The following is a 57,671-nucleotide window of genomic DNA, read 5'->3' as shown; positions in this document are numbered from 1 at the left end:
AACAACATCAAGCAAGGGGTATAGGCTTTAGCCTTCAGTAATGAGTTTTTAATGTGATCTCATTACAAAGCATCTATGACTTTGGCTACAATATTTTCAGCAGTTAAACCGTTACTTTCCAGCAATTCTGCCCTATCATAGCGGTCATGAAAAGCTTTATCAATACCGTAATTTTGTACTTGCACAGCTGCTTTACCTAGGTAACTAGCCACTGTTTGACCGTAGCCACCTTCAAGAATACCATCTTCCAGCGTCACAAATACTTGGTGGTCGTTGACAAGATTATCAAGTAGTTCTGTATCTAAGCCTGTGATATAGCGAGGGTTTACCACTATAGCGGTAATGCCGTGATCTTTTTTCAAGATTTTCGCTGCCTCTTCTGCTAGATGGTAGAAATTGCCCAATCCAAACAAAGCAACTTGGGAGCCTTTTTGAGTGACTTTATTCTTGTTTAATTGACTGTAATCAGTGGTGTCTTTACCGCCTGTCTCAACCAGTGGACCGACAGGTACACGAATGGCTACGGGATGCTGGTTCTGATCAATGGCCCAATCTAACATGGCCTGATGTTCTTCCTTATTGGTTGGAGCAAGGTAGACCATATTGGGGATATGGGAAAGAAACGGAATATCAAAGAAACCAAGGTGACTTTCATCATTCATGGCATCAGCTGATGCCATATAGACCAAAATAGTTGTAGCTTGATTATTCAGCGCGATATCATGGGACAATTGGTCATAAGCCCGTTGCATAAAGGTAGAGGCTACAGCCCAGATCGGTTTAGCACCGTTCTTTGCAAGACCTGCTGTCATTGTCGCTGCTTCTTCTTCAGCGATCCCAACATCTACAAATTGTTTACCAGCCTGCTTGCGCTGTTCCTGATCGAAAATAAACATCGGTGTACCAGCATTAACAACGACAACCCGTGTATCTTTAGCAATCTTATCCAAGACTAAGTCAGTCGTCACACTGCTGTAGGTTTCACCCGATTGGCTACCGCCAAGATAGGCCCCCGTTTCAGGATCGTACGGTCCCCCAGCGTGATAGGCCTCGCGATTTTCTTCCATAAATGAGACACCATGCCCTTTTTGAGTATGGATATGGAGAAGAACAGGGTGATCACTATCTTTGACTTCCTTAAAAAGAGCAATCAGATCCTCTAAGTTGTTCCCATCATCCAAGTAACAATAATCAAATCCAAGCGCCTTAAACAAGTTATCACTTGCAGCGCCTTTACTTTCACGAAGATTTCTCAAAGCAGTATAGAGTCCGCCAGTTGGATTGACTGCTATAGACTGGTCATTATCGTTAAGGATTACAATAGTGTTTGTACCTTCCGTTGCAATTTGATTAAGCCCTTCATAAGCTAGGCCACCTGACATGGAACCATCACCAATCACGGCGATAACATTACTGTCTTCACCTTTTAAATCACGCGCTTTGGCAACTCCGGATGCTAGGGCCAGAGATGTTGACGTATGGCCTACAGTAAAAAGATCGTGCTCACTTTCCTTAGGATTGGTGTAACCAGAGACATCATCGTAGTGCTCAGGATCTAAAAATGCCTGAGCTCGTCCAGTGAGCATCTTGTGAACGTAGGACTGATGAGAGACATCAAAGATTATCTTGTCTTTTGGTGAGTCAAAGACATAGTGGAGGGCCACTGTCATTTCAACAACGCCAAAATTAGGACCGTTATGCCCACCGTGCTGGCTCGTTTTTTCTAACAAAGCCTGGCGTGCTTCGTCAACAAGGGTCTGTAAATCTTCGTGTGATAATTTTTTAATATCTTTGGGCGAGTTGATCTGTTCTAAAATCATATTGTTTCCTTTCTGCTTACTTCAGTCATTGTAAATGGATTACTTTCGCGATTACGATTTAGCCATTCCAGCCAAATAATCCTTGTCCAGTATCCATCTGACGAATGGTTGCCATATCATCGTGAGACAATTCAAAATCAAAAATAGCAAAGTTTTCAACCATGCGATCTGCATTGGCTGATTTGGGAATAGCCACGATACCCTCTTGCATCAAGAAGCGCAAAATGACCTGAGCTGCGGTTTTTCCATAGGCTTGCCCGATCCTTGTTAGCGTAGGATCTGTAAAAATGCCCTGTTTTCCCTCGCCAAATGGTGCCCAAGATTCAAATTGAATCCCTACTTCCTGACAATAGTGACGTGTATCAACTTGCTGCTGGAGGACATGCATTTCATTTTGCAAAACTGCTGGGGTCACGTCAGAATGCTGGCGGATTTCTTCGATCAGGTCCGGCTGGAAATTTGACAAACCAATAGAGCGAATTTTACCAGTATGATAGGCTTCGGTTAAGGCGTCCCAAGTGCCTAGATAGTCAGAAACCACCCAGTGAATCAGCATCAGATCAATATAATCCGTTTGCAAATTTTTTAAGGCTTTTTCAATCTGTTTTTTGGTTGCTCTATATCCCGACGTTCCTAATTTTGTCGTGATGAAAAACTCTTCTCTAGGAAGACCGGAAGCCTTGATGGCCTTACCCACCCCAGCTTCATTGCGGTAATACTGGGCCGTATCAATATGGCGGTAACCTGTTTTGATAGCCTGAGAGACTACTCTTTCAGTATCAGCCGCCGGCACTTGGTAGACCCCAAAACCGAGCTGAGGCATCCTCTCCCCTGTGTTTAGTGTGACATATTGCATATTATCCTACCACTCCTTTAGTTTAATCGCTTTAGCCAACCTTTCATGGCCGCTGTGCTATTCAAGACATCACCTGCAATATGATGTTTGGCGGCGTATTGGTTAAAAATCGGCTGAGCCTTTGCATAGCTTGAACCGCCTGATGTCGAAAAACTGCCTAGGATCTTGTCGGAAAAGTCCATTTGATCCATAACCGTTTGGACAATCCTCGGAGGAATTCCCCACCAGGTCGGATGGCCGATTAAAATACGCTCATAGTGTGAGATATCTGGCAGATTTCCTGCAAAGTCGGGACGGCTGCGCTCATCGTACTGCTCAAGATTGCAGCGGCTGGAATCATCATACCAATTCCTATCTTGGCTGGTGTAAGGGATTTTCGCCTTGATCTCATACAAATCTGCCCCTAGTTCACGTGCAATCGCTTGCGCACGCTCTTTGGTTGTTCCTGTTTCAGAAAAATAAATAATAAGTGTTTTCATAATAGAACCTCCTGTTAGAAACACACCGTCATACAAGGCGGTATCAGCATAAAATCAACAATAGACTTGTTCGATAATCAAAATTGGCACAGCTCAACACATGAAAACCACATACGAAAATCCCTAAAACCTTACTCAGAACATTTAAAATGGTTAAGTTGAATTGATTTGTGGCATTATCCACTATGAAATGCCTTAGTTTTCGAACAAGTTTTAATGGATTTCAAACCTTTTTACCTTTATCAACTGTAGTGTATCACTTATAGTCAACTATAAGTCAAGACTTTTCTTCACCTTTTCTAAATTTTTTTCGATAACTAGCAAAAAATCTGAGACAGCGAGCTCAGATTTTTAAATACTATACTATAGTTTTGGCATCTCTTACGAATTGCCACTGATAAAGCCCACAGCTGGCAAGGAGCTCCCTTCAATGCTCTACCGCATTCTCTTACCAGCGACATTATTTTAGGCATAGACCAAGCATATTGCTGATCTTCCTTGGGGAATTTCTAAAAATATAGTCTTGGATGACTTTTCGACTTCAATCGTGCATAGGGTGCTTAGCTTTTTGCCATACACTATTTGCCATCTGAATCCATCAAATACTCCCAGATGCCACGGCCAACGCCATCTTCATCATTGGACTTGGTGATGTAGGTTGCTTTTGCTTTGATGTCATCGGTTGCATTAGCCATAGCAATCGACGTACCCACCCGGCTAAACATAGGGAGATCGTTGTGGCCATCGCCAAAGCAGGCTAGGTCTTTCTTGGTCAGTCCTTCTGCTGCCATCACATAATCCAGACCGCTTGATTTTTTGGCCAATTCATGCGTGATTTCCAGATGTAAGGGACCGGACTGCTGGATAGAGGCAGCCTTGAGGGGAAGTTCAGCTAACTTCTCTTTTAGCACTAGCATTTCACTAGGATCAAAGGTCAAAAGCATAATTTTAAAGACAGGGTGAACCGGATTTAGATAGGCTTGCCTATCTAGCAGCGTTACATCTTGGTGGGTAATGCTGGTCTCATAGCGGGTTCCTTTATCTTCCTTGAAACTATACCAGCTATCTTTGTCATAGTAAGACTGACAAAGATTTGGGAAATGCTCATAGAGATAAGCCAGAATTGTCCTGACATCCTTGGTTTCCATGGCTTGCTCTCTGATAACTTGCACCTGATTATCCTTATAACGGTAGATGAGCCCCCCATTAAATCCAATCTGAGTACCTGTCAGTCCTAAGCTATCAATCGCTGTCTTCATCTCGATAGGGGCACGCGCTGAAACCAAGGTTACAGGAATACCAGCCTGTCTCATCAGTTCAGCATTGCCAGATGAGACATCGCCCTTAGTATTCAACAGCGTCCCATCCATATCTGAAAATATACGACGCACCCTCATGATAAACCTCCAATCAAGAAATAACGAAACAGCTACTAAACGATTTATTAGCACTATAGCCTATTTATACTATCTTAAAAATATTTTATAAGTAAACGCTCCAGTTATCTGATAATCAGTCCCCCATCTGGATAGCATGTACTGTTTTTAAAGAAATAAACCACTGTAAATCATCAAAACTAAGCAGGGTTAAGACAAGAAGGCCGTGGCTAATGCCATAAATTTGTATCTTTAAGGCAGGCGATACCAAGCCACTGTAAACTGTCCCAAACCAGCTAGCAAGCCAAAGCTCAGCATTAAAATGGGACTATCAGCATAAAAAGTCAGAAGCCCCAAAGCCAGAACCAGACTAACTAAGTGGGCAGTCAGCCATTTCGGTGTCAAAGCTAAGTCCTTACGATTATAAGGAGCCAGCAATTGCAAGCTGCCATAGAATAGGCTCAGACCTAAGATAAGCAGGGTTTTCATATCATGGAAATGGTGTGAATCCCCAGCCATCTCAATCATCAAGGTTGTAAAAAGAATACCGATCAAGAGAGCGATGTGGACATAAATCATCTGAAGCCCCGTACGCTCTTGATGATGCTTCATAATGACAGCGGTTTGTGTGATGTAGCCAATAAACATAAGGCCAATCATGGCAAAGCTGATGACTGCTTCTGGAAAATGTGTCGCTAAATCAAATGTTTTGATACTAGCAATGAGCGTTTCTCCAAAATAAATGATAGTAATTAGCTGAACACGCTCCACCAGATGAGGAAAATTGGCTTTATCATCTTCCTTCTTAGCGCGTGTCAGATAAACAAATAGGAAACTCATCCCGTAGAGGAGGTAGGCCCAGAAGATATTCATGTGCGGATTTACTGTCAACCAGATAAACCAGATGATCTGGACTACCATGTCTACCCCGATATCCTTCATGTGATAAATCATCGTTTGGCTGAAAGCGCCCAACCTTCGAGCACGCAAGACATACTGGAGCAAGACCGAAACATTGCTCAATAAAAAGAGCACATTAAAGGAAACGTAAGTCTTTTGCCAATCCAGCGTCAACTCTCTAGCCATGTAACCAATCACAAACATATTGAGGATAATGGTCACAATATCCATGAGATCACGCTCTCCATACTTATTGAGATACATAGTCTCATGGTACCAAAGTTTAATCAGCATGATAAAGGAGATAATGAATTGCAAGTAACTAAAAAAGGTGAGGTGGACACCTTTTCCGTGCATCATCCCCGTCAATACTGAAACAGCAAAAACAAATACTAAGTCGTAAAAGAGTTCATAGTTAGATACTTTTTTAGGAATAATATTTTTCATAGATTTATCTTACCATTTTCCATTGGTTAGGAAAAGTCAGAGATACTAGCCATAAAACTTGGCTGAATTAATTGAGTATAAGGTTTACTAAACATCATCAGACACTAGCTCAAAAGAAAAATTTCAAAGCACCAGCATTGGCTTATAAGAAAAGCCCGAAAAACTAGTGCTTCCAGACTTTCAAGGTTATAGAGGCAGCTTAATGCCGATACATCTTAAATTGCAGATAGAGATCATTGTAGGTGCCTAACCACTTAGGCCCAAGATTATCATAGACTTCCAGATGGCTGATAACCTGATCAGACGGATAAAAAGCCGGATCAGAAGTCACTTCCTTTGGCAGAAGAGCCTGAGCTGCCTTATTTGGTGTGGCATAGCCGATATACTCAGCATTCTGGGCCGCATTTTTAGGCTCCAGCATAAAGTTGATAAAGGCGTAGGCGGCCTTTTTATTTTTGACGGTCTTAGGAATGACGATATTATCAAACCAGAGGTTTGACCCTTCGCTAGGCAAAACATAGTGTAGATGAGAATTGGCGTCCAGCATATCTCTAGCTTCGCCCGAGAAGGTCACCCCTAGGGCGGCATCGCCATTTTTTAAATACCCTTTCATCTCATCGCCAACGATGGCCTTGATGTTAGGCGTTAACTGGTTTAACTTATCAGAAGCCTGATTTAACTGCTCCATATTCTTGGTATTGAGGCTGTAGCCTAGAGCGTTAAGCCCCAGTCCCATAACCTCTCTGGCTCCATCAATCAGCATGATGGCATTCTTATACCGAGGATTCCAGAGATCTGTCCAATGCTGGGGAGGGTTTTTGACCTGCTGGTCATTGTAGACAATCCCAACTGTCCCCCAGAAATAAGGGATGGAATAATCATTTTTCGGATCAAAAGACTTGCCCATAAACTGCAGTCCAAGATTGTTCAGTCCCTTAATCTGCGATTTATCAAGCTTAACTAAGAGGTCCTCGCGACGCATCTTATCAATCATATAGTCGCTAGGGATAGCAATATCATAGCGAGTCCCGCCCTGCTCAATCTTAGTATACATGGCTTCATTAGAATCAAAGGTTTCATACTGGACATCAATACCTGTTTCCTTCTGAAACCTTGTAACGAGGTCAGGGTCAATATAGTCCCCCCAGTTATAAACCACCAGACTATTGGACTTTGAGCTGCTGCTATTCTTTTTCTCCATAGTCACCATAAGCACGGCTAAACTAGCGATCATCAGGATGATACCGAGAAGTAAGGCATTTAATCTACGCATCCTGATCACCTTCTTCCTTGCTGATGAAATAATAGCCAATCACTAAGAGAATGGAAAAGATAAAGATGATGGTGGACAGAGCGTTAATTTCTAAGGAAATCCCCCGCCTAGCGCGTGAATAAATTTCAACTGAGAGAGTTGAGAAACCATTTCCCGTCACAAAAAAGTTCACTGCAAAATCATCTAGGGAATAGGTGAAGGCCATAAAATAGCCAGCGATAATACTGGGCGTTAGATAGGGCAGCATAACCTCCTTGAGCATTTGCCAATGACTAGCGCCTAAATCGTAGGCAGCATGAATCATATCCTGATTCATCTCCTTGAGCCTTGGCAAAACCATAAGAACAACAATAGGAACAGAAAAGGCAATATGGCTAAGCAATACCGAACTAAAGCCAAGTCGGAAGCCGAGGACTGTAAAAAGGATCAAAAAACTGGCTCCCATCATGACATCAGGCGAAACCATGAGGATATTGTTGAGAGAGAGCAAGGCATTCTGCTTCTTGCTTTTGGTTTGATCGATAAAAATGGCGCCAAAAGTACCGATAGCTGTCGCCAGCAAGGCACTCAGAAAGGCCAAAAAGAAGGTCTGAACCAGAATTAAAATGAGATGGCTGTCAGAGAAAACCTGCTGGTAATGCTCCCAAGTGAAGCCAGAAAAGCCAGCCATATCACCACCACTATTGAAAGAATAAAAGATCAAATAGAAAATCGGCAGATAGAGAAGTGCAAAGACCAGTCCCAAGTAAAAATGACTCAACTTTTTCATAGGCCTTTTCTCCTTTCCTTAGTGATAGCCATAATGGCCAGCATAGCTAAGATGAGGACCACACCGATGGTAGAGCCCATCCCCCAATTCTGAGTTGTCAAAAAGTGCTGTTCAATAGCTGTCCCCAGTGTGATGACACGATTACCGCTAATCAGACGGGTCAGCATAAAGAGACTGAGACTGGGAATAAAGACTGACTGAACACCCGAGCGCACGCCAGACAAAGAAAGCGGGAAAACAACCCGACTAAAGGTCTGCCAGCCACTGGCTCCCAAGTCACGACTGGCATTGATTAAGTTGACATCCAAGTCATCCAGAGCATTAAAAATGGGGAGAATCATAAAGGGCAGCTCGATGTAGGCAGCGACAAAGATAAAAGAAAAATCCGTAAAGAGCAGTTGCTTAGGGCCAATTCCCACAAAGGCCAAGAAATGATTAACCCCGCCATCTTGGCCAAAAATCCCCATAAAGGCATAGGCCTTGAGCAGAAGATTTATCCAAGTCGGCAGCACAATCAGCATGAGCCAAAGCTGCTTGTGTTTGAGCTTCGTTAAGGCCAGAGCTGTCGGATAACTAAGCAGAAAGGTCACTAGCGTAATAATCCCTGCATAGAGAACGGAATTAAAGCTCATCCGGAGATACGTCCAAGAGCTAAAAAAGGTTTCATAATTAGTTATACCAGCCTGTCCCTGCAGGTTGAAAAAAGATTGATAGACAATCAAAGCCAGAGGAGCTAAGATGAAAAGTAAGAGCCAGAGGAAGTAAGGAACCGCAAAGAATTTAGTCGTCTGCTTCATAGCGCTCCTCCTCAATGGCATTAATTAAGCCATCCTCATGCTCATCCATTTCCACGTATTCTTCAATTCGGGCATCAAACTCTTCTTCGGTTTCATTGAGGCGCATGATATGAATGTCTTCGGGTGTAAAGTTTAACCCAATCACTTCACCTTCAATGGCCTTGCGCGTCGAATGAATTAACCACTCATGATCCCGCTCATCATGAGCGATAATTTCATAGTGGACACCGCGAAAAAGCTGGGTATCGACAGTAACTCTTAATTTGCCTTCTTCGGGCAGAGTAATCTGCAGGTCCTCTGGCCGAATGACCACTTCTACTGCCTCATTGGGCCTCATTCCACCATCGACAGCTTCAAAACGCTTGCCATTAAATTCAACCAGATAGTCCTCAATCATGGTCCCGTTGATGATATTGGACTCACCAATAAAGGTAGCCACAAAATGGTTGATGGGTTCGTCATAGATATCTACAGGCGTTCCCGATTGAACAATCTGACCCTCATTCATCACAAAAATCCAGTCTGACATGGCCAGAGCCTCCTCTTGGTCATGGGTGACAAAAACAAAGGTGATCCCCAGTCGCTGCTGCAGATCTCTCAATTCATACTGCATCTCTGTCCGTAATTTCAAATCCAAGGCAGATAAAGGCTCGTCTAGGAGGACAACCTTGGGCTGATTGATAATGGCTCTAGCAATGGCCACCCGCTGGCGCTGGCCGCCTGAGAGCTTTTTAATGGAACGATTGCCATAGCCCTCCAGTCGCACCATCTTGAGAGCTTCCTGAACCCGCTCCGCAATTTCTTCTTTTGCAATCTTTTTTAATTTTAAAGGAAAGGCTACATTATCAAAAACGGACATATGCGGAAAAAGCGCATAATTCTGAAAAACCGTATGGACATCCCGCTTGTTGATGGGAACATCATTAATCCGCTTGCCATCCAGATAAACATCACCCGAACTCACATTTAAGAGCCCCGCAATGATATTTAGAATGGTCGATTTTCCAGAACCAGAGGCTCCCAGAAGCGTATAAAATTTTCCTTCTTCCAGCTCGAAATTAATATCTTTAAGAACATGAGTTCCGTTGTCTTCGAAGGTTTTCGTCACATGGCGAAAGGCAATAATTGGTTTAGTCACGCTCGTTTTCCTCCACACAGGCGATAAGAAATAAAAAGAACCGGCTAAATTCCCTCTAGCCAGCTCTACTTGATGGTTTTAAGATAAGCTATGCTCGTTTTATTAAGACTTATAATCTCCAATAATCCGAACTTCTGGCTCCAGACGAACACCTGAATGGGCTTGGACCTTCTCAATAACATCAGCAATTAGGTTTTCATAGTCATCAGCCGTTCCATTGGCCACATTAACCATAAAGCCAGCATGCTTCTTACTGACTTCAACACCGCCGATGCGATGGCCCATTAAACCGGCTTCCATAATGAGCTGACCGGCAAAATGGTCAACAGGCCGCTTAAAGACGGAACCGCAAGATGGGTACTCCAAAGGTTGCTTGAGCTGCCGCAGATGATTGAGGCGAGTCATTTCATTCTTGATCTGCGAATGCACGCCTGGCTTGAGGGCGAATTTAGCAGAAATCACCACTTCACCTGTACTTTGAATAGCTGACCGGCGATAGCCAAAGGCCATATCGCGGGCCTCAATTGTTCGGATTTCTCCTTCTTTGGACAAAACTGTGGCCGAAACCAGAATATGGGATATTTCACCACCATAAGCACCAGCATTCATAAAGACGGCCCCACCAATAGAACCGGGAATCCCTGCTGCAAATTCAAAACCAGTCAGGCTATGAAACTCAGCGACCTTGGTCGTTTCAATGAGGTTGGCCCCGGCTTCTGCTTCGATAGTGTAACCATCAACTGTAACGGTACTTAGCTTGTCAAACATAATGACAAAGCCGCGAATCCCTCCTTCACGGACAATCAGGTTGCTGGCATTACCCAAGACCATCCATGGGATGGCATTTTCATTGGCAAACTTGACAATGTGGGCCAACTCGTAACGATTGCGGGGAAAAGCTAAATAATCGGCTGGTCCTCCAACCTTGGTATAAGTATAGTGACGCAAGGGTTCATCAATGCGAATATCAATTCCCTTAAGAGCATTTTTCATTTTTTCTAACATTATTTTTTAATTCCATTCTTGTCTAACCAGAAAAGACGCCTCAAAAGCAATAAGGGACAGTCATCTGGCTGGCCTACCGATCTCATAAAGGTCACAAGACCTTAAAAAATCGGCACAAGGCCGATAATCATTATATCAAAAACTAGGGATTTTGGCGATAGCATCAGCCAGGGAATTTAGCAAATTTAGTAATTTAGCAGAAATTTCCCAGAACGTTCCTGCCCCAAAGTTTCCAAGTAAATGGTACTGGGAAGTGAGGTAAAGAAGTTTAACCCAAAAATTTTTCGATAGCCTCGGTTGACAGTTTGGCTAAATCGCTTTGATAAGCGTGACCAGTTGCTGGATCAAATGCCTTTTCATCTAACTCCAACAGAGGCACCAAGACAAAGGCCCGCTCTTTCATATAGGGATGGGGCAGGATTAAGTTTGGCCCAGCTATTACTTCTTGCCCATAGAGCAAGATATCAATATCTAAAGTCCGAGGACCCCAATGCTGCTGCCGAACCCGTCCTAAATCATTTTCTATCTTCTGGCAGGCTTGCAGTAAATCCAAAGGGGTCAAGTCTGTCTCCAAACGGCAGGCGAGATTGAGAAAGTCAGGCTGGTCTGTCAGGCCCCAAGCCGGTGTTTGATAGATAGAGGAAACAGCTGCTAAGCTCGTTTGAGGCAGTTGGTCTAATCGTTCCAAAGCTTCGTTCAGATAAGTCCTCCGGTCTCCCATATTGGAACCAAGGCTGAGAAAAACAGAGTTCATCGGGTGCGCTCCAATTCTACACCAACACTCTCATAATGACCGGCAATGGGGGGATTCTCCTTGAAAATTCGCAACTGGATAGCCTGAACAGGAGGAAACTGTTCAAAAATAGCCTGACAAATTGCTCCTCCCAGCTTTTCCAGCAGTTGATAGGTCTGATTTTCAACCTGATGCTTAATCACGTCAAAGATCAGACCGTAATGAACCGTATCGGCCAAATCATCGCTGACAGAAGCTTGGGTCAGCTCAAGAGAAAGTTCCGCATCCACTACAAAAATCTGGCCCAGCCGGTTTTCTTCTGGCAGAGCGCCATGGTAACCGTAAAAACGGCAGCCCCTCAAAAGTATTTTATCCATCTTCCTCACCTTAATTGACTGATAACCTTGACAATATCACGATTAGCAGCAACATTATGCACCCGAACAATCTGGCAGCCCTTCTCAATAGCATAACCGGATAAGGCAGCCGTCCCCATATCCCGCTCCAGCGGTCTAGTATGACCACCTAGCAGATAATCAACTACTCGTTTGCGGGAAATACCGAAAAGAACAGGGTAACCTAGGCTAGTTACTTGATCCAAGCCCTTTAAGAGTGCTAGATTTTGCTGCTCATTTTTAGCAAAGCCAAAGCCCGGATCCAGCCAGATATAGTCCTTGCTAACGCCAGCAGCCAAGGCTGCATTCGCTCGTTCTTTGAGAAAATAACAAACATCCTGAGTGATATCCCCATAAACCTCATCTTCCTGATTGTGCATGAGGATGATGGGAACTCCCTTTTCAGCTGCTAGAGCCAACATCTGACCGTCGTAAAGTCCGGCCCAGACATCATTGAGGATATCTGCCCCTGCCTCTAGAGCTGCCCGAGCTGTCCCTGTCTTATAGGTATCAATACTGACTAAAATATCGTATTTTTCTTTGATAGCCTTGATAACCGGCACAACTCTAGCGATCTCCTCTTTCTGAGAAACAAAATCAGCACCTGGACGCGTCGATTCTCCGCCGACATCAATAATAGCAGCTCCTTCTTCAACCATAGTCCCAACCTGAGCCAGGGCTTTTTCAAGTTGGATATAGGAACCGCCGTCTGAAAAAGAATCTGGTGTTACATTAAGCACCCCCATAATACAGGCTTTTCCCGCAACCTCAAATGATCCCATTTTCATCCTAAAACTCCTTGATCAAGTGCAATAATTCTTGACGTTGGCCCTTATCTTCTTGGAAGATACCGCGCGCAACTGTGGTCACCGTTTTACTGCCGGGCTTTTTAATCCCTCGCATCGTCATGCACATGTGCTCAGCTTCGACCATAACAAAGACTCCTTTAGGAGCTAAAGCCTCTTCGAGCGCTGTCGCTACCTGTTCTGTCAGGCGTTCTTGCAGCTGGGGCCGCTTGCTGGCTACTTCAACAGCTCGAGCCAATTTAGACAGACCTGTTACCTTGCCCTGATCGGGAAGATAAGCCACATGAGCTACTCCATAAAAAGGCACCAAGTGGTGCTCGCACATGGAGTAAAAAGGAATATCCTTAACCAAGACGACTTCCTCATGGTTTTCACTAAAGACAGCGGTAAACTGATCCTTGGGATTTTCATCTAAACCAGCAAACATCTCAGCGTACATCCTGGCCACGCGCTGAGGAGTATCTAAAAGCCCTTCGCGGTGGGGATCTTCGCCAACGGCCTCTAGTAACTGGTAGATGGCTGCTTCTGCTTTTTCTTGATTGATCATAATGTCCTCTTAAACTTGATACTTTCTAAAGATACTAGGATAGGGTTCGCTTTAGCGAGAATTCCCGACAGAGAAATAGAAACTTGCTGCTGAGTGCTACCACACAAGAACAGTCATCTCCGAAGGAATTAGTCTCGTGTTTAATTCCCTTCATTATACCCTATTGGTGGGAATTCTTCAAAAGCTCCTTACGAACTTGGGAGATAAAATAGAGGGAACCTGTTATCAGATAGAAATCTGCTGAATCTTCTTGGTAAACCTGATTCAGCCAAGTCCTAAAATCAGCCACCCGCTCATGACCCTGAGGGTAATCAGCCAAGGCTAAACTATTGTAGTAAGGAAAGGTTGTTACAGTGACCTGACCTATTTTGTCCAATTTTTTCAGCATGGCAGCAATTGGCTTGGTATCAATGGCAGCAAAGAGAATCTGAATCTTGCGATTGCCATAATCTTTCTGCAGTAGATCCACCAGTGCTTGAATGCTTTCGTTATTGTGGGCTCCATCAATCATCAGATTAGGTCTTAGGAGCTCTGTTCGCCCCAGCCACTTAGCTCTTGCCAGCCCCTCTCGAATCGCTTCATCATCCAACGTTGGATAGCGGTCCTGAAGGAGCAAGGCGGTTTCAATAGCTAGAGCTGCGTTAGCCACCTGATGCTGACCCGGCATGGCTAAAACTAAATCACCTATAGTTGTCGAGCTATTACGAAAGGCCATGGCCTTATTATCAGACGTCGTCAACGTAAACTCTTGCTTCCACTCATAAACGGGCGAACCAACTGTTTGAGCTCGCTCCAGAAAGACCTGTCTAGCTTCTTCCTGAGCTACGGCCATGACCAAGGGCTCACCAAGCTTAAGCACGCCCGCCTTATTCTGGGCAATTTGACCATAAGTCTCCCCCAGCACAGCTTGATGATCCAACCCGATAGAGGGACAGACGACAGCAAGGGCTTGGAAAAGATTGGTCGAATCATCGCGTCCGCCCATGCCAGCTTCAATGACAGCCAAATCAACAGGACGCAGGCGGCCAAAATAGAGAAACATCATGAGGCTGATAACCTCAAACTCAGTCGCAGTTTCTAGAGATTCTGGCAAGGCCTCAACAACTGGCTTGACCAAGTCCACACAGGTGACCAAGTCTTCTTTTGGCATCAGCTGACCGTCCACAGAAATCCGCTCCCTAAAGTCAACGATATAGGGGGAGGTAAAGGTACCGACCTGATAACCCGCTGCTGTAAAAATATGCTGGAGATTATTGACCACCGAGCCCTTACCGTTAGTCCCGACCACATGAACAGCCTGCAAATTTTCTTGAGGATTTCCCAATTGCTCCAGCATCCAAGCCATCCGCTCAATACCTGGTTTAATCCCAAACTTCAACCGACTGTGAATCCAAGCCAATGCTTCTTGATAATTCATCTCTTTCCTTCCTTAAAAGCTTTAAAAATACGAGTCACAAGTACCCTCGTCGCTTATCAGTATAGCACAGAGCAATAAAAATCCCGACTTGATCAAGTTTTCTGCCTTTTTAGTAAAAGAATCTGACCGATAACAAAGAGACCAATCGCCAGCCAGATGAACATCAAACCATAGAACTGACCCTGACTGAGACTTTCCTTGAAAATGGTCAGGGCAATCAGGAGCTGAATGGTCGGATTGAGATACTGGATAAAACCAATCACATTCAAAGGCGCTCGCTTGAGACTCTCCGCGTAGAGCAAGAGAGGAATGGCTGTGACTATTCCCGATAGGGCTAAGAGGATATTCTCCAGCAGACTGTAATCTACCAGCCTTTCATGACTGAAAAAAATCAAGTAGACCAGCACAAAAGGCAGAATAATGCCGGCTTCAAAAAACATGGCGACATCGCTGGACAGCCTTGTGCCCTTTTTTAGCAGGCCGTAAAAACCAAAAGTAAAAGCCAGTAGCAAAGCAATCCAAGGCAGGTGACCGGTCTGCCAGACCAAGACTCCCACCCCCGCTACCGCAATAAGAACAGCCAAGCTAGTAGCTGGTGTCAGACTTTCCTTAAGAATAACGAGAGCCAGAAGCACCGAAACCAGTGGCATCATATAATATCCCAGACTGGATTCAGTCGCATGACCATTGGCTATCGCATAGATATAGGTCAGCCAGTTGATGGCAATCAAAAAGGCGGCTGCCACAGCCCGATAGAACTGTTGTTTATCCAGCCAAAGCTCCCTAAACTCATGCCTATAGCGCTGATGGTTCTTACTAATTACCATATAGGCTGCCATGGTCAAAAGGGTCCAAATAATCCGATAAGAAAAAGTACTGTAAGCATTAACCCCAGCCAAGAGTTTCCAGTAGAGAGATAAAAAAGCCCAGAGCAGATAAGCTGATACTCCGAGCAAAAGTCCCTTATGCGTTTTAGTCAAGACGAACACCTTCCTCATCAACTGTCAGGACAAAGGTTTGACCGTCCAGTCCCAAGTCATCTAGAGCAGTTTTTAAGGCCGCTCCTTCTCCTTTCGGGACCAAACTCATGACTGTCGGGCCAGCCCCTGATAAGTAGGTTGCATAAGCTCCGAACCCTTGAGCGAGATCCTTAATCGGAGCGAATTCCTTGACTAATTTTTGCCGATAAGCTTCATGGAAACGGTCGCCTTGGATCGCTTGACCAGCCGTCAGTAAGTCTCCTGTTAAAAGACCGGCAATCGCCACATTGGCGATTGAGGAGGCCGCTACAGCTTCCTTATAAGCCATAGAAGTCGGCAGAACCCCCCGACTGTCACTGGTTTTTAACTCATAGTTGGGAATGAAAGCGACAAAATCGCAGGCAGGAAAATCAGCTCGGACACCAGAAACTTGTCCGTTAACATAGGAAGCCACTACCAGATTACCCAATATAGCTGGTGCAACATTGTCAGGATGGCCTTCAATCTCCGTGGCTAAACGGAGCTTTTCCTGCTTGGAGAGCTCTAAATGCGCTAATTGATTGGCTAGCTCAATTCCTGCTACAATAACTGAACTAGAGGAGCCAAGTCCCCGAGCCAGCGGAATATCAGAGGTCATCTTAATACGATGGGGGGCTAAATTAGGGGCAACCTGCAGAGCAGTTTTAACCAAAAGATTATTGGCATCAGCCGGAATATCCCCCAAATCATGAAGAACTTCCCAGTCAGAACTGGCCTCAAGCACCTCAATCGTTAAATATTTAGAGAGAGCCACACCCACCGAATCAAAACCCGGCCCAAGATTGGCCGATGTTGCCGGAACTGTAATTTTCATCTTAGTCCCCCAATACCTTAAAGCTATTCAGGAGGGTAAAGTCGCTTTGAGCTTTTAATTTAGCCTTGACATTTTCTAATTGAGTCAAACTGAGGGCGTGGGTCACGATAACAATCCGTGCCTTTTGACCATCTCCTCTTTGCTGCAGAACTTGGGAGAAGGAAACATCTTCGCCATTGAAGATTTCAGCCAAACGCAAGATTTGCCCCTTCTTGTCTGGAACAGTTAGAGAGAAATAATAGCCACTCTTGACATCAGCAGGATTAGCCAACTGAGCTGGACGGCTGAATTCATTGAAGGATTTACCAACATTACCGTCCACAATACGGCGGCCAATGCGGATAATGTCCGCTACAACCGAAGTCGCTGTTGGTTTTTGCCCTGCACCGGGACCGTAATACATAGACTCCCCGATACCGATGGACTCAACAAAAACAGCATTCATAACACCCTTGACACTAGCCAGAGGATGTTCCTTAGGCAAGAAAGTTGGAGACACTTGGGCAGAAATGCCAGAATCTGTCTCACGAACATCACCAACCAGCTTGATGACATAACCCAATTCTTGAGCGACTGCAACATCATCAGGTGTGATGGTGGAAATACCTTGGTGGCTGACATCTTCAAAATCAATGGTCATGCCAAAGCCAAACTGGCTGAGGATTACCGCCTTATACGCTGCGTCGATCCCTTCCACATCATTGGTCGGATCGCTTTCTGCGTAACCCAGCTCTTGAGCAGTTTTCAAAGCGTCTTCGTAGGTCCAGCCTTCATCAACCATCTTGGTCATCATAAAGTTAGACGTCCCATTGAGCACGCCCAAAATTCGCGTCACCTTGTCTGACGTTAAGGAATTAGCCAGTGTCCGTAAAATCGGAATACCACCCGCTACGGCTGCTTCATAGTAGAAGGCCAAGCCTCTGTCTTTAGCTAGACCGATAATTTCCTTACCATGGGTAGCAATCAGGTCCTTATTGGCAGAAACCACATGTTTGCCAGCCTCTAAAGCCTTAGTGATAAAGGTCTTGGCTGGTTCAATCCGCCCCATCAATTCAACAACAATGTCAATCTCTGGATCTTTTACAATGTCATCAACGTTGGTGACAAAATGATAATCATGACCAGCAGCTAAGAGACGGTTCTTTTCATCATCGTCTTTGACCAAGACCTTAGCAATAACGAACTCATCCCTAGCTGCTGCTGTAATTTTATCTTCATTTTCCTTGAGCAAAAATGGGATCCCGCTGGCAACTGTCCCAAAACCTAACAATCCAATTTTTATAGCCATAGTATTTACCTCATTAACGAATATTGATACCCTCCCATTATAACAAAATCCCTTAGGAAGTTACAGAAAATCAGTGCTTATGGTATAATTCAAGAAGAAATGACGAACAAAAAAAGAGGACAGACATGGTATCTTGGACAGGATTTGCTAAAAAGAGCCCACAGGAGAGGCGGCAAGCTCTCAAAAACAATCAAGCGCTATCGCCAGCAAGCTTCGAAAAATTAAATAAGGAAGAGCTTCTTCCGCTTGAGACTGCCAACCAGATGACAGAAAACTTGATTGGTCGGCTAGCTCTGCCGATGAGTTTGGCACCTGATTTCTTAGTCAATGGCCAGACCTATAATCTCCCCATGGTGACTGAAGAACCTTCTGTCGTAGCTGCTGCTTCCTATGCAGCTAAGCTCATTAAGCGCTCAGGCGGCTTCACCACCGAGATCCACCAGCGGCAGATGCTGGGGCAGGTTGCGCTCACGGGCTGCAGTGACTGGCAGTCAGCTAAAGAAGCTATTTTGGCTGGCAAGGCTGACTTAATTGATTTGGCAAATCAGGCTCATCCCTCCATCGTCAAGAGAGGGGGCGGTGCCAGAGAGCTGACCGTGGAACAAAAGGAAAATTTCCTCATCGTTTATTTAGCAGTTGATACTCAGGAAGCTATGGGAGCTAATATGGTCAATACTATGATGGAAGCCCTAGTACCCAAATTAGAAGAGCTTTCTGGCGGCCAAAGCCTCATGGCAATCCTATCTAATTATGCAACCGATAGTTTGGTGACCGCCCAATGTGCGGTTGATCTCCGCTTTCTCAGCCGTAACAAGGAAGAAGCTAAGAAACTAGCTGAGAAACTGGAACAAGCCTCTCAACTGGCCCAGATTGATCCCTATCGGGCCAGCACTCACAACAAGGGGATTTTTAACGGTATTGATGCCCTCGTTCTAGCCACCGGCAACGACTGGCGGGCTATTGAGGCTGGCGGCCATACCTACGCTGCTGCTTCTGGCTCCTATCGCGGGCTTTCACAATGGACCTATGATAAGGAAGCTGGCAAAGTCAAGGGACGTCTGACCCTGCCCATGCCAATCGCGACCAAGGGCGGGTCTATTGGTCTCAATCCCAGCGTCACCGTTGCTTTTGACCTGCTGGGGCAGCCAGATGCTAAAACCTTGGCTGGACTTATCGTTTCCCTAGGCTTGGCTCAAAATTTTGCCGCCCTCAAGGCCTTGGTCGGAAAGGGAATCCAAGCCGGTCACATGAAGCTGCAGGCCAAATCCTTAGCCCTACTGGCCGGAGCAACTGAAAGGGAAATTCCTCCACTCGTTCAGGAACTCCTAGCAGCCCAGCACCTCAACTTGGAAACCGCCCAAAAAATTTTAGACGATATCCGAAATAACCCCAACGCTAAAAGGACTTAAGCTGTCGCTTAAGTCCTTTTAGTCTTCTTAAAAAGAAGACCAAGCTGGTGTTATTCATTATAAGTCACCCACTACACTTGACAATGAGCCTCTTAAAAATGCTATTTCGAGATAGTATCTGCAATCACCTTGGTATAGGCAACAGCTCCTTGCTCGTTAGGGTGGGTCATATCCTCGCTCAATAACTGACCTTCCTTATCATGAGAGGTGGCATACCAATCAACAATATGTAGGTTATCATACTTTTGATCCGCAGCCGTCAACACTTGGTTAACATCATTGGTCCAGTAGTATTGGGATTTTTCCAAATTGATATTAATCCAGTAAACCTGCCGACCACCTGCAGCCTGCATGACCTGATCAATCTGGTCTGCTGTCAGGGTTCCGCCGTTTTCATCCCGGTTAATGCCAATACCAATAACCAAGGTATCTAAGTCAGGATGATTGGCTACTGCCTCTTGAACCATCTCTAGAGTATGCTGAGGCTTACGACCGATCGCCCCATCAAAGAAGGCATTGGGAAAAACTTCCTGCAAATCATCGTAAGTCATAGCAATCATAGAATCACCCAGAATGCCAACCTTCTTTTGGTTGACAATGTCGTACTCTTCTTGACTAATTCCATACTTATTGAGAATAGCAGGGTCTGCTGGCGTCCCAGGTGCCTGCTGTGCCTGTCCCTGCTGCTTCATCTTGGCTTCATTTTGCTTGAGGTGGTCAGTAATCTTGTTTTGAGCAGAGGTCTTGTCTGGAGCCGTAAAGACTAAGAAGAGAGCACCGACTACCGCCAAAGAAACGAAGAGCGTGATAGGCCATTTGACAAGGGAAATCCAAGCATGGCGCTTATCTTGATAAAAGCTCTTAATCTGCTGCCAAGTGATGCGTCGCAGAGGAACTTCTACCAATCGATAAGTGATCTCCGTCAACAGGACAACCAGAGCTAGCGCAATCAGAACCGATAGAGGCGACTTGGGATTAGGCAATTTTAATTCTGCAAAGGTCAGAACTGGAATCTGCCAGAGGTACATCCCATAAGAACGCGTCCCCAGATAGCTGGTCACGGGATTAGACAGCCACTTGTTGGCCGATAATTTGGGGTGAACGATAATAGCAATCAGGACACAGCTGAGAAAGGAAAAGAGCCACATACCACCGCGATAAGTGAACCACTCTTGGTCAGGCAGAGCAAAGAAACAAATGGTCAAGACTACCAGAGTAATGATGCCCATACCATTGAAGATTTGACGGTCCCAACTGGAGAGTTTAATCTTTTCAACCTTGTCGCTGGGATAGATAAAGGCCAGAGCTGCCCCCATCAGAATCGAAAAGAGCCGCGTATCTGTTCCATAGTAAATCCTTGTCGGGTCCACATGGGCCTTGTAAAGCAGAGACATTTCCACGAAAGAAAGCAGCAAAATAATATCAAGGACATTAAAAATGAGCGTTCTGTTTTTGCGGAAAATCCGCATGAGAACAATAATGATCAGGGGCCAAAAAAGATAGAATTGCCCTTCGATAGACAGACTGTAAAAATGCTCAAACGGTGCCTCAGCTAGTAACTTAGCAAAATAAGACCCCCCTTTAGCAATTTGCCACCAGTTATTAACCGAGAAAAAACTGGATAAGAAGACATGACGCATGCCATTGAGCAGATTGGGCTGGAAAAAGTACATATAAACCGTGCTCAAAAGCATAACGGCAATCATATTGGGGTAGAGCCGCTTAAAACGCCGCAAAAGAAAAGCCTTAACAGTAATCTTGCCAGTCGCTTCGTACTCTCTCAGCAACAGATCAGTAATCAAATACCCCGATAGTACAAAGAAGAGCGCGACGCCAAGATAGCCTCCCTTGAAAATTGCTGGATAAATATGGTAAAAAATGACGGACAAGAGACCGATGGTTCGCAAGCCGTCAAAACCAGTAATGTAACGTTTTTTCATGTCCCAATCCTTTATGCAAAAGCTGTTGTCATCAAAATATAACATAAAATAGCGGACTAGGCAAATCTGTTTAAAAGTGAAGATCGAAATAATATAAAGCTCTCATTATTCTGGCGAGTCTGGACTTTTGTCCCAGACTCCACACTGCTGGTTGGTTTTTCTGCTGCCACAAGACCAAAGCGAAAAAACAAATGTGATGGACATCGTTCATCTTATTTCCAACCTCAAAAGCTCCCCACCCCCCTTTGAGAGTATGCGGGGGTGGGTTAAAAAGGTCAAGGAGACCTTTTTAATCGGGAAATGGAGCTTGGCAAAGCAAGTGTCAAAAACGGTCTTAGAGAGACCATTTCAGGTCACCACCGTAAAATTAGGTCGTGGTTAGAACTAAAATTTTCAATTTTTGAGTTGACCCCATTCCTATCCTAATAATGAGTCACTTTTCATTCTGTTCTGGCTAACGCAAAAGATAAAGCAGTCAGTGCTTTGTATCATCCAACAAATTCCTCGGCCTCTCATGCTCAGACATTTTTCAAAGACCTTATTCACTAGTAGGCAGAATCTCCATCTTCTACGAGTGTGACGACCGGCTGGCCGTCCTTATCCAAGAGAGGCGTCAAACCACCGCCGGAGCTAGCACCGTGCCATAGATAGTTGACACCTGTCTTGCAATCAATCCAAATCTCAGTAATGTTATTCATCGCGGCCCTTTCTGAGAATATCTTCTTAAACCGCTTATCTTTGCTAGATTTCATTAGAACACCTCCAATTTTTGTACCTATTATAACAGAAAGCTCCTCTGCATAATTTTAAATGGCTATTAAAAAATCATTTGCACACTTTTTAGTTGACCTTCGTTTTTTATAAATGTATAATCTAGTTATCAAGACTAGATGATAGGGAGTAGTTAAACAAATGACAAGCACTTATCCTAAATGGACTGATTTGCCCCAGCTGGACCTCTACTTAGATCAGGTCCTGCTCTACGTCAATCAAGTCACTAAGCCGTTAGCAACAGCAACAGACAAGGGACTGACGGCTTCTATGATTAACAATTATGTCAAGCACGGTCTGGTCGAAAAGCCTGTCAAGAAAAAATACAGTCGCAAGCAGCTGGCCCGTCTGATTGCTATCACGACTTTTAAGCCTGTCTTTTCTATTCAGGAGCTCAGTCAAGTTTTGGAACAACTAACAGCTAACGATCAGTCGCAGGCCTGCTATGACGCCTTTGTCGCCTGTATGAATGAAGAAAAGGAGCAAGACATTCCTGAATTGATTGTCTCGGCCTGTCAAACTCTGAAACTCTACCACTATACTCATAAACTTGCCGAAAATCTTCAAGGAGATCACCATGAACACAGCAACTCTAAAACTCAGTAAACAATTAACCTTCGGTGAAGAAGTCGCCAATGCTGTAACCCACGCTGTCGGTTCGGCAGCTATGCTGGTCCTGTTACCGATTACGGCTTCTTACAGCTATCAAGTCTTTGGACTTAAGGCAGCGGTTGGCATGTCGGTCTTCGTCATCAGCCTCTTTCTCATGTTCATGTCCTCGACCATCTACCACTCCATGCAGTATGCCTCACCGCAAAAGTATGTCCTTCGGATTATTGACCACAGCATGATCTATATTGCCATCGCTGGCTCCTACACCCCGGTAGCCTTATCCTTGGTCGGTGGCTGGTTAGGTTATCTCATTATCGTCCTCCAATGGGGGACCACCATCTTTGGTATTTTGTATAAGATTTTTGCTAAAAAAATCAATGAGAAATTTAGCCTCTTTCTCTACCTACTCATGGGCTGGCTGGTGATTTTCATCATTCCAGCCATCATCACCAAGACTGGTCCGCTTTTTTGGAGTCTCATGTTAGCAGGCGGCCTTTCCTATACAATAGGTGCCTTCTTCTATTCCCGTAAACGTCCTTACGACCACATGATCTGGCATCTTTTTATCCTGCTGGCATCGGCCCTGCAATATATTGCTATTGTTTACTGTATGCTTTAAATACAGAGCACTTAAAAGAGTCCGGGACAAAATCAATTCCCAGTGACAAAAAAACTAGAGATTCACTTTTGTGAGTCTCTTTTTTAGTTTTGAACGGTTCTTCTGTTGTATTTTAGGAGATTGTTGGCCATGAGAACTAATCCCATGTCAATGTTTACTTTCTGCTTGCCTCTCAGGTGACATCGCTTGTAACCCAAACAAGCCTTTATCTGCCCAAAGACAGGTTCCACCTCAATCTTGCGTTGGGCAAAAATCTGTCTGCCTTCAGGAGATAAAAGCGCTTGACATTCTTTAGCTTTGAGTTTTTGATAACGTTCGTTGATGTAGAGCCCCTTTTGAGGAGCTAAATCTGGTTCTTCAGCGTAATAGACCTTGATTTCTTGTTCAAAACCAGTTGGGGTCTTCTGGTGCTTGAGATGATGAAACTGATAGCGCCAGCCTTCAGGATGGGTGTAGCTGTCCTCTGTCTCATCATAGTGCCAGTTGGTCAAGTTCTTAGCCGACTGTTGGTGCTTTTTCTTCTGCTCCTTATCAAACATGGCGTACTTAATCAAGTGGTTAATTTCCTGTTGATCCAGCTTCAGTAAATTCTCCTCACTGCCGTAGCCCGCATCTGCGACAACCGTCTTCAATTCATGCGGGTAGGTTTCAAGAAATGGCAAAAGGGTTCTGGTATCCGTAGGATTTGGGAAGACATCATAGTGAAGAACAAATTGATTTTCAGTGGCGATTTGAAGATTATAGCCTGCCTTGAGCTGGCCATTTCTCATGTGATCATCCTTCATTCTCATAAAAGTGGCAGCTGTGTCCGTCTTAGAAAAACTGTTACGCCCATCAAAGGTCTCTTGGTAGGCCTCATATTTTTTAGCCCGCACAGAAAAGTCATTCTGAACTTTGTGCAGGACTTTCTTGAGTTTGCGACGTTTCACTTTTCGCTCGTCCTTACCTTTAACAGGATTTTCTTCAATAGTTTGGTTAACAGCCTGTAACTCATTCTCCAAGAGCTGAGCGAATTCTGATAACTGTTGGGAAGTAACGGGCTCTTCCTCATCTAAAATGATAGCCTCTTGAATGAGAGGAGTAATTTCCTCTTGGAAATAGTGGCGTAAGTTAGCTTGAAGTTTGGCTGAAAACTTATCGGTGCTTTCTTCCAAACAAAGCTGTATTTATTGGCGTTGGCTTCAATCTTAGTCCCATCAATAAAGAGACAATCCAAAGTAACCAACTCTTCCATTTTCAAACGAAGATTGAGGTCAATGAACAAATCACGAATGAGTTTCTCCATACCAGATGCCACTCGAAAACGATTGATGGTGCGGTAGGAAACCACCAGTTGTCCTGTCAGATACTGCATGGCGATATTTTCTACCATCATTTTTTCGATTTTACGCCCAGAGAAAATTCCTTGCGTATAAGCAAACAGTAAAGAAGCTAGGAGCATTTTAGGATGGTAGGATGGGCGCCCATAGTCGTGGTAAAAGGTGTCAAAGTTACTATCATCAAGCGCATGAACCACCTTTTCAATTGTAAACACCAGGTGATTGGAGGGCAACAAGGAACGCGTTTCTAGTGGTAAAGTGGTTTGATTTGTGTTATAGTGAATATACATGGGGTAGCCTTTCTAGTAGGTTTTAGTCAACTCTATTTTATCAAGGCTAGCTCACTAAAGCAAAAAGCAACGGCATCAAAACCGTTGCTTTTTGTCTGCCGCGGAACAGGTTTTGTCCCAGACTCTTTTTCTATATGGATAAGTCTAAACTCCTTCGTAAGCCGACCAATCAAAATCGACAAAGGTTGGAAAGAGTTCACCGTAAGTTCCATGAAAACCAAGATCTTTTCCCTTGTAAGTGACACTCTTAACGGGATAGTACTCCGGTACAGTTGAACAGCCCATAAGAACTCGGATAAAATCACTCGGATTTTCAAAGCTCTGCTGACGTTCAATATCATAGGCATCTCTAAAGGTCATTTCAATCATGAGATCATCTCCTTTGCCTCTAGTCTAAAACTTTTTAGCCCAGAGGTCAAAGATTCTGACTTTTCTGCTAGCCTCTGAATTCAAGAGTTAGCCTGAGCCAATTTGCCATAGAGCAAATAATCAACCTGTCTCAAATCAGCAATAGTACGACAATTAAGGGCACACATCAGCAGCCGCAGGTCCTCCTTCCAGCCATTGACGATAGCGATGGCCTTATCCAGAGGGTAGCGCTCAACGAGCTCAAGCATGGTTCGAGAAAGGCCGACTGCTCTGGCTCCCAGGACCAAGGCTTTAACCATATCCAGAGGATTTCTAACCCCACCGCTGGCCAAAATTTCGGCTTGTTCTCTAAGGTCACCTAGATTTAAGAGGGTTTGGACCGTAGATTGGCCCCAAGTGTTCAGATAGGATCGGTCCTGCTCGGCTCGCTGATTCTCAATATAGGCAAAACTGGTGCCGCCGCGTCCTGAGATGTCAAAGGTCTTAAGCCCCAAATCAAGACCGGCTTGAACAGCCTTCTTATCCATTCCAAAGCCAACTTCTTTGAGAACGAGCGGCACCGAAATAATTTGGGCATAATCGGCTAGATTAGTCCGCCAAGATTTAAATGCTCGCTCCCCTTCTGGCATCAGCAATTCCTGCATGAGATTGACATGAAGCTGCAAAAGTAAGGGCTGCATGGCTTCCACAGCCTTTTGTCCCAATTCAACAGGCTTATCAAGGCCGATATTGGTTCCCAAAAGAACATCGGGAGCAGCTGACCGGACAGCATAAGAATCATCACTAAGATTTTTCAGGGCCGGGCTATAGGAACCCGTGATAAAAAGCAGACCACAAGCCGCCGCCACTTGGGCAAGTTTTTGGTTGACGGCCTTAGCCTTGGCAGAACCACCAGTCATGGCATTGATATAAAAAGGAAAATCCCAGTCCCGTCCAGCAAAATGAGTTTTCAGATCAATCTCCGCCAAATCATACTTGGGCAAGGAAGACTGAATCAGCTCAATGTCATCAAAACTATTGTAGGGGGACTGATAGGCCAGAGCGTGCTTGATGTGCTGGTCTTTTCGATTTGTCATAAAGATTCTTGGCAAAATAGTAGCTCAATACCAGCTACCTGCCACCTTTCTATAAGTTTTTGACTGTCATCTGAATTGAATGATAGGGCAATACCACAATCGCCTCCGCCTGAACCTGAAGACTTGGCGACAGCATCTAAATCTTGTACCGCTCCTTCTAAAACCAAAAGTTCCTCGGTATAGATGGCAGGGTGCAATTCCTTCAGCAGATGACTGGCTCCTTGCAAGGACGTCTTGATAAGCTCCTTATTCCCAGTTTCCAGACCACTGGCTGCAGTCTTGACAGCTGCTTGTGTTTGCTCTAAAAAATCAGCAGTGATGGCTGATTTAACGTGCTTAATCATATCCTTAGAGATTGCAGGCTGACCGGTCCAGCCAACGAGGAAGTCAACAGCGAGAGCAGGTTTAATGATCTCAATCTGGTATCCCCAATCTTTAGCCAGAACGTCCACCAGACTTTCCTCTGCAATCCAAGAACGTACCTGAGCTCGGTCAAAAGCTTTAAAGAGGACCAAATCCTCATAGGCAATACAGGCCAAGTCCCCCATCGAACCGTTATCGCCACGCTTAAGAAGAACATAGGTCGCTAATTTAAAAATCAAATCAACTGACCAGTCCTGTTCATAAAAAGCAGCTAAAGCCTTAACGACTAAGATGGTCACACTGCCGCTGGAGCCAATTCCAAACTTCTTGCCATCTTTTTCGAGCTTGCCTGTGATAGACAGACGAAAGGGATGAGGCTCGAGCCCCTGACTCTTAATAAAGTCGTGAACAACTGCGATAGTTTCCTGAATCAGGCTGTAGTTATCATCTGTTTCCAAACCAACCGCATAGTCAAACATATCCGAATAGAGCTGATAGTCTCTTGCTGTATCGATTTCCCCCGTTAGATAAATGGGAATGTTTTTAATCAAGGCCTGCTGGCCAGGTGTCAGGATAGCGTATTCACCGGCCAGATAGAGCTTGCCACCAGTTTTAACAGCATACTTAGTCATGGGCTGGGTCCTTGGTCTTTGATACAATGGTGCGGTAATGCTGCCCCAAAATTTGAGCCAGCCTATCCAAATCTTTGGTCTGACAGAGAACCTTAACATTAGGTCCTGCATCCATGGTGAAATAACAATCATATCCCTGTTCACGCAGACTTCTAACGAAATCCATAGCCTGATAGGATTCTTCTGTCAAATAAGAAAAAGGCGGATGGGCTGACCTTGTCGTCGCATGCATTCTCAGAGCATTTTCTTCTGCCAATTGGCCAACCTTGGCAAAATCATTAGCAGTCAGGTAGCCCAGCATGGCCTGATAATCAAGGACCGACTGCTCTACCCAGTCCTGAAAATCGCTCGACGTTTCTGCACAGCGTTTCATCCCTTCTCGGCTGGAAATCGTCTTTGGCTGGTCATTGAGCACCAGCATAATCATGGCCAAATCCAAATCGGTCTTGATCTGGTAAATCTCACCCGAGTCCTTGTCCCAAGCAGACAGCGGTCCAAAAAAGGACCGTGCCGAGGATCCAGAAGCAAACTTGGCATACTGAACTAGTTCCTTTTGACTGAGTCCAAAGTCAAAGAGCTGGTTGCAGGCCTTGACCAAGGCCGAAAGGCCGCTGGAACTTGAGGAAAGTCCTGCTGCGGTTGGCATATTATTGCTGGTTTCAATCTTGACAAAGGGCTGACCCTCCTTGCGGAAAAAGTCAATAATCGTAGTCATCTTAGCATGTTCCTGCGGGCTTTGCAGAACTCCGCCGATATAAAATTCATCGCCTCGAGCTCCCTCGGGTAAAAAGGACAGGTCGGTCTTGGTGTACATATTTTCCAAGGTCAGCGAGATACTGCTGGTCGCTGGTATCATCTTCTCCGCATCAGCTTTCCCCCAATACTTAACAATAGCAATGTTGGCATAGGATTTTACACTTACAGATTTTCTATCCACGTGTTTACGGCTCCTTCTTTTTCGAGTTCTAAGGCTAGGGTTTCAGCCTGCTCTTGATTACGGCAGAGGGCAATAATACAGCCGCCCAGACCACCGCCAGACATCTTAGCTCCCATAGCTCCTCGGCTTTGAGCAACTTGGACCAGATGGTTGGCCTCTGGGCTAGAAACCCCCAGCCGATCCAATTCTTGATGGGCACGGTTCATAGCCTGACCGATAACGCTGAGGTCTTTAGCTAGAATCCCAACCTCGATAGCATTGGCTAAGTTCCCCAAATGATGCAAATAGGGCAGGGCTTTCTCTTCCAACTCACGAACCTTGGCTACAGCCTCTCTGGTATGCCCGTGAATTCCTGTATCGGCAATCACCAGACAGGCACCCAGATCAATAGCCATTTCTGAAAAACCTAGATTGCGAATGAACTTTATCGCTGTGTCACTGAGACACGTCTTAGCGTCCAGACCACTGGGATTTTCATGGGCAATAATTTCCGCTTGATTGGCCAGCATTTCCAAATCTAAAATAGATAGGGGCTGATCAAAATAATCAAAAACCGCCCGAATAGCTGCGATAGCTACTGCTGCTGACGACCCCATCCCCCGCTTAGCAGGAACATTAGACTCGATCTTGACTGAAATATTTTGATCCGAGCGGTCCAAAAATTCCAAAGCGGCCAAAACCGCTGTAGACAGAGGATCGTCAATGTTAATAGTCAAGGGGGCTTCGGAAGCCTGCACCTGACAGACCACTTCGATGTTTTTGAGAGGAAGTGCAATAGCTGAATAGCCATATACCACTGAATGCTCACCGATTAAAATAATCTTGCTGTGAGCTCTTCCAATTCCAATTTTCTGCGTCATCATCAATTTCTTTCGTTCTATTTCTTCTAATATTTTAGCTTAAAAAAGCAAAAAAAGCGACCTCAAGCTCTAAAAAGCTTCGGTCGCAAGGAGGAAATTTGCGCAGCACAAGGGAACTGGAATCTGTCAAGTGATATTGACAGAGCCCTCAAAGACCCTTATAATGATGACTAGAAAGGAATTTTACATGAACACTAATACAAAAACTAAAACACTGGCCACGATTAATGGAATCGTTGGTCTTGTCGCTGGTATCTTCCTCCTCTTTGCCATTTTGTTTATCATTGGTGCTGCAGGTGCTGAAGTTGAGAGCGATGTCCCAACAGTAACAATTTTAGTGACGATTTTTATTTACATCGTCAAATTGGCTGTCCTCATCCTCGGTATCGTCGGGGCCGTTTATTATAAAGATGACAATCGTGTTTCGGCAGCACCAAGCGTTCTGCTTATTGTCGGCGGTGCCATCTCTCTCATCCCTTTCTTTGGATGGATCGGCGGTATCCTTGCTATTATCGGTGGTTCTATCTATCTAGCAAGTTTGAAGAATTTCAACCTACCGACACCAGGACAATTTTAATGTAAGCATGTTGTACCATAAAGAGAGAGCAGGATAGAAATCAATCATTCGTGTTCTCGCTTCCTTATTTTAAAGCTTAGGTAGAAGAGAGTGGGGCAGAAGTCGATTTTTTATATAAATTGACTTCTGTCCCACCTCCGCACAGTTGATTAGGATGACCGCTAACACTTGCAGAGAAAAGGTTTAGGACGTCCAATCAACCACTGCGCCTAGCAAATAAAATTGATCAAATCATAAGGCTGAGAACTTTTATCTCAGCCTATTTTTTCTATGCTATCCATATCGTTTAGTTGGCTTGATAATATGCCAACAGCTTAACAGCCGATTCAACAAAATAATTGACAGCGACAGGGAGGGCTTTATCCTTGACAATAAAATCATCATGGTGCCAGTCGGGTGCCCCTGCTTCACCATTAGAGCCGATAAGAGCAAAGACTCCGGGAATCCGTTCCTGATAGGCCGCAAAGTCTTCCCCACCAGTCGATGGCAGGGTTTCAACCACCTCTGCAAAAGATTTAGAATGCTCAATGATTAGAGGTGTAATAGTTTGATCATTGAAGGTCACCTTAGGCGAATTCCCCCACTTGATGGCTACTTGAGCTCCGAATTGTTCGGCAGTCGTATGAATTACCCGCTCAAACTGTTCGATGACTTCCAAGCGAACTTGGGGGGCAAATGTTCGTATAGTTCCTTCAAAAAACCCCTTGGCTGGTAGGACATTCCAAGTCGTTCCGACATCAATATGGGTAACAGACAGAACAGCTGAATCAAAGGGGGAGACCGTCCTAGCAACAATAGCTTGAAGATTATTAACCATGGTCGTTACCGCTAAAACCGTATCCACGCCCAAATCCGGCCGTGCGGCATGGGAGGAAACACCCTCAACAGTCACTTCAAACTGTTCGACACCTGCCATGATAGCACCGCTTTTTAACCCCAGCTGACCAGGCTTAAGATGGGGGTAATTATGATAGCCAACAATGGCAGCAACACCGTCAAGGCCACCGACCTCAATCACCTGATAGGCACCTTGGAAGTTTTCTTCGGCTGGTTGAAAGATCAGACGAACAGTCCCTTTCAATTCATTTTCCCGCTCCTTCAAGATTTCTGCGGCCCCCAGCAGGCTGGTCTGGTGAAAATCATGACCGCAGGCGTGCATGGCACCGTTGTCACTAGCATAGTCGAGACCAGTATTTTCCTGAATCGGCAGGGCATCAATGTCTGCCCGCAGAGCAATAATGGGGTGACCAGAACCAATCTCAGCAATCAAACCCGTTTTCAGAGGATAATTCAGCGCTTCAATCCCTAAATCGGCCAGATAAGATTTGAGAAAGGCTGTTGTCGCATGCTCTTGTTCCGAAATTTCTGGGTGAGCGTGGATATAATGGCGGGTCTGAGCTAATTTTTCATAAAAGTCTGCTGGCATAACATCCTCCTTCCGTAACATTTTAAACATTGCTAGTTTTCGGGGAATTTCCCCATCACAGGCATTTTCCTCTACTTATTCCATGCTTACCTAATCAACTAGGAACTTCTGCTCTGGCGTTTTTGACAGATAGTGCCGATTGTGCGGTTGAGACCACTGAGCATCAAAATCTATGTCATCGGCAAAGCGGGAGTTGAAATCGACAAAGAGCTTCTCTTTCTTGGTATCCCAGCCACGGGCAATATCATGAAAATAAGTATTGTTCTTAAAGGCTGGTATTGCGTACAAATCTCTCGCGTAACCCCAGATATTTGGGTAATCAACAATCCGATGCTTGATTGGACCCAAATTGCGATAATAATGGGTATCAAAGCGCGCCAAAGTCACATAGAGACGGACATCCGAATCGGTGACATAATCGCCAAAAAGAAAACGCTGGGTGGCCAACCGCTTTTCAATAATGTCCAGAGTATTAAAAAAGTCGTCAAAGGCCTCTTGATAGGCCACTAAGGATTGGGCAAACATCATTCGATAGACCCCATTGTTAACAAAGGGAAAAAGGACCTGATCATTAAAATTATCGATATCATCTCTCAGGGCTTCTGGATAAAGATTAGGCGCATCGGGCTTTTGGAAAGGCTTGAAAGCCACTTCAAAATAGTTGGTTAAACGATGATAGTCGTTGTTGACGACCTCCTGCTTATCGACATCAATCAGGGCTGGGACTGTTGTTCGGCCAGCATAGTCAGGATCTGCCCGATAGTAAAATTCAGCCAGATACTCAGCGCCAGTGACAGGATCTCTGCCATCGGCATCATAGGCGAATTCCCAGCCATACTTACGGCGGTCGGGATCGTCCGTGTGGCCGACTTGATTGATGGAGATAACATCCTCTAGGCCTAGGAGCTCACGAACGATTGACGCCCGATTGGACCAGTGACAGCCCCGAGCCCAGAAGAGACGGTATTTGCCAGCTTGTGCTTTCAAATCATTAGGACCATCACCAAAAGGGCGGGTGAAATGATTGGGCTGACGCTGGAAGGCACCGCGATCATCTATTTCTGTCTTTGTTTCAACTGGACGAATTTTTAAGGTAACGGGTTTGATTGCATGCGTATGTTTTGTCATAGTCATAACCTCTTTTCTAGTGGTAACGTCTGATCGCACGATCCTGTGGTTTTAGCCATTCCGTCGTATCTGGTCCTTTGGGAAGAATCTGATGCGGATTGTCAACAGCACTGAGATGGTAGTGCTTTTTAATATGGTCGAAATGAGTGGTTTCCTTAAAAGCAGGCAGACTGTACAAGTCCCTAGCATAGGCCCAGAGATTGGGAAAATCAATTAGTCGGTTGCGATTGCAGCGAAAGCCGTTGTAATAAGCAGCATCAAATCGAGCTAGGCTGACATAGAGGCGAATATCTGTGTCCCTAATCTGATCACCAAACAAGAATCGAGAATGACTCAGGCGTTCTTCCAAGTCATCCAGCCGTGCAAAGAGCCGGTCGTAAGCAGCTTCGTAAGCAGCCTGACTGCCCGCGAAGCCCGCCTTATAGACACCATTGTTGATATCATGAAAAATAACTTCATTAAGTGCGTCAATCTCATTCGCCAGCTCAGCTGGATAGAGGTCTGGAGCCCCCTCCTTATGCAAAGGCCGCCAGTCAGTCTCCCAAATTTTGAGCAGATTATAAAAGTCGTTATTGGCCAACTGCCCTGTTTTTAAATCGACTAGAGCTGGCACCGTAAAGCGTCCCTGATAGTTAGGGTCTGTCCTCAAATATATCTCACTTAGGTAGCGAATCCCTAAGACAGGATCCTTACCATCAGGATCTAGGGTGAAAGCCCAGTCCGTCCGCTTAACATCTGTCGGCCGAACAGGATCTACGACTCCGACACTGACAGCATCTTCTAAGCCCAATAACTTGAGCGCAATCAACTGCCTATGGGCCCAAGGGCAGGCATAAGAGACCAGAAGCCGATAGCGATTTTTCTCGACAGGTAGCTGATCTGGTCCAGTGCCAAAAGGTCTGGTAAACCGAGTCTTTTGACGGCGGAAATTTCCCTCTTTATCAACTTCTTTAGCAACAAAACTAGTTGGCATAGGCTTCCCTCCTTGGAATTTCTGGGATTGGACCAACCAAGGACTCAGGTACATCCTGACCGTAACCCATGGCCTGCAATTCTTGGAAAATGAAGGCCAGCCAGATCTGGTCCATGCTTTCTCCACCATGTTTTTTTAAATGTTTTTTCAAAAGTGACATCCTAATACCTCCCCACTTCACTTTCAAAACGGTAGCCTTCGGGTAAAAAGAAGCCCTCATCTTCCATCCACTGACGACCTTCCGGACTGCTGTGTTCAAAATGCACAAAGGCCGTCTTGTTGCGGCGAAAGCCATATTTTTCATAAAGCTTAAGGGTCTGCGGATGAGTATATAGGATGACATTAATACCTTGGAGGCGCTCCAAAAGTCCTGTAATAATGATATGCCCTACTCCTTGGCCCTGATAATCGGGAGCGACAGCCACGTTATAGATAGCCCCTTGAGAAACAAAGTCCGTCAGCGCTCGGCCGACGCCAATCACCTCTTGACCGTCCTTTATAAAGATGGTAATATCGCTGTTTTTAAAAGCTTTTTCATGCTCTTGGCTGCTCGATTGACTGAGACCAGCACTCTGCAGGACAGCTGTCACTTGGTCGTAGTCAACTGATTGAGGATCGGTTTCAATCTGATAGTTAAATGCCATACCAAACGCCTCCTACTTGTAACTTGGTGAGTAGTCCTCATCGAAATATTTTTGGTTAATCTTTTTCGAGGTGCCATCTTTTATGACCTCTTTGAGGGCCTTGTTGACATCCTTTTGCAGCTGTTTCTGGTCCTTGGCAAAGACAAAATAGCTATAAGGTTCGGCCAGCAGCTCCTTTTGCAGGGAACCAGTGACAGGTTTACCGACCAGATTGAGTCCTAATTCTTTTTGATAGTATTCAAACATCGGTTTATCCATAAGCAAAAAATCGTACTTGCCAGATTCAACGCCCTGCAGCTGACTAGATAAGTCTTCCTCGCTATAGTTTAGGTTAATCTTCTTGTCAGGATGCTTCTTATTAAAATCTTCGATAGCCGTTGAGGTATTAACACCCGTAGCCCCTACCGTTGAATGACCAGCCAGATCATCCCAAGAATCAGCCTTTTTAGCCGCCTTGCTGCCAGACTTGTAGATAACCACATAAGCATTCTTGAACATAGGGTCAGAAAAGAGATAGTTCTTCTGCCGCTCTGCATTCTTGGCAATATTATTAACCCCCATCTGATAGCGGCCAGAATTAAGACCTGAGAAGATTGAATCAAATTCCGTCTTCTCGAGTTTTAGCTTATATTGGGGCAGCTTTTTAAAAACTGCCTTGAGCAGTTCGATATTCTGCCCCGTCAGCTGATCCTTGCCATCGGTATAAGTAAAGGGTTTGGGACCGCCAGAGGTTGCTACGGTCACTGTCGTCTGCTTGACTGCCTGCTTGTGATTGGCCCCCTTTAGGGAAAATACGCTAAGCAACAATCCTAAAACAATCAGAACTGCTATAGCAATTGTCCACTTCTTTTTACTTGCCATCCTAACACCAACTTCCTAAGCAATGATTGCCCCTATCTTACCGCAATCTAACAGACTTGAAAAATCACTCTTTTTTATGGCTCGCTATAAAAAAACTTTATAGAGGCAGAAGCTCCCTCATCATAATTTTTGATGTAAGATAATAGATAAAATTCAACAAGTTTGACTTGGGGATAGCCGCTGCCATCAAGACCTTTGGTTCAGAGTTCGACTGCCTAATATCCCCCCCTAAAGTCAGACCTAGTTATAATTTAGGGAGGACGCTATGCCAAATTGGGAAACCTTACTAGAAAGCTATAAAGAAAACTTTTTGCAGGATTTAACAGGATTGATTGCCATTCCATCTGTCAAAGACGCTGCCAGTGCTGATGAGAGTGCTCCTTTCGGTCAGCCAGTCAAAGATGCTCTAACCTACATGATGGCCCTAGGAGAACGGGACGGCTTTAAGACGCAAATCATAGATAACGTTGCCGGCCATCTGGAAGTCGGTCAAGGGCAGACGATTTTTGGTATCCTCTCCCACTTGGATGTCGTCCCAGTTCAAGAAAACGACTGGCAAACAGCCCCTTTCAATCTAACCCAAAAAAATGGTTGGCTCTACGGCCGCGGGGTTTCTGATGATAAGGGCCCCACCCTAGCGGCCTATTATGCCTTAAAAATGATTCTCGACGCTGGTTTATCACTCAACCAGCGGATTCGCCTCATCTACGGAACCGATGAGGAAAACGACTGGGACGGTGTCAAGGTCTACTTTGCCAAGGAAGCTATGCCTGATTTTGGCTTCGTTCCCGATGCTATTTTTCCGCTGATTTATGCTGAAAAAGGTATCATCTCCTTTGATTTTCACAAGACCTATTCCGAACAGGCCCCTTCTTCCCTAATTTTTGAGTCTGGTCAGGCTTATAATGTTGTTCCGGACTGGGCTCAAGCCCGCCTGACCGGCCAGACAAATCTCCAGAATGATTTTCAAGCCTATCTCAAACGATTTAATCTTGAAGGAAGCTGGCAGCGCCAAGGCCAACAGCAAACGCTCAGTCTGAAAGGGCTGGCTGCCCACGGTGCTGGTCCTGATAAAGGTATCAATGCCGCCCTCTACTTAGCCCACTTCCTAAGAACCCTTCCTCTCGACCCATCTGCCAAGGATTATCTAGACTTCATTGACAGCTACTTTTTTGCAGATAATAAGGGAGAGAAACTAGGAATCGCCTACAAGGATCAAGAATTGGGAGAAGTGACCGTTAACCCAGCTGTCTTCTCATTTGAAAAGGGACAAGCCCGAATCGGAGTCAATCTCAGGTATCCGCAATCCGTCATCTTTGCTTCTCTACAGGAAAAACTTAACCAGCTTGCCCAGCAAGCAGGCTTTGAAATACGCGAGAAAAGCCACCTTCTGCCAAGCTATACCGCTCTTGACGACCCTAGGATTCAGACTCTGCTTAATGTTTATCAGATGGAGACTGGCGACACCAGCCCAGCACTGGCCATTGGCGGCTCAACCTATGGCCGTCTCCTAAAAAACGGAGTCTCTTTTGGTCCCGCCTTTCCTTGGTCCATCCATACACTCCACCAGCCCAATGAAGGCATAAAATTAGAAGAGCTCTGGCAAGCTACCATCATTTATGCCCAAGCCCTCTACCGTCTCTGCACGGTTGAAGGCACTAAGATCAGGGCGGACTGAGATCTCCCTAACATCAGCACTCATCAAACTTCAAGTTGACCTAAGCCCATCAGCCTCAAAATCCAGCGCTAGCATCGCTAGCAGGACTGGACTGTCAAGCCAAAACCAGCCCCACACAGACAAAAACTGCCCGCTTCCTTCAATCCGGACAGTTTTTTATTTAATATTCAGCTCATTTCAATTCAAAAATCCATGGTGGTTAAAAAGGTCTCTCAGACCTTTTTAACCAGGAAATGAAGCTTGCAAAGCAAGTGTCAAAACGGTCTTGGAAGAGACCGTTTCAGGTCACCACCTTAAAACAGGATGTGGTGAGAACCAAAATTTTCAATTTTGGAGTTGAGCCCACTCCCACGGCGGGAACTGGCAGACTATGTACAGTTTGTACAGTTCATTACTTAGACTTATTGGGGACGACTAAATCCTTACTGCTTGGAGCATAGTCACCGCCTAAGAATTTCTTATTTAATCGATCCAATGTGCCACCCTTTTGCAAGGCTTTAATGCGTTTATTGACAAAGGCCTGTAAGTCTTTGTTATCACTGGTGAAGAGGTAATAAATATAGGGTTTTTCCGAAGATTTTAAATCAATCGTTTTGAGATTAGTGAGCCCCTGAGACTTGATAATACTATTGACGGATGGGGCATCGAAAATCTTGAAATCATACTTGCCATCGTTGAGCCCCGTCAGCATCTGGGTAATATTTTCTTCACTGTACTTTAATTTAGCTGGGTTATCTGGATGCTTCTTATTAAAATCCTCCAGCTGACTGGCCCCCGTAGTTCCTTGAACAACAGGGCTGGTGTGGCCTCCGATATCATCGAAAGACTTGATCGCGCTGTCCTTAGGGACAACTAAAACCGAAGGAGTTGCAGCCGTTGGATAGGAATAGAGATACTTCTTGCCCCTCTCCTTAGTATAGCTGAGATTATTGCCGACAAAATCAAATTTGGCAGAATCCAGACCGGAGTAGATATTATCACCCTCAATCTGCTGAATTTTCAATCGATAGTCCTTAGACCCCTTGAAGATCTCTCTGGCTAACTCAACATCGAAACCAGTTAACTTGCCCTGTTTATTTTGATAAGAAAAGGGCCGAGTAGTCCCAACGGTCGCAAAGGTAACAGTCCTCTTCCCTGAGGAAGCTTTTGAGCAGCCGCTGACGATGAAAACCAATGATAGTCCCAGACCGACAAGTCCTAATAATTTTTTAAATCGCATAGAATACTCCTTCTTCTAATTCTTCAGCAAGATGACATGTGAAAATGGCTTAATCACCACACAGCCATCAAAAACCTTGCAAACGTGTCTGGATTGCTTTTCCAAGCTAGAGTTCTTGGACAAAGTAATCAAATAGAGCCTGCTGGCTTGAGGGGCCACCATCCAATAAAAATTCTGGATGCCACTGGACGCCGATGAGTTTGGTGTTATCATTGGACTCTACAGCTTCAATCACACCGTCTCCGCTCCAAGCTGTCGCTTCCAAATGGGAAGCCAAGTCTTTGATAGCCTGATGGTGAACTGAATTAACCAGACTGCCATCAGCCAGTAAACGAGACAGGCGACTGCCCTCCTTAATCTTAATCGGATGGGCTAATTGGGTCGGGGGCTGACCAGCATGCTTGGGGAGGTCTTGATAAAGACTGCCTCCCTGAGCAACATTGTAGAGCTGAAGACCGCGGCAGACTGCAAAGATGGGTTTAGCCTGCCTCAGGGCCTCTTTGATCAGGGCTAGTTCCCAGCGATCCCGTTCGGGGAAATAATCCTGACTATCCGTCACCTTTTCCTCTCCGTATAATTCAAGACTAACATTCTGACCGCCTGTCAAAATCAGTTTATCAATAGCTGCAATGTAATCAGCAGCCAGCTCCTGCTCACTCATGGGGATGTAGAAAGGCAGGCCGCCAGCCCGCTTGACTCCGTCACCAAAATTTCTGGAAACATTGAGGTGAATGATAGGCAAATCTGGGCTAACAGGCTTCTCATTGCTGCTAATTCCAATAATCGGACGTTTTCCCACAGCTACCTCCTTGAAAAATAAGTTTATGCTACCATCATACCCTAACCTGCCGACTCTGTATAATCTATATTTTTTATAGTAAGCCATAACCTTATTTTATGGAGTGGCAACTATCTGGGAGCACCCCTTAGGCGCAAAAAATCAAAAATAAACAAGGCGGTGCAGACAATAGGCCTCGTTTTGCTTATCAAAGTATGCTTTAATAGTCTGAACAGCTACGAGAACTTCTGCTTTTCCGCCATTTTTCCATAAAAAAAACTTCTAGCAGCAAACCACTAGAAGGCCAATGTATAGTTGTAACTGAACGTCTTGAATTATCAGGCCGCAGGAAACCCAGAAGGCCCTAGAAGGCAGCCAAATGGTAGGCTTAGCTTCTGCGAAAGACTCTGTCCTCTCTCGCTAACTAAATACAAGTAACACTGATCTAAAACTAGCCAATATCGGCCATATAAGTTTGGCTTCTATCAATGCTTGTGTATAGCTTAATTCAGCCTCAAGATTATCTTCTCGAGGCTTACTAAGAAATTCTGCTTTAATATCTTCAGCGTATTGATAGATTGTTTTACACACAGCTTTTGAGGTTCCTGAAGAACTTCATGCGCTTTCTTGGGATTATAATAAGCTTTGGTATGAGTCGCATCCATAATGAGAATCTTACTGGTAATCAAATGGTGTTCAATGGCGATTTGAACGGATTTATGGATTAATAAGTCAAGTAAGTGTTCATCTTTGATCCGAAGTTTCCGGAATTTTGTCAGAGAGGACGGTTCAATGACAGAATCCTCTGGAGCTAAACCGAGAAAAACATTTAAAGGCTATATCTGAAGACGAGCGCTCCACCACATCGGCATCGGACAACTTATAAATGTCTTTTAAAATAAGAGATATTTAAACATCATGATTGATAAATAGGCTTTGCGTCCAAAGTCAGGACAATAGTTCTTTTACAATTCATTATAAATAAAACTGAAATCACAGAGCTCCGTTAACTGGCGTAAAAAATAAGTCTTTGGAACAACGATATCATAGAGTTTAAAATAGGGACTAACTTCTAAAGTCAACTGATTATCAAGCATACAATCGCCTAAACTTTAGTCTAGAAAAAAGGCCATCAATTGATGACTTTTTCAGTGGGTTCAACTACACCTCGTGGTTTGTTGTCCTCTTTTTTACTCTGCTAACATTGCTAAGTACTCATCTAGACGGTCATTGACATACTTAGCCAACAAATCTTCCATGGTAGACACTTGGCCTTTGGCATGAAAGTCATCAAAAGCTTTATAATAAGATAGACGATCTGTAAATTTAATATCAATCGGTGGCAATCCCGCTTTCATCAGCTCAAGATTGACCAAAAGCCGGCCTGTTCTGTCGTTGCCATCAATAAAGGGATGGATACTTTCAAAATTGATATGAAATTTGGCTAGCTTGGTAATGATTGAGCTTGAATCCTTTTGATAATCTTGCAGAAGCTGCTCTATCTTAGGGCGTATCATATAAGGTGGAGCCGGTTCGTTAGCAGCTCCCATGATTCTAACAGGAACTTTTCTATAAACACCTCTATCTTCCTTTTTATCTGACAGAACAAGGTAATGAATATCTTTAATGACTTGCTCCGTTAAGGGATGGTTTTCTGAGACCAGTCTTTGCACAAATTGAAAGGCTTCCTTGTGACCAATAGCCTCAAGGTGATCCTTCAAAGGTTTCTGATCAATGGTCAACCCTCTTAGCACCATATCAGTTTCCCGAAGGGTCAAGGTATTTCCTTCAATTGCATTAGAATTATAGGTGTACTCTACAAGAAATTCCTCATTTAGCCGATCTAGCTCACCGCTAGTCAAAGGCCTCCTTGTTGCTAGGAGTGACTTTTTCTCTTCAATCACTGATAGTAAACTAGAAGCCTTTTTATAACGACCATCACTTGGCTGTGCTGCATCCGCTGGTATTCTCCAAATTTTCCCATCGCGATAAGCGCCTTCAATTTTCCCTTGAACACACAAGGTTCGCACGCGCCTATCAGAGATTCCCCAACATTCAGCAGCTTCTTGTGCTGTAATATACATCTGCTCCACCTCTTTTCTGACTTCAATTGTAGCATTTTCGGAACAATAGGTCTATTTGCGGAATAACATTAAGACATTTGCGGAACAATAGTGGCTTTTATGTTATCATCTAAAACTGCATGACGATATTCTCCACCAATATATTAGGATATGGTTCTCCTTGTTGGTTTAAGTGTAGAACGCTTTATAAATTCTGTCTAGTTTAGTGTAACCTATTCATAATGTCTCTGGCGGATTCAACAGTGGGCAAACTAATTATCTTCTTTAGCTTCACAACCCTAGCTATAGAAAATAGCGCTAATGCTATCTTAACAGTAATCGCTGCAACAATATTTCCTTTATAAGGATATCGTTCCACTTAGACAATCCATCCACCTCTAAGACATACCATTCCTAAAGTAAAAAAGGAGAGAAGCAGTGCTTCCCTCCCAGTGACTTTTGAAAACCTCTCGCAAGGAATTCACGCCGTCGTGGCTCTCATATATATCTGATAATCATGAATGATAACATACCTAATAATCCAACAGCGTCTTTAATAGGCAAGTTGGTAACTTGAGATTTAATAGCTATTATGATACCATCCTATTAGTGTAAGACTGATTAAGTTCAGTGCCCTATATTTCATGCGTGCGTGAAACAGGGAATTCTATAATTAATAAGGCGATCAACCCATGTTGGTCGCTTTTTCCGTTCAAAAAAGCCTCAGACTATATGCTGAGACTTGCCTTGTACCTATATTAGAGTTAACTTTTACGAAAGACTCCGTCCTCTATCGCTAAATACAAAATACAAGTAACACTGGTCTAAAACTAGTCAATATCGGCCATATATGTTTTGGTTCTATCAATAATTACTTGCCACAGATCGGGGTAAGTTTGCTTTAAATTACTAATGGTATCAACTGCTAGATCCTTTTTGTTGATGGTCATAATCTTACCGCAACGGATATAACAGATTTCTTTAGTTAAATTTAACTGCGGGTATAGCTGTTTGGTAATTTCTACATCATAAGCGGGATTAATATTCTTTTTGAAGCTGACCGATGAAATGGGTAATACTGTAAAGTCACTCAATCCTAACTCTCTTTCAGCTTTTAAAATAAGAACAGGGCGTGCTTTAAATCTAATTGATTTGGACATATTATCATAATAGGGCATCCTAGAGGATTTGATTGTTCCAATTAAAGAAGCGTTATCAAGCAATATAACTCTCCTCATCAAAGTCATCGAATTCATCTAGGTACATGTCATATTGATGATCATAGGCACGAACTTTCTCTGCATCCTTCTTAATATCATCTTTTGAAATTAGCCTATTGCCAAGATCACTCTCTTCTAAACCGTCACGGCTATTTTGCCATGATAGTTCTTCATGCGATAGATTCCTTAAATACCAGGCATCATATTGGCCATATTTGTTAATAACCATTTCGATGATATATTTATCTGTCTCACTCAATGATGAGCTATCCCCTTTATATGGAATGTAATCTTCTTCAAAAAAATATCGTAACTCTACCAGAACCGGTCCGTGAACCCAACCTTCAAAATCGCTTGGGAACAATTCTTTACCCGTTAAAGCGAAACTTTCTCGTTGAGCGAAGTACATTAGCTTTTGTAATTTTAATTCTTGCGTTTCAAACCTTGAGTTAGAAATCTGCTCATAAGCATAAATTAAATATTTCGCAACATCAATTGTCTTGCTCACCATTTCTACCTCCGTTTATCAAAAAATAGTACAGGCACCACATCCGATACCTGCACTCATTGTACATCATTTAGACTGTTTATTCAATTATTTGCCCTATACACACTCACCTAAACCACTCCATCTTATGATAAGTACCTAAGGTCAGCCCAGTCCTAGTCATTTTAAACACCCCTTCTGCTACACCTTAATATACTTAGTCGGAGCAACAAAGAAATTGAGAAATTTCACCTTATTGAAGAGGTAGGCGATAAAGAGGCTAATCAGCCAACCGCCTGCAATACCAATCAGGACATGGAGGAGCATGCTTTGAACTCCAAGCCGCAGAAGCATAATCCGAATGGCACTGAGTACTGGTGAATGGAAGATATAAATGATCAGGCTGGATTTTCCCTTATCCGCAAAATAGTTGAAAAAGCTGTTGTGAGGCAGACGCGGATAAATCAAGAAGGCCAGAAAAACACTAAGAACAAAGACCAGTCCTTCTGGGTCAGGGGTTAGGTAGCTGACCCCATTTTTGGAATCAAACTGGATCCACCAGAACAGGTAAAGAGCTATTAAAGCCGAGATGACTAAAACTTTCTGAGTTAGGTGGGTGGCTAATTTTTCCAGTGATACTTGACTCAAGAAATGTCCCAGACAATAGATACCAGACCAGAGCAGGGTTCCTTGCAGGAGGAAGAAAACCGATATTAAGTGAAAAATATGATTATCAAAAAAACCTCCCATAATAAATAGGAGGCCCCAATCAGGATGACGTACTTAACATACGCTTAATTGCTTTAATCATCTCTAATTGTTAGACAGTGTTAGATAACCTGTGGTTATATTATACCATATTTTTCTTATCAAACAACGATTAAATTCAAACTAGGGCAAATCTAATTGAACATGATTTGGTATGTTTCTCATTTCTGATTTTTCTAGTCTATAAGAATTCCAAATTCTATTCGCTAATATATCGGCAGCTTGAATTAAATAATCATTTTCTGAAACGCAAGATTTTGTGATGACATCAAGATTACCTGTCAAAATCGGTGGAAAGAAATTCCCGTAGTTAAAATTAGTTATTCCTTCATGCAATTCTTCAAAAATACCATCACCCAATCCATAAAAACCATTAGTAGAGAATCCTTGTTGATCAATATTTACAAATAAATTTATATCATCAGTTTTACAAATTATACCACGATCAATTAATACTTTAAAAAGCTCTTTCACTATTCTTTTTAATGCATAGTCTTTGAACCTCTGACGTGATTTTTTATCTTTAATTACGTACTCTTTAATTTTTTGAATATCAATAACAACCGAAAAACTAATTTCCTTTTCTAGAACCTTATATAATGCTCTTTTGTGTTTTCTCTTTAAATTAGAGGCTTTCAATTCATCCGATCTATTTAAAGACTTTGATATTTCTTTATTGATTTTTTTGTATTTATGCTTGGCAGACATTTTTTCATAATCAGAAACAAAACAGTCCCCTGCATAAACAAATATATCATTGTTGCTATGAAATACACCCGAATCATCAATAAAAAGTGAAATTTTCATCTTACTCACTATAATTCCTTATATATCACATTTTTGACTAATAACCACTTCCACCGCTGCTTGAGCGGCCTTGGTTGTGTAGTAGCCATTTCGCAGCTGTTTGCCCATAGCCTTGCAATTAGCTTTCATCTGGTCATAGTCATCTTGACTCAGTTGAGCCAGTTGGTTATCTAAGTCTGCCAGAGAATCTAGGGTTAAGCCCAAACCATGTTCCTCGATAAAGGAGGCTAGAGCCGCCTCTTTCCAGATGATGACTGGCAGATTAGTGCTGAGATAAAGCGAAACCTTATGAGGATTGTTGTAGCGCATATAGTCGCCAAAAGGTCCTTGACAAGAATCCACCGCAGGACCATCCCAAACAAGGCCAAAACCGTATTGACTAATTGTTGATGGAATCTCCGTAGATGTCTTTGACCCGCAATAGGTCAATTTTTCCGGATAAGGCTGGGCATCGCTCTTGAGACCGTAGAGGTAAAAAGGTGTTTGCGTATGAAGTTTACTCAAAAAGCCGCTCTTATCCAAATTTCCTGCAAAGACCACTGTTTTCCAATTCTGGACAGTTTCCTCTGGTAGATCGATAGGCTGAGCGTAGTCAAAAATTTCTAAGGAGATTATCGGGACTTCAAGGCCTTGGTTACGCAGCCAGTTTGCCATCCGGTCATTATGGACAATCAGACACTGGGCTTCCTGAAAGAGAGCCAGTTCTTCTGCAATGTGATCGGCCTCCCTTTGCTCCCGCAGGGTTTCAATATCATGGATGAGAAGAATTTTGTGCCGATTAAAAGCTAATTTCTTGAAGAGCTTCTTCAATGAAGGACGGCCAAACATAGAGTACTGCAGAAAGCAGATGTCCTCAGAACCAATGCTCTTAATTTTCTTAGTCAAAATATAATCTTCGGCTAGAAGCTTAACAGCTCTTGGTAAACTCATATCGTAATTTTTTCCAAAAAAGCCAATAGTTTTCAGAAAATAACTAACATCTCGCTCGGCCTTAGAAGCTGCTGTAGTATCATCATCCCTGATGAAATCAATTAAAATTCGGTTTACTATTTTCTTACTCATTTTCTAAATTTTTGACAGCCTGCTTAAAAGCTTGCTTGGTAAAAGTCCCAGACCTCAATTCTTTACTAAGATTTGCAACATTTTGGGACATAGTTTTGTAGGAAGTTTCGGTAATTGTAGCGAATAAATCTTCTAAGTCTCTCAGGCTATCCACAGTAAGACCAATTTGACGGTCTTTAACAAATCCAGCAAGGGCAGAAGATTTCCAGACAACAACAGGAATCCCCGAAGCTAAATACAAAGAAAGCTTATGCGGATTATTATAACGTAAATAATTGCCCCAAGGACCATTACATTCATCTAAAGAATCTCCATCCCAAACAAGGCCAAAGCCAGAATTAAGCTGAGTTGGTAATTCATCTGGAGGAAAAGACCCATGATAGACGACATTATTCGTTAAATGTGAATTATCATAATTTGGACCGTAGAGTTCAAATTTTAGTTTAATTAACTCTCCCAATTTACTGCTAAAAAGACTCTTTGGCGGGGCAAAGTTTCCAGCAAAAATTAATGAGGTTGAAAACCTAGGGGGATTAATCGTCTGCTCTGTCGAATAATCAAAAATTCCCAAACAAATTAACTGATCTTCCGCTATACCCTTACTTAAGAAAAATTCCTTCATGACAGGATTATGGACAATGAACTGATCAGCAATAGACAACATAAAATCAAATTCCTCTTGATGCCGCTTGTCGTTAGTAATACCATTATTACGTAATTCTTCAACATCATGGACTAAAGAAATGATTTTAATATTTTTCTTTTCTTTCAATTGCTTAAGGAATTTTTCTCGACCGATTTGTCGGTGATGAAAAGGATGCTGTAAAAAAAGGATACTTCCTTCTTCAATAGTCTCATACGCCACTTTCCAGTCTTGATAAAAGCCTAATTGATTGACAATCTTAGCCTTAAGGCCATGATTATCCCGCCGAGTTTTAATATAAAGAGGCTGCAATCTCTCTCCCTCAAGAATAGTTACAACATCACTAACTGCTTTACTGCCTGCATGTCTAACGTCACCATCTCTTATTTCTACAATTTGATATTTTTTCATACTTCTACTTTCCCTCTAATTCAAATTTACTTTTCTGGGGTAGCTTTTCGGACAATACCTGACGAATAATAGCTGTCTCCTTACTAAAATCTCTAGAACTCTCGTCATCATTGATACAGACCATTTTGTAACTAGAATTCTGAATAAATTTTTTGATAGAATCTATATCACCAATTGGAATATACTTTCCTATTTTAAGTGATTGCGGATAAAAACGGTTGGTCTCAATGTTCCAATAACTCATAGCCCAATGGTTGATATCCTGACTGCTGCGGATGCGATTGCGGCACATCTCGTCTAGGTAGGCCTCTTCCCTGTCCCAAACCTCGGCATAGGTGGATTTGAGCGAAGGCATCCCCACATGAGCATCTTCATAGCCCATAATTCCTGAATAAAAGAGACTCAGGAAGTTATAGAGATTAAACTTGCCATAACGATAATTAAAATATTTGCCTAAATGTTTTTTTAAATTAGGCTTGTGATAAAAATACTTGTTGAGCAGGCGGCCATTATTAACCTCGATATGATCAAATTCACCTCTAGGAATGATCGGACGATAGATGGCTTGCAGCCTCGGCAATCCCTTGTGAAAGAAATCATCCGGATCAACAGGGCGATTGATAAACACATCATCACTAAACAACACAAAATGCTCACTCAAGTCAGGAATACGATGCAGATTGAGCTCAATCACGTTAGAATTAAAGGTTGGCAAGTAATCCTTTGGAATATAATCCTCATGTCGAACCAAGCGTAATTTGGGGTGGCTGGTATCCAGCCAGTCAGGAACATGGCCGTAGGTAACAAAGAAAATTTTATTAACCCAAGGAGTATAGGCTTCAACCGCCCGAAACCAGTAGTTAAAAGCAGACATTTCTCGGTAACGGTTAACACTATCTGCCTGAGGCGCCTCCACACTTGGACCGACCTCATACTTAGCCTTGTTCTTGCGCCAATCGGGATCACTGCCGTCCACCCAAGGAACTACAAAATCAATTTTGGGCATTATCATTTCCTCTCTCTCGCTGGCTAAGAATGTTCAGCAGGTTGTTTTCTAACTCTTGTGCGGCATAGCGGATGTCATAACCAGAGTTTTGAAAGTGCTGAGCAGTTTCTTGCTCAGACAGGCGACTATACTGTTCAGACAGCTTTTGGATCAGTTCTGCCCAGTCCTTAGGCGATTTTTCTAACGAGACAAAATAAACATTAGGATTAATCTTATTCTCCTCAGGCACCCCTTCTGCTGACACTAACACTGGCAAGCCATTGGCCTGAGCTTCAAAAGGTGCTAAGGGCAGGCCTTCAAACTTGGACGGGAAGAAAAAGAGATCAAAGGCACTGAGCCATTCAGAAACATTCTTTTGCACACCGGCAAAGATTACCTTATCAGCCACGCCTAACTCGTCAGCCAAAGCCTTGAGCATGGCTTCATCATCTCCCTGACCAATCAAAACCAAACGAGCTTGGGACTTCGTTTTGACCAGCTCAGCAAACACACGGAGGATAAAATCTTGATTTTTCTGAAAATGCAGGCGGCCGACATGGCCAATAACATAGGCATCTTGGAGCTGATACTGCTGACGGATAGACTGGCGGGCTGCTTCAGAAAAGCGACTGGCCTCAATATCAATGGCATTGGGAATAATCTTAGCCTGCTTGAGGGCCTCTCCCTCATAGAACCAAGCGGCGGCCTTGTCCGAACAGGCCCAAAAGTCTGTTGCCCACTTAGCAATCCGCTTTTTATTGTAGTTGTGAAGCTTCCCCCGCAAGCGGCTGTCCATATTCTGGCTATTATGGCTGTGAACAATACGTACGGGAATTCCGTACTTCTTAGCCTGCTTGAGATAGTCAATATTAGCTAGGCTATTGATATTGACCCAGAGGGCATCATAGTCCTTGGCATGTACCTCAAAGAATTGACGGAGCTCGCCATAGTATTTGAAGGGATTTTGGCTGCGAGCCGTCACATGAAAAACGCTTGCTCCCCTTTGAACAAGCTCATCTTCATAGGCGATGGGATTCATGGAATTACATAAAAAATCGACATGAAGTTTGGTTTGATCAAATCGCCTAACATAATTCATCAAAAAAGATTCTACCCCGCCAGGGTTCTCATTCATACCAAAAATTAGAACTTTTTTCACAAGTTTACCTTTCTTTACGGGCATTCTGTCTGACCCTAACCAGATAGACGAGCGAGGCCAAACGATAAGCATGGTACTTGATCAACCAGTGGGGGATATCACCCAGCCCTTTGATTTTTTTCAGACTCATACCAGCAAAAGCGGGAGCAAAGGGCTCTGAATGGCTGAGCTCCTTCAGCCTAGCAAGTTTCACCTTATACGACTGCGGATTGTTTTGGTGAAAGACCTCTCGCACCATTCCTAGATTGAACTGCGCCAAACTATAGGCAGCAAAGGCCTCCTGTAGGGCTGCTGATTGATCTTCGATAATGGTTTGAGCCCGAGTCAGGGCTGCCAAATACCCCTCTAATTTAGATTGATCAAACGTTCGCATGGTTGACGGACTATCAATAGAATAGTGGTAAAGCAGATCAGGTGAGGTTGAAATAGCCTGAGCCCGCAAGAGCGCTTGAAGGAAGAAATTGCTATCCTCAGATACTCGCAAATTGGAATCAAATCGCAAGCCTTTAACTAAACGTGCTCGGAAAGCCTTACTCCAGACCGTCATGTACTGGGTTGGCTGATGAAGGCAGCGGCTGATAAAAGCCTCTCTTTCCTCTGGCCGGCGGAAATCCTCAACCACCTCAAAAAGCTCAACCAGATGCCCTCCCTTGTGGAAGTTATAGGTGACGATGTCACTCTGGCTGGACTTAAGCTTGTCTGCGATTTTTGCCAGATTTTCCTTGAAGAAAAAGTCATCGGCATCCAAGAAGAAAATCCATTCACCGCTGGCCTGCTCCAGCCCTTTATTGCGGGCATTGGAAACTCCCGAATCTGACTGAAAGACCTTGAGGCGGTTATTCTCCATAGCATAATCACAGGCTAGCTGGTAGGAATGATCCGTTGAGCCATTCTCAACTAAAATGATTTCACAGTCGGGAAAAGCCAAACTGTCCAGAGCACGCAAAAGTGTCGTCTCGGCATTATGGACAGGAATAATCACGCTGATAAATGGGGTACCAAAAACAGCCATAGCCCATGCTCCTTTCAGATTTAAAGCTTGTTTCTAAACTAGTAAATTAGATGGTGAGAAGTACAAATATAAAAGATTCTAAGATTACTAAAAGAAACGAGTCTTATTGAAATTTTATTCAAAAATCTATACATCTTTAGAATTGCATTTTTTACTATTTCCATTTAAAGTGAACCGGTATTTTTTTAAAAAATAAATAGTCGTTGGAAATGAACCATGACAGGACATAGCTGCAAACTAAAAATTTAAGAGTTCCAAAGTTAACAACAGTTTCGTAAAAACGGTTTGAAAAGAAAAGCATGAATAGATCATTAAATAAGTAAGCGTAAATGAAGAGGCGAAAATCGAAAGCTTTTTGATTAGAAAAAGTCAAGCGTATTTTTCGATAAGCACTGGTATAATACCATGCAATCAGGCTAATTAAAGGCAAAACTGCATAAAGACCGAAATCATAGATGAATTGATAAAAGGTTGTATAGACATTTCCTAGGCCATACTGTGCACTGTATTGGACAAATGGTAAATCCAATTGATAAGTCAACTTGCCCTGTTTAGGTAACAACCAATTATAGAATCCCCAAAAAGTTTGTCCTCCCCAATAGCTCTGAGGAATAGGTAAATGGTTAAGCTGAATGAAATGATCAAGGTTATACAAAGGAGCCCCGACATAAATAAACAAATAATGAAAATTACTTCCCTTAAAGTTACGACCAAAAAGATTGGTGGATACAAAAAATAAAATCAATAAAACCAAACTGACCAGCCCCATGCGTCCCAGAAGCTTTCTCATAGCTAAACGATCTGCACCGTTTCTAATCAGAAGAACGTAGAGAATAAAAGCTATGAAAGTAAAGAGCCTAAATATTCCACTACGACTTCCCCCAAAATAAACAACTATCATAAAGAGAAAAAGATAAAGGAATTGTGATAGCTGATACTTACGATTAACAACCCAATTACTAACAAGGCTATAGGCTGTTAGATAAGCAAATGAACTAGCTAAAACATCAAGATATTTAGTAATGGCTGGCGGACTTATTCCGAGAGCTCTGTAAGCCCTAGGATTGAACTTAGTAAAACTATCATAAAGTGCAATTTTTTCAGATAAAGAAGCTCTTGATTGACCAACAACACCAGAAAACTGTTGAAGATAGCGGTACTTTATGTAAATCAAAACTATACCCAGGACAACAAAAAATAGGGTTATGAATTTAGGAGTAACCAATGCCTTCAGGGATGGAGTAGAATTGGTAGGTAAGTCCATCAAAAGTCGTTCGTTTCGTTTTTTTGACCGATTCCAAAGAGAAAATCCCGCAAAAACAGTTTGGGAAACGAAAAGAATATAGAAAGTCTCAGCGTGAAAATCTAAATCTAAGTAATTAGTTGCCAGAAGACATAGAATAACCTGCATAAGAAAAATAGCAGAAAAAACAACAGCAGGGTCTAACCAGTCCCCTTTTGTAACGACTAGATTGAAAACCAAGAATAAAGTGATAACTACTGCTATCAGATAGAGCATAAATGTCTCCTCCATAAAGTGTCTAGGCGGAATTTTTTATAATACAATGAAAGTTCAAACTACTTGCCTACTTGTTCTCTTTGATTGCAGGAATGTAAGGCAAATAGTAAAAATAATTAAATCAAGCGTTAATCTTATTATCAAATTCAACCAAGAATGGCTACTCCATTCCCAAACCATGCGGAAAGCCTTATCTTCCAATGCATGTATAATAAGCAAGATCAAACTGTAGCGCCCTAATACCTTTACCTTTTTAAAAACAGAATCAAAGTAAGGCTTTGCTGATAATTGTTCAGCTTGAAAACAAAATTGACACATGCTCAAAACTCCAGCAACTGCTGTCATATAAGATAAAGGGAAAAGCGAGTACTGACGAATAGCCAGTTCTAGATAGTGAAAGCCTAAGATATGACTAATCCCAAAACTGAAACACCAAAATAAGAGGCAAACAAGTAAACGTGCAGCTGACTTGTTAGAGTAATCAATCCTAAGTAAATAATGACCTAATCCCAAAAATGGAAGCACCCCTAAAACTAGATCAAAAGATAAGGGAAGAAAATGATGACTATAGCCTAAGTAGACCCCTACTATACCTAGGAGATTAATTAAAACAATAAAGAAAATTGGCGATTTAGATTTAATACTTAAACTAAGACCATCTAAGAGAGCCCTCGACAAGAAAAGAACAACTAAAAACCACGCTATACCTAGATAGGGAATCTTTTCACCATCAACAAAAACATAATAACCACTAGCCCAAAAAAGGCTCTTTATCTGGAGAAGAACATATCCTAAAAAATCTTGCCCACGATAAAGAAATACAGACTGAACCAGCCAGATAAAAATAGCTGGAGGTATGAGATGGTTAAAAGCCTTCCTTTGCTTCTTCCTGTAATCTTTCCAATCATTAGAAAAGCTATAAGTTGCTAAACTTAACATGAAAAAAAGTGGCATGTGAAAGGAGAATATAGGACCTCTAATATATCCTTTCGAAAAAGTGTGACCAACTATAACAAGTATAATCGTCAACCCTTTAGCAAAATCAATCCACTGTATACGTTCCTGTTTTTTCATTGAAATTCTTTAATTTACTTCACTTCCCACGCACTGCAGGGCGGCGGCGATGACTTGATGCATGTCATAGTAACGGTAGTGTCCGAGACGGCCGCCGAAGATAACCTGACCTTCTTGGTCAGCTAATTTCTTGTATTCCTTGTAGAGGTGGTTGTTGCGATCGTTGTTGACGGGATAGTAGGGTTCATCTCCACGGCTCCATGTCTTAGAATGTTCCTTGGTGATGATGGTTTTAGGCTGAGTACCAAATTCAAAATGCTTGTGCTCAATGATCCGTGTGTACGGTGTCTCTGCATCCGTATAGTTGACCACCGCATTGCCCTGATAATTTTCCATATCGAGGGTTTCTGTCTCAAAGCGCAGGCTGCGGTATTCCAGCTCACCAAGTTGGTAATCAAAGAACTGATCAATCATACCAGTAAAGACAATCTTAGGGAAGTTTACCAAGTATTGATCCTTCTCAGCAAAAAAATCAACACCTGTCTCCACATCAATATTGTCATGATTCAGCATCTTCTCAACAATCTGGGTGTAGCCCCCGATTGGGATCCCCTGATAGGTATCATTGAAGTAGTTATTGTCATAGGTCAGGCGCACCGGCAGACGACGGATGATAAAGGCAGGGAGTTCCGTCGTTGGCTTGCCCCATTGTTTTTCTGTGTAGTCCTTGATGAGCTTTTCGTAGATATCGGTGCCGACAAGAGAAATGGCTTGCTCCTCAAGATTTTCAGGAGTTTTACCATTTAGAACAGCACGTTGTTCCTCAATCTTAGCTTGCGCCTCTGCTGGTGTCACCACTCCCCAGAGCTTGTTGAAGGTATTCATATTGAAAGGAAGGTTATAAATCTCACCTTTATAATTAGCAATGGGACTGTTGGTGTAGCGGTTAAACTCTGCAAACTGGTTGACATAATCCCAAATTTCCTTGTCAGACGTATGGAAGATATGAGCCCCGTACTCATGTACTTGGATCCCTTCCACTTCCTTGGTATAGATATTTCCAGCGATATGGTCGCGCTTTTCAATGACTTTGACTCTCTTACCCTTGAGGGCCGCTTCGTGGGCAAAGACAGCCCCAAACAAACCCGCACCAACAACTAAATAATCATATTGTGACATCGTATTCTCTCTCTTACTTAAAAATCATTTCATCTACTATGATAATCTCTTGACAAAAGGAAGCAAGCTCCTAAAAGTGATTGCTTTTTAAAAGCTGGCTCCGTATTTCTTACCAAAGAACTTGGCTTGCAAGAAGGACAGCCCCTTCTTCCACAGGTTGACCTTTTCCATGTAGATAAAGGGCACTTCTTTAACTGTGAGATCCTGCTTATCCAACCAGACATTGAAGAGGATCTCACTGACTCGGCCGAAGAGACGGGCTTCAAAGGCTGTTAAAACCTTGGTATCAATCCTTTGGTAGAGCTCTTGCAAGATCGGGAAAAGCCAAGCACAGTAGGCATCCGAATTTGCCTTAGACATCAGATACATATTAAACATATAACCTGAGCGCTGCTGCATGACACGGTCAAAGGCCGCCAGATAATCCGGCTGAATTTTCTCGATAATGGCCCTTGCCTCATCCAAATGCCCCCCGTCAAAGGTGTGGTCATAGTGGGAATAAAGGGTTTCAATGTAATATTTACGACGTTTAGGAACAATGACATCAGCCTGATCCAAGAGCCTCACGCAGTCAGCCTGCGTGAGAATGGCCTGATTGATATCCAGACCTTCCTTGTAACGCACCCCATCTTTAGCAAAATACCGCCGATAGTGTACCAGCCCCAGATAATCACAATCCAGATTCTTCCAAGCCCAGTAAAGGCCCGTCAATTCACAGAAATAAGGATTGAGTTCAGAGATATTATCGCCGGTATTATCCGGAGTATAGCCGATAGGCGCTTTTCCTTGAGCACCCACATGCACGGGCAGGTAGAGCCGGCTATCGTCGGGCATGACAAAAGACTTGTGGGTCGCTACGATAAGTTGAATGTTCTTCACCTTGTCTCCTTGTTCTTATTTTTTATAATAACTAACGAAATACAGCAAGAAGGCATCCTTGAGCAGGAAGCTGACGAGCAGATAAACCAAGCCAAAAACCGCTGCTGATGCCACTAACACCAGAAAGCTGGACAAACTGGTTAAGCAGCTAGCGTAGAGCATACAGGCAGCTAAACTCGCTAAAACAGTAGCCAAGATATTTTTATAGATCCGAACCTGAGGCAATACCTCTTTCAAGAAATCTCTTAGGACAAAAATCTGATAGGCAACAACAAAAAATTCAGCTACCAGCGTGCCAAATGCAGCCCCTGCTGCCCCGAATCTCGGAATAGCCATAACATTGATGATCAAATCAACAAAAGCTCCGAGGATAACCGATTTCAGCACCTGATTTTCCCGCTCCATAGGAACCAGAATTTGGATGCCTAAAAGATTAGATAGACCGATGAAAAAGAGGGTCGGCATAATGAGCTGCATAGGCAGAACAGAGCCAGCATAATCCGGTCCAGATAAGAAATCAATGCCCTGTTTAGCAAAGAGAGTAAAGTAGGCCCAGAGGGGAATGGCAATAAACCCAATAAACTGCAAGGAGCGCACGGTCAAAACTCTGAACTCCTCCTTCTTACCATGCTTGACATAGTAAGAGAGACGAGGCAGGAGGACACTTCCCATAGACGTCACTAAGCTGACCAAAATCGTCTTAATCTTGACCGAAGCATTGTAATAACCGACGGCTGTATCATTCTTCATAAAGCCCAGCATGACCGAATCCAAATTGGTATAGATGGTAGTCGCTACTGTCATCATAAAGAAACTGAAAATCGGCTGAATATGCTGCTTGAGATCCATGCCACTGTACCACTTGAGATTGAGGTACTTGCGCAAATTGATAAAGTTAAAGAAATTAGACCCAACACTAGCCAAAATGGTAATAGCACCGTAGAGGACATAGTCTCCTCTTTGGCGTACCACCAGAAACATAAGAACCAGCGAGACAAATTTCAAAGCGACAGAACGAACAGTGATGTAGGTATACTGCTCTAAGGCCTTGTAGAGCCACTCACAGCCAATCAGATTGAATACCAGCGTAGCAATATTAATCATAAAGAGGGTACGATCCTGAGCCATCCTCGGAACAGCCATAATGGCCATGATATAAGTCACCAAGGATAAGGTCATAGCCACAGTGTTGATGACCATAATTTCCTGAACCGTCTTAGACAGTTTATCCTTATCATCGCGCACCTTGGCACAAGCCCGAATCCCATAGGTTGGAATACCCAGCATCCCCACCATAGCAAAATAAGACACGATAGAGGTGGCAAAGGCTACCTTACCAGTCCCGACAGGCATCAAGACCCGAGAGACATAAGGAAACGTTATCAGAGGAAAAATAATATTAGAAATCGTCAGCAGGAAGTTCATGATGATGTTCATCTGAACAGAAACTTTTTTCTGAACCATCAGCAATTCCCCAATCCCTTCACAACAAAAAGTCTACACATCAATGAGCTCCTTCTCCCCGAAACACCTGCTTGATCGTTAAAAAGAAAATTTTAACATCTAAGCCAAAGGAAAAATTTCGCTGATAATAGAGCTCCAATTCACAACGCTCTGGATAATGGACATCACTGCGCCCAGAAACTTGCCACCAACCAGTCGCTCCTGGCTTAACAGACAAGAGCTTTTTTTGCTCCCGCTCAGTATATTCTTCTAATTCCGCTGCTAAAATCGGCCGCGGTCCAATCAGACTCATATCTCCTTTGAGAATATTGATAAACTGGGGAAATTCATCCAAGCTCGTTTTACGAATGAAGGCGCCAATCTTAGTCAGGCGAGGATCTTGGCCTTCCGGAAACTTATATCCGTGAGCAACGTAGGTTTGATAAAGTTTTTCGTCCCTCTCCAAGAGCTCCTCAGCATTAACCACCATGGATCGAAACTTCATAATCTTAAAGCTTTTGCCATGTAAGCCCATCCGCTCCTGTCTGAAAATGATAGGGCCCCTATCTTTTCCAAAAAGGTAAAAGACAGCAATAATCAAAGCCAAGGGCACGAAAAAAACAACCGTCCCAACCAGGCCGACTAAAATATCCAATAAACGCTTGATAAATCGACTGTAAATACTCGTTTGAACTTTGTGTTTATAGGTTCTACCATTGAACACAGGAACATCTCTCCATCTAAATTCTACTCTTCCGTTTAAAGACACGGATGTATCTTCAATCGCTCTCCCAAATAGCTTAAAACACACGATAAAGTAGCTTAATTTTATCATTTTTAGACTTCTATTTCAATGGTGTTAACTTAAAATGTCAGCCCTTGTAAAGCTTCTTAACTTTTCTTTAAGAGCACACTCAAAAAGCGGACTGAGCATCAATACCACTCAATCCACCTTGACTATCAAACCTCTCAAAGAGATGAGTATTTTAAACTGCACTCTAGATAGCATAAACCGACCTTGCTATTAACATATCAAGCCAGCCAGAACAACGAGTCCTATGCTCAACCGCTACGTCAAACTGCTCTATCTTATATCATAAAGTTAAATAGGAGGCAAGACTTTTGTTCCATTCTCAACAGTACAAAAAGCTGAAATCAAGATACAAGAAGCATTTAAAAAACTGTATAAAAATAGCGCTTGATGTAAGGCCATTAACCGAAAGACTCAGGGTAAATCTTATCTATTATCTCAAAAACGTAGGCGTGTTGAATTTGCAATGATCTATCGCTTGATTTTAAAGCTATTAGCTTTTCGTTGACTACTAACACTACAGTCGGTATGAACCTTTATTTGTCGCCGGCCACTGTGAAGGGAGCATACAGCAATACCATGTTTGTCTGATTAAGCCCTTGTCAAAATATGCCGAAGCTGCACAGCACTTGGAGAAACAATCGGCAAAAAAGCTCCTTCATTCCAGCGACGGATAAAACCAGAGGCAGACCCTTTCAGATAACCTCTGCCGCCGCTTGCCTGCAATTCTAACAGTAAGCTGTCAGCGACAATATCAACAATATCAATACGCAGCTGAAAGAGCTGACGAGGATCTTCAATAAAGTCCTTTTCTGATTCCAGACCTGTAAACAGGCACTGCCGAAGAGCTGTCAGCTTGTCCTTGGTATCATCGTACTCCTGCTTAAGGACTGAACGATTGCTGCTTAGGCTTTGCGCTACCTCATCCAATGAGCGCTCTATTAAGCCAAAGGCCAGACCGAATTGATAGCCCAAAAATTCCGGACGCGTCTGAGCCAAAAAGCTTCTAGCATCACCAGATAGTATCCAACGATCATCCAAAGGCACATTATCAAAGCTTAAGGCTGCCGTGTTAGAACCTTGCAGGGCTGCAAATTCTAAATCAGCTGACCGCGATAATCCAGCTGCTTCGGAAGGAATGACCAAAACGATAGGTTCTTTGCTGCTGTCTTCAAATTGAGCCGCAAAAACAGCCGCAAAACGATCTGAACGCAGATTCGTTACCCAAGGAAGCCTTCCTCTCAGATAGTATTTCCCATCTTGTTCTACCAAGGTAACATTGAGCTCTTCAATCTTTGATAGAAATTTAGTAGCATTTGACAGAGCTGTTCCGGCGGCCAGCTTCCCTGTCAATAAATCCGGCAGCCAAGACTTTTTCAGGAGGTCATTGCTACTAGCAAGAAGCATTTCAATAAAGGTCCGATGGCCCCACGATATAAAGGAAGCCGTCAGTGAATGCTGAGCCAGCTCTGACAAAAATTCGACGACTTCTGTCTTGCTGCCGCCTTGACCGCCATAGATTTCAGGCACCGCAATACCAAAAACACCTTCTGCTGCAATGCGCTCCAAGAGCTGATCAGCCAGTTCACCGGATTCTTTGTCAATCTGATCGGCATGGGCATCCAGCCAAGTTATAAATTTTTCTGAAAAGTAAGCCATCGTCATCCCCCCCTTTTTCCTCATGCGGAATTATTTTGCATATTGCTGCAATTCTGGATTAATCGGTGTATCCGCCATATTATTAGCATAATTGCAGAGCGATGCTAGGCTAACCCCTAAGACAACATCAAGAGCATTTTCTCGAGTATAGCCCGCCTCCAAAAAATCAGCAAAGGCTTCATCTCCGACA

55 protein-coding genes and 3 pseudogenes (1 of these 58 only partly in view) are annotated in these 57,671 nt (G+C 43.5%); 5 read left to right on the top strand and 53 right to left on the bottom strand.

The features are described from left to right. Window positions 1-62: 62 nt before the first annotated feature. From STRCR_RS07005 to STRCR_RS06920, 18 genes are all read right to left on the bottom strand, one after another. Window positions 63-1,817, bottom strand: coding sequence for a 1-deoxy-D-xylulose-5-phosphate synthase (locus STRCR_RS07005; protein ID WP_172459639.1), 1,755 nt, complete (start codon window positions 1,815-1,817; stop codon window positions 63-65). Window positions 1,818-1,878: 61 nt separating this feature from the next. Further along, on the bottom strand, window positions 1,879-2,676 hold the full coding sequence (locus STRCR_RS07000; RefSeq protein WP_004226207.1) for an aldo/keto reductase: 798 nt from the start codon (window positions 2,674-2,676) through the stop codon (window positions 1,879-1,881). A gap of 17 nt (window positions 2,677-2,693) precedes the next feature. Further along, on the bottom strand, window positions 2,694-3,158 hold the full coding sequence (locus STRCR_RS06995; protein WP_040804952.1) for a flavodoxin: 465 nt from the start codon (window positions 3,156-3,158) through the stop codon (window positions 2,694-2,696). Window positions 3,159-3,733: 575 nt separating this feature from the next. Next, window positions 3,734-4,552, bottom strand: coding sequence for a Cof-type HAD-IIB family hydrolase (locus tag STRCR_RS06990; protein WP_004229132.1), 819 nt, complete (start codon window positions 4,550-4,552; stop codon window positions 3,734-3,736). 231 nt (window positions 4,553-4,783) lie between these two features. Continuing rightward, entirely contained in the window at window positions 4,784-5,878 is a 1,095-nt protein-coding gene (locus STRCR_RS06985) for a low temperature requirement protein A (protein ID WP_004229494.1), read from the bottom strand. 199 nt (window positions 5,879-6,077) lie between these two features. Continuing rightward, a complete protein-coding gene (locus STRCR_RS06980) occupies window positions 6,078-7,151 on the bottom strand; it encodes an ABC transporter substrate-binding protein (protein WP_004228260.1) in 1,074 nt (357 codons plus the stop codon). Then, complete coding sequence (locus tag STRCR_RS06975; protein ID WP_004227125.1) at window positions 7,144-7,920, bottom strand: ABC transporter permease; 777 nt, start codon at window positions 7,918-7,920, stop codon at window positions 7,144-7,146. The genes STRCR_RS06980 and STRCR_RS06975 overlap by 8 nt, the downstream gene beginning before the upstream one ends. After that, window positions 7,917-8,717, bottom strand: a complete 801-nt coding sequence (locus tag STRCR_RS06970) for an ABC transporter permease (protein ID WP_004225824.1) — start codon at window positions 8,715-8,717, stop codon at window positions 7,917-7,919. The genes STRCR_RS06975 and STRCR_RS06970 overlap by 4 nt, the downstream gene beginning before the upstream one ends. Continuing rightward, entirely contained in the window at window positions 8,701-9,855 is a 1,155-nt protein-coding gene (locus STRCR_RS06965; protein WP_004228148.1) for an ABC transporter ATP-binding protein, read from the bottom strand. Before STRCR_RS06965 ends, STRCR_RS06970 begins: the two co-directional genes overlap by 17 nt. A gap of 102 nt (window positions 9,856-9,957) precedes the next feature. Further along, window positions 9,958-10,860 carry a UDP-N-acetylmuramate dehydrogenase gene (gene murB, locus STRCR_RS06960; protein WP_004229286.1) on the bottom strand — a complete coding sequence of 301 codons (903 nt, stop codon included), beginning with the start codon at window positions 10,858-10,860 and terminating at the stop codon, window positions 9,958-9,960. Between the two features lie 268 nt (window positions 10,861-11,128). Then, window positions 11,129-11,614, bottom strand: coding sequence for a 2-amino-4-hydroxy-6-hydroxymethyldihydropteridine diphosphokinase (gene folK / locus STRCR_RS06955; RefSeq protein ID WP_004229213.1), 486 nt, complete (start codon window positions 11,612-11,614; stop codon window positions 11,129-11,131). Next, on the bottom strand, window positions 11,611-11,970 hold the full coding sequence (folB, locus tag STRCR_RS06950) for a dihydroneopterin aldolase (RefSeq protein WP_004225575.1): 360 nt from the start codon (window positions 11,968-11,970) through the stop codon (window positions 11,611-11,613). Before folB ends, folK begins: the two co-directional genes overlap by 4 nt. A 5-nt stretch (window positions 11,971-11,975) precedes the next feature. Further along, entirely contained in the window at window positions 11,976-12,776 is an 801-nt protein-coding gene (gene folP / locus STRCR_RS06945; protein ID WP_004226533.1) for a dihydropteroate synthase, read from the bottom strand. Window position 12,777: 1 nt separating this feature from the next. Then, window positions 12,778-13,341 (bottom strand): GTP cyclohydrolase I FolE, encoded by a 564-nt coding sequence (gene folE / locus STRCR_RS06940; protein ID WP_004228697.1) that lies wholly within the window; start codon window positions 13,339-13,341, stop codon window positions 12,778-12,780. 160 nt (window positions 13,342-13,501) lie between these two features. Continuing rightward, entirely contained in the window at window positions 13,502-14,758 is a 1,257-nt protein-coding gene (locus STRCR_RS06935) for a bifunctional folylpolyglutamate synthase/dihydrofolate synthase (RefSeq protein ID WP_004228696.1), read from the bottom strand. A 92-nt stretch (window positions 14,759-14,850) separates the two neighbouring features. Further along, window positions 14,851-15,738, bottom strand: a complete 888-nt coding sequence (gene rarD / locus STRCR_RS06930) for an EamA family transporter RarD (protein WP_004229928.1) — start codon at window positions 15,736-15,738, stop codon at window positions 14,851-14,853. Then, a complete protein-coding gene (gene thrB / locus STRCR_RS06925) occupies window positions 15,731-16,591 on the bottom strand; it encodes a homoserine kinase (RefSeq protein WP_004225957.1) in 861 nt (286 codons plus the stop codon). The genes rarD and thrB overlap by 8 nt, the downstream gene beginning before the upstream one ends. Before the next feature lies 1 nt (window position 16,592). Further along, window positions 16,593-17,879 carry a homoserine dehydrogenase gene (locus tag STRCR_RS06920; protein ID WP_004226525.1) on the bottom strand — a complete coding sequence of 429 codons (1,287 nt, stop codon included), beginning with the start codon at window positions 17,877-17,879 and terminating at the stop codon, window positions 16,593-16,595. Between the two features lie 83 nt (window positions 17,880-17,962). Here STRCR_RS06920 and STRCR_RS06915 point away from each other — a divergent pair. Beyond that, window positions 17,963-19,288 (top strand): annotated as a pseudogene (locus STRCR_RS06915) (hydroxymethylglutaryl-CoA reductase, degradative); the annotation flags it as partial. A gap of 101 nt (window positions 19,289-19,389) precedes the next feature. Here the strand turns inward: STRCR_RS06915 and STRCR_RS06910 are convergent. Continuing rightward, the gene (locus STRCR_RS06910; RefSeq protein WP_004226306.1) at window positions 19,390-21,228 is read right to left on the bottom strand and encodes an acyltransferase family protein; all 1,839 of its coding nucleotides are present in this window, start codon (window positions 21,226-21,228) and stop codon (window positions 19,390-19,392) included. Window positions 21,229-21,773: 545 nt separating this feature from the next. Then, entirely contained in the window at window positions 21,774-21,980 is a 207-nt protein-coding gene (locus STRCR_RS06900; RefSeq protein ID WP_004226344.1) for a DUF6440 family protein, read from the bottom strand. Window positions 21,981-22,140: 160 nt separating this feature from the next. On the opposite strand from STRCR_RS06900, the gene STRCR_RS06895 reads away from it, so the two are divergent. Together STRCR_RS06895 and trhA are read left to right on the top strand one after the other, a co-directional pair. Continuing rightward, complete coding sequence (locus tag STRCR_RS06895; protein ID WP_004225821.1) at window positions 22,141-22,605, top strand: DUF1836 domain-containing protein; 465 nt, start codon at window positions 22,141-22,143, stop codon at window positions 22,603-22,605. Continuing rightward, the gene (gene trhA / locus STRCR_RS06890) at window positions 22,577-23,230 is read left to right on the top strand and encodes a PAQR family membrane homeostasis protein TrhA (RefSeq protein ID WP_004229538.1); all 654 of its coding nucleotides are present in this window, start codon (window positions 22,577-22,579) and stop codon (window positions 23,228-23,230) included. The genes STRCR_RS06895 and trhA overlap by 29 nt, the downstream gene beginning before the upstream one ends. Window positions 23,231-23,313: 83 nt before the next feature. On the opposite strand, the pseudogene STRCR_RS11740 reads toward trhA, so the two are convergent. From STRCR_RS11740 to mvk, 6 genes and pseudogenes are all read right to left on the bottom strand, one after another. Beyond that, window positions 23,314-24,839: pseudogene (locus STRCR_RS11740) on the bottom strand (IS1182 family transposase). Between the two features lie 144 nt (window positions 24,840-24,983). Further along, on the bottom strand, window positions 24,984-25,208 hold the full coding sequence (locus STRCR_RS06875) for a DUF4649 family protein (RefSeq protein WP_004229202.1): 225 nt from the start codon (window positions 25,206-25,208) through the stop codon (window positions 24,984-24,986). A gap of 80 nt (window positions 25,209-25,288) precedes the next feature. Then, window positions 25,289-26,284, bottom strand: coding sequence for a type 2 isopentenyl-diphosphate Delta-isomerase (gene fni, locus STRCR_RS06870; protein ID WP_004229846.1), 996 nt, complete (start codon window positions 26,282-26,284; stop codon window positions 25,289-25,291). Next, window positions 26,281-27,279, bottom strand: a complete 999-nt coding sequence (locus STRCR_RS06865) for a phosphomevalonate kinase (protein WP_004229384.1) — start codon at window positions 27,277-27,279, stop codon at window positions 26,281-26,283. The genes fni and STRCR_RS06865 overlap by 4 nt, the downstream gene beginning before the upstream one ends. Then, window positions 27,272-28,216 carry a diphosphomevalonate decarboxylase gene (mvaD, locus tag STRCR_RS06860; protein ID WP_004228298.1) on the bottom strand — a complete coding sequence of 315 codons (945 nt, stop codon included), beginning with the start codon at window positions 28,214-28,216 and terminating at the stop codon, window positions 27,272-27,274. Before mvaD ends, STRCR_RS06865 begins: the two co-directional genes overlap by 8 nt. Next, window positions 28,198-29,076, bottom strand: coding sequence for a mevalonate kinase (gene mvk, locus STRCR_RS06855; protein WP_040804553.1), 879 nt, complete (start codon window positions 29,074-29,076; stop codon window positions 28,198-28,200). Before mvk ends, mvaD begins: the two co-directional genes overlap by 19 nt. A gap of 187 nt (window positions 29,077-29,263) precedes the next feature. On the opposite strand from mvk, the gene STRCR_RS06850 reads away from it, so the two are divergent. Next, window positions 29,264-29,653, top strand: a complete 390-nt coding sequence (locus STRCR_RS06850; RefSeq protein ID WP_004229356.1) for a hypothetical protein — start codon at window positions 29,264-29,266, stop codon at window positions 29,651-29,653. A gap of 286 nt (window positions 29,654-29,939) precedes the next feature. Here STRCR_RS06850 and STRCR_RS06845 read toward each other — a convergent pair whose 3' ends face one another. The 6 genes from STRCR_RS06845 to STRCR_RS06825 form a co-directional block, all read right to left on the bottom strand. Continuing rightward, entirely contained in the window at window positions 29,940-31,079 is a 1,140-nt protein-coding gene (locus tag STRCR_RS06845; RefSeq protein ID WP_004228630.1) for an amidohydrolase, read from the bottom strand. 90 nt (window positions 31,080-31,169) lie between these two features. Further along, on the bottom strand, window positions 31,170-32,207 hold the full coding sequence (locus STRCR_RS06840; protein WP_004226521.1) for a glutathione S-transferase C-terminal domain-containing protein: 1,038 nt from the start codon (window positions 32,205-32,207) through the stop codon (window positions 31,170-31,172). Window positions 32,208-32,223: 16 nt separating this feature from the next. Beyond that, complete coding sequence (locus STRCR_RS06835; RefSeq protein ID WP_004229579.1) at window positions 32,224-33,180, bottom strand: glutathione S-transferase family protein; 957 nt, start codon at window positions 33,178-33,180, stop codon at window positions 32,224-32,226. Then, window positions 33,170-33,340 carry a hypothetical protein gene (locus STRCR_RS12205; RefSeq protein ID WP_004228936.1) on the bottom strand — a complete coding sequence of 57 codons (171 nt, stop codon included), beginning with the start codon at window positions 33,338-33,340 and terminating at the stop codon, window positions 33,170-33,172. Before STRCR_RS12205 ends, STRCR_RS06835 begins: the two co-directional genes overlap by 11 nt. A 1-nt stretch (window position 33,341) precedes the next feature. Further along, complete coding sequence (locus STRCR_RS06830) at window positions 33,342-33,824, bottom strand: GNAT family N-acetyltransferase (RefSeq protein WP_004227998.1); 483 nt, start codon at window positions 33,822-33,824, stop codon at window positions 33,342-33,344. 12 nt (window positions 33,825-33,836) lie between these two features. Continuing rightward, window positions 33,837-34,685, bottom strand: coding sequence for a transporter substrate-binding domain-containing protein (locus STRCR_RS06825; RefSeq protein ID WP_004228118.1), 849 nt, complete (start codon window positions 34,683-34,685; stop codon window positions 33,837-33,839). A gap of 265 nt (window positions 34,686-34,950) precedes the next feature. Between STRCR_RS06825 and pepV the strand changes: the two genes are divergently transcribed. After that, a complete protein-coding gene (gene pepV, locus STRCR_RS06820) occupies window positions 34,951-36,363 on the top strand; it encodes a dipeptidase PepV (protein ID WP_004226651.1) in 1,413 nt (470 codons plus the stop codon). 391 nt (window positions 36,364-36,754) lie between these two features. Here the strand turns inward: pepV and STRCR_RS06815 are convergent, their stop codons facing one another. The 21 genes and pseudogenes from STRCR_RS06815 to STRCR_RS06715 form a co-directional block, all read right to left on the bottom strand. After that, a complete protein-coding gene (locus STRCR_RS06815) occupies window positions 36,755-37,582 on the bottom strand; it encodes an amino acid ABC transporter substrate-binding protein (protein WP_004229903.1) in 828 nt (275 codons plus the stop codon). Between the two features lie 106 nt (window positions 37,583-37,688). Further along, on the bottom strand, window positions 37,689-38,381 hold the full coding sequence (locus STRCR_RS06810) for a gamma-glutamyl-gamma-aminobutyrate hydrolase family protein (RefSeq protein ID WP_004227064.1): 693 nt from the start codon (window positions 38,379-38,381) through the stop codon (window positions 37,689-37,691). A gap of 462 nt (window positions 38,382-38,843) precedes the next feature. Then, window positions 38,844-39,457, bottom strand: a pseudogene (locus STRCR_RS12560) (transposase); the annotation flags it as partial. A gap of 93 nt (window positions 39,458-39,550) precedes the next feature. Beyond that, window positions 39,551-40,444 (bottom strand): Fic family protein, encoded by an 894-nt coding sequence (locus tag STRCR_RS06800; RefSeq protein WP_004229262.1) that lies wholly within the window; start codon window positions 40,442-40,444, stop codon window positions 39,551-39,553. 809 nt (window positions 40,445-41,253) lie between these two features. Beyond that, entirely contained in the window at window positions 41,254-41,646 is a 393-nt protein-coding gene (locus STRCR_RS06795; RefSeq protein ID WP_004228264.1) for a type II toxin-antitoxin system PemK/MazF family toxin, read from the bottom strand. Then, complete coding sequence (locus STRCR_RS06790; RefSeq protein ID WP_004226487.1) at window positions 41,639-42,154, bottom strand: Panacea domain-containing protein; 516 nt, start codon at window positions 42,152-42,154, stop codon at window positions 41,639-41,641. The genes STRCR_RS06795 and STRCR_RS06790 overlap by 8 nt, the downstream gene beginning before the upstream one ends. Window positions 42,155-42,331: 177 nt before the next feature. After that, window positions 42,332-42,880 (bottom strand): acyltransferase family protein, encoded by a 549-nt coding sequence (locus STRCR_RS06785; RefSeq protein WP_004225221.1) that lies wholly within the window; start codon window positions 42,878-42,880, stop codon window positions 42,332-42,334. Between the two features lie 141 nt (window positions 42,881-43,021). Then, on the bottom strand, window positions 43,022-43,705 hold the full coding sequence (locus tag STRCR_RS06780) for a DUF3800 domain-containing protein (RefSeq protein WP_004226322.1): 684 nt from the start codon (window positions 43,703-43,705) through the stop codon (window positions 43,022-43,024). Between the two features lie 18 nt (window positions 43,706-43,723). Continuing rightward, window positions 43,724-44,755, bottom strand: coding sequence for a glycosyltransferase (locus STRCR_RS06775; protein ID WP_040804937.1), 1,032 nt, complete (start codon window positions 44,753-44,755; stop codon window positions 43,724-43,726). Between the two features lie 4 nt (window positions 44,756-44,759). Further along, the gene (locus STRCR_RS06770; RefSeq protein WP_004227769.1) at window positions 44,760-45,821 is read right to left on the bottom strand and encodes a glycosyltransferase; all 1,062 of its coding nucleotides are present in this window, start codon (window positions 45,819-45,821) and stop codon (window positions 44,760-44,762) included. Between the two features lie 4 nt (window positions 45,822-45,825). Next, on the bottom strand, window positions 45,826-46,827 hold the full coding sequence (locus STRCR_RS06765) for a stealth family protein (protein ID WP_004226934.1): 1,002 nt from the start codon (window positions 46,825-46,827) through the stop codon (window positions 45,826-45,828). Beyond that, window positions 46,814-47,965: a glycosyltransferase family 1 protein gene (locus STRCR_RS06760; protein WP_004227144.1), complete on the bottom strand. Its 1,152-nt coding sequence runs from the start codon at window positions 47,963-47,965 to the stop codon at window positions 46,814-46,816. The genes STRCR_RS06765 and STRCR_RS06760 overlap by 14 nt, the downstream gene beginning before the upstream one ends. Window positions 47,966-47,969: 4 nt before the next feature. Beyond that, complete coding sequence (locus STRCR_RS06755; protein WP_004225933.1) at window positions 47,970-48,977, bottom strand: glycosyltransferase family 2 protein; 1,008 nt, start codon at window positions 48,975-48,977, stop codon at window positions 47,970-47,972. Between the two features lie 154 nt (window positions 48,978-49,131). Then, a complete protein-coding gene (locus STRCR_RS06750; RefSeq protein WP_004230030.1) occupies window positions 49,132-50,496 on the bottom strand; it encodes an O-antigen polymerase in 1,365 nt (454 codons plus the stop codon). 54 nt (window positions 50,497-50,550) lie between these two features. Further along, entirely contained in the window at window positions 50,551-51,570 is a 1,020-nt protein-coding gene (locus STRCR_RS06745) for an acyltransferase family protein (protein ID WP_004228756.1), read from the bottom strand. A 9-nt stretch (window positions 51,571-51,579) separates the two neighbouring features. Beyond that, window positions 51,580-52,689 carry a UDP-galactopyranose mutase gene (gene glf, locus STRCR_RS06740; RefSeq protein WP_004226511.1) on the bottom strand — a complete coding sequence of 370 codons (1,110 nt, stop codon included), beginning with the start codon at window positions 52,687-52,689 and terminating at the stop codon, window positions 51,580-51,582. Window positions 52,690-52,776: 87 nt separating this feature from the next. Beyond that, the gene (locus STRCR_RS06735; RefSeq protein WP_004225624.1) at window positions 52,777-53,568 is read right to left on the bottom strand and encodes a DUF4422 domain-containing protein; all 792 of its coding nucleotides are present in this window, start codon (window positions 53,566-53,568) and stop codon (window positions 52,777-52,779) included. 15 nt (window positions 53,569-53,583) lie between these two features. Continuing rightward, a complete protein-coding gene (locus STRCR_RS06730) occupies window positions 53,584-55,032 on the bottom strand; it encodes a flippase (RefSeq protein WP_004226810.1) in 1,449 nt (482 codons plus the stop codon). Window positions 55,033-55,072: 40 nt separating this feature from the next. Next, window positions 55,073-55,735 (bottom strand): sugar transferase, encoded by a 663-nt coding sequence (locus tag STRCR_RS06725; RefSeq protein WP_004229881.1) that lies wholly within the window; start codon window positions 55,733-55,735, stop codon window positions 55,073-55,075. A 678-nt stretch (window positions 55,736-56,413) separates the two neighbouring features. Further along, window positions 56,414-57,481, bottom strand: a complete 1,068-nt coding sequence (locus tag STRCR_RS06720; RefSeq protein WP_040804932.1) for an acyl-CoA dehydrogenase family protein — start codon at window positions 57,479-57,481, stop codon at window positions 56,414-56,416. Window positions 57,482-57,511: 30 nt separating this feature from the next. Beyond that, window positions 57,512-57,671, bottom strand: partial view of a carboxymuconolactone decarboxylase family protein gene (locus tag STRCR_RS06715; protein WP_040804930.1) — the end only. The gene runs 392 nt beyond the window's last position; only the last 160 of its 552 coding nucleotides appear in the window; the start codon falls outside the window, past its right edge — the gene reads right to left on this strand; its stop codon occupies window positions 57,512-57,514.

The sequence above is a fragment of the Streptococcus criceti HS-6 genome, assembly GCF_000187975.2.
In the GTDB taxonomy this organism is placed as follows: domain Bacteria; phylum Bacillota; class Bacilli; order Lactobacillales; family Streptococcaceae; genus Streptococcus; species Streptococcus criceti.
This window is presented reverse-complemented; position numbering and strand designations above follow the sequence as displayed.

Bases quoted from the DNA above. Each gene is read 5' to 3' on its own strand.
- STRCR_RS07000 (WP_004226207.1), bottom strand. From the start codon at position 2,676: ATGCAATATGTCACACTAAACACAGGGGAGAGGATGCCTCAGCTCGGT.
- STRCR_RS06990 (WP_004229132.1), bottom strand. From the start codon at position 4,552: ATGAGGGTGCGTCGTATATTTTCAGATATGGATGGGACGCTGTTGAAT.
- STRCR_RS06985 (WP_004229494.1), bottom strand. From the start codon at position 5,878: ATGAAAAATATTATTCCTAAAAAAGTATCTAACTATGAACTCTTTTAC.
- STRCR_RS06980 (WP_004228260.1), bottom strand. From the start codon at position 7,151: ATGCGTAGATTAAATGCCTTACTTCTCGGTATCATCCTGATGATCGCT.
- STRCR_RS06975 (WP_004227125.1), bottom strand. From the start codon at position 7,920: ATGAAAAAGTTGAGTCATTTTTACTTGGGACTGGTCTTTGCACTTCTC.
- STRCR_RS06970 (WP_004225824.1), bottom strand. From the start codon at position 8,717: ATGAAGCAGACGACTAAATTCTTTGCGGTTCCTTACTTCCTCTGGCTC.
- murB (WP_004229286.1), bottom strand. From the start codon at position 10,860: ATGTTAGAAAAAATGAAAAATGCTCTTAAGGGAATTGATATTCGCATT.
- folK (WP_004229213.1), bottom strand. From the start codon at position 11,614: ATGAACTCTGTTTTTCTCAGCCTTGGTTCCAATATGGGAGACCGGAGG.
- folB (WP_004225575.1), bottom strand. From the start codon at position 11,970: ATGGATAAAATACTTTTGAGGGGCTGCCGTTTTTACGGTTACCATGGC.
- folP (WP_004226533.1), bottom strand. From the start codon at position 12,776: ATGAAAATGGGATCATTTGAGGTTGCGGGAAAAGCCTGTATTATGGGG.
- folE (WP_004228697.1), bottom strand. From the start codon at position 13,341: ATGATCAATCAAGAAAAAGCAGAAGCAGCCATCTACCAGTTACTAGAG.
- STRCR_RS06935 (WP_004228696.1), bottom strand. From the start codon at position 14,758: ATGAATTATCAAGAAGCATTGGCTTGGATTCACAGTCGGTTGAAGTTT.
- thrB (WP_004225957.1), bottom strand. From the start codon at position 16,591: ATGAAAATTACAGTTCCGGCAACATCGGCCAATCTTGGGCCGGGTTTT.
- STRCR_RS06920 (WP_004226525.1), bottom strand. From the start codon at position 17,879: ATGGCTATAAAAATTGGATTGTTAGGTTTTGGGACAGTTGCCAGCGGG.
- STRCR_RS06910 (WP_004226306.1), bottom strand. From the start codon at position 21,228: ATGAAAAAACGTTACATTACTGGTTTTGACGGCTTGCGAACCATCGGT.
- STRCR_RS06900 (WP_004226344.1), bottom strand. From the start codon at position 21,980: ATGAAATCTAGCAAAGATAAGCGGTTTAAGAAGATATTCTCAGAAAGG.
- STRCR_RS06895 (WP_004225821.1), top strand. From the start codon at position 22,141: ATGACAAGCACTTATCCTAAATGGACTGATTTGCCCCAGCTGGACCTC.
- trhA (WP_004229538.1), top strand. From the start codon at position 22,577: ATGAACACAGCAACTCTAAAACTCAGTAAACAATTAACCTTCGGTGAA.
- STRCR_RS06875 (WP_004229202.1), bottom strand. From the start codon at position 25,208: ATGATTGAAATGACCTTTAGAGATGCCTATGATATTGAACGTCAGCAG.
- fni (WP_004229846.1), bottom strand. From the start codon at position 26,284: ATGACAAATCGAAAAGACCAGCACATCAAGCACGCTCTGGCCTATCAG.
- STRCR_RS06865 (WP_004229384.1), bottom strand. From the start codon at position 27,279: ATGACTAAGTATGCTGTTAAAACTGGTGGCAAGCTCTATCTGGCCGGT.
- mvk (WP_040804553.1), bottom strand. From the start codon at position 29,076: ATGACGCAGAAAATTGGAATTGGAAGAGCTCACAGCAAGATTATTTTA.
- STRCR_RS06850 (WP_004229356.1), top strand. From the start codon at position 29,264: ATGAACACTAATACAAAAACTAAAACACTGGCCACGATTAATGGAATC.
- STRCR_RS06845 (WP_004228630.1), bottom strand. From the start codon at position 31,079: ATGCCAGCAGACTTTTATGAAAAATTAGCTCAGACCCGCCATTATATC.
- STRCR_RS06840 (WP_004226521.1), bottom strand. From the start codon at position 32,207: ATGACAAAACATACGCATGCAATCAAACCCGTTACCTTAAAAATTCGT.
- STRCR_RS06835 (WP_004229579.1), bottom strand. From the start codon at position 33,180: ATGCCAACTAGTTTTGTTGCTAAAGAAGTTGATAAAGAGGGAAATTTC.
- STRCR_RS12205 (WP_004228936.1), bottom strand. From the start codon at position 33,340: ATGTCACTTTTGAAAAAACATTTAAAAAAACATGGTGGAGAAAGCATG.
- STRCR_RS06830 (WP_004227998.1), bottom strand. From the start codon at position 33,824: ATGGCATTTAACTATCAGATTGAAACCGATCCTCAATCAGTTGACTAC.
- STRCR_RS06825 (WP_004228118.1), bottom strand. From the start codon at position 34,685: ATGGCAAGTAAAAAGAAGTGGACAATTGCTATAGCAGTTCTGATTGTT.
- pepV (WP_004226651.1), top strand. From the start codon at position 34,951: ATGCCAAATTGGGAAACCTTACTAGAAAGCTATAAAGAAAACTTTTTG.
- STRCR_RS06815 (WP_004229903.1), bottom strand. From the start codon at position 37,582: ATGCGATTTAAAAAATTATTAGGACTTGTCGGTCTGGGACTATCATTG.
- STRCR_RS06800 (WP_004229262.1), bottom strand. From the start codon at position 40,444: ATGTATATTACAGCACAAGAAGCTGCTGAATGTTGGGGAATCTCTGAT.
- STRCR_RS06790 (WP_004226487.1), bottom strand. From the start codon at position 42,154: ATGGTGAGCAAGACAATTGATGTTGCGAAATATTTAATTTATGCTTAT.
- STRCR_RS06785 (WP_004225221.1), bottom strand. From the start codon at position 42,880: ATGGGAGGTTTTTTTGATAATCATATTTTTCACTTAATATCGGTTTTC.
- STRCR_RS06780 (WP_004226322.1), bottom strand. From the start codon at position 43,705: ATGAAAATTTCACTTTTTATTGATGATTCGGGTGTATTTCATAGCAAC.
- STRCR_RS06770 (WP_004227769.1), bottom strand. From the start codon at position 45,821: ATGAAAAAATATCAAATTGTAGAAATAAGAGATGGTGACGTTAGACAT.
- STRCR_RS06765 (WP_004226934.1), bottom strand. From the start codon at position 46,827: ATGCCCAAAATTGATTTTGTAGTTCCTTGGGTGGACGGCAGTGATCCC.
- STRCR_RS06755 (WP_004225933.1), bottom strand. From the start codon at position 48,977: ATGGCTGTTTTTGGTACCCCATTTATCAGCGTGATTATTCCTGTCCAT.
- STRCR_RS06750 (WP_004230030.1), bottom strand. From the start codon at position 50,496: ATGCTCTATCTGATAGCAGTAGTTATCACTTTATTCTTGGTTTTCAAT.
- STRCR_RS06745 (WP_004228756.1), bottom strand. From the start codon at position 51,570: ATGAAAAAACAGGAACGTATACAGTGGATTGATTTTGCTAAAGGGTTG.
- glf (WP_004226511.1), bottom strand. From the start codon at position 52,689: ATGTCACAATATGATTATTTAGTTGTTGGTGCGGGTTTGTTTGGGGCT.
- STRCR_RS06730 (WP_004226810.1), bottom strand. From the start codon at position 55,032: ATGGTTCAGAAAAAAGTTTCTGTTCAGATGAACATCATCATGAACTTC.
- STRCR_RS06720 (WP_040804932.1), bottom strand. From the start codon at position 57,481: ATGGCTTACTTTTCAGAAAAATTTATAACTTGGCTGGATGCCCATGCC.